The sequence below is a fragment of the Streptomyces sp. NPDC018000 genome (genome assembly GCF_044328025.1).
GTDB lineage: Bacteria > Actinomycetota > Actinomycetes > Streptomycetales > Streptomycetaceae > Streptomyces.
This window is the reverse complement of the sequence record NZ_JBIRGM010000014.1, coordinates 56,336-112,221: the sequence shown is the minus strand read 5'-3', so window position 1 is coordinate 112,221 and position 55,886 is coordinate 56,336. Positions and strand designations below refer to the sequence as shown.

The following is a 55,886-nucleotide window of genomic DNA, read 5'->3' as shown; positions in this document are numbered from 1 at the left end:
CGGGCGTGTGGCCCGTTCCAGCTCCATCAGCACCGAGTAGTACGACCGTCCCGTGGCCCGGTTCATACCGATCTCGCACATCCGGTTGGCCGAGAGATAAGCGTCGTACTCCCGCGCATTCACCTCTGCGGCCTCCTTCGCCGTCGCGGAGGCCGTCAACTCCTTGTGCAGCATGCCGCGGTCGCCCGCGAAGGCGCAGCACCCGGTGTCGTCAGGGATCACGACCTCTTCCGCGCAGGCCTCCGCGACTGTGCGCAGCTGCTCCACATCGTCCAGGTGCTGCATGGAACACGTCGGATGCAGGACCGCCGAATCGATCCTGCGGAGCACTGTCAGCTCGGGAAGCAGTTCGTCGGCCGCCCAGACCAGGGAGTCGACAATGGTCAGCTCCCGGTGCAACTCCCGGTTGTCGTCGGTGAGATACGGCACCACCTCATGGGCGATGCCCAGCGTGCACGACGATGCGTCGACGACCAGCGGAAGCTTTCCGCCCGCCGTCCAGCCCCAGGCCGCTTCCACGATGCGGTTGGCCATCACGGCAGTGCCCGCCTCGTACCCCTTGGAGTGCCAGATCGTCGCGCAGCAGGTCCCCGCGACGTCGTCCGGGATCCATACCGGCTTCCCGGCGCGGGCGGAGACGGCGACGACGGCCTGTGGCAGCGACGGGCCGCGATGGCCTTCAGGACCGCCGAAGATGCGGTTCACACACGCCGGGTAGTAGACGGCGCTCGCCCCGATACGGGAGGTACGGAGCAGCTTACGGGCGGCGGCGCGGGGGATCTCGGGCAGCCACTCGGGCACCAGATCAGGACGCACGGCCTTGCGGGCCAGGACGGTGAGCGTCTCCAGCGGTCCGTCCCCGATCCGGTGGCTGATCCGGCCGGCCGCGGCGACCGCCAGCCGTGCCGCCGCCTCCACCGCTTTGAAGTTCGTCGCGGTGAGCGCCGCGATCCGTTCCTCGCGCGGCGAGTGCCGCTGGTGGCGGAAGTCCTTCATCATGGCGCCGGTGTCGATGCCGACCGGGCACGCGAGCTTGCAGGTCGAGTCGCCCGCGCAGGTGTCGACGGCGTCGTAGCCGTACGCGTCGAGCAGCTGAGTCTCTACCGGTGAACCGCACGGCTGCCGCATCATCTCCCGGCGCAGCACGATCCGTTGGCGCGGCGATGTGGTCAGGTCATGGCTGGGGCAGGTGGGTTCACAGAAGCCGCACTCGATGCATGGGTCGGCGATCAGCTCGACCTTGGGGATGGTCTTCAGCCCGCGCAGATGGGCCTTCGGGTCGCGGTCGAGGACGATCCGGGGCGCCAGGACCCCGTCGGGGTCGATGATCTGCTTCGTTCGCCACATCAGCTCGGTCGCCTTCGGGCCCCACTCCAGTTCCAGGAAGGGGGCGATGTTACGGCCGGTTGCGTGCTCCGCCTTCAAGGAGCCGTCGAAGCGCTCCACCGTCAGCCGGCAAAAGTCGTCCATGAACGCGGCGTAGCGATCGACATCGGACGGCTTCGCCGCGTCGAAGGCGAGCAGGAAGTGCAGATTGCCGTGCGCCGCATGACCGGCCACGGCGGCGTCGAAGCCGTGCTCCGCCTGAAGTCCGAGCAGGGCTTCGCAGGCATCGGCCAGCCGGGAGGGTGGCACCGCGAAGTCCTCCGTGATCAGCGTCGTACCCGAAGGGCGGGAGCCGCCGACCGCGGTGACGAACGCTTTGCGGGCCTTCCAGTAGCCCGAGATGACCTCGGCGTCGCGCGTGAACTCATTGGTCACCGAGGCAACGGGGGCGACCAGGTCGAGCCCCTCGACGAGGGGCGCCGCAGCCCGCTCGTACGACTCCTGGCCCGCCTCGTCCGGAGCCCGGAACTCCACCAGCAGCGCCGTGGTCTCCTTGGGCAGCTCGGCCCAGTCCGCGGGCACGCCCTGGACGCTCACCGACGCGCGCAGCGTATTGCCGTCCATCAGTTCGACGGCGATCGCCCCCGCCTCGTTGAAGCGGGGCACGGCGGCTGCCGCCGCGGTCAGGGAGGGGAAGAACAGCAGGGCGGTGGAGATGCGGCGGTCCAGCGGCAGCGTGTCGAAAACGACCTCGGAGATGAAGCCGAAGGTGCCCTCCGAGCCGACCATCAGCCCACGCAGGATCTCTACTGGCGTCGAGCCGTCCAGGAAGGCGTCGAGCCGGTAGCCGTTGGTGTTCTTGATCTCGTACTTGGCGCGGATCCGGGCCGTGAGCTCGGTATCCGCCTCGATCTCCGCCTTCAGCGCCAGCAGTCCCTCGCACAGCCGCGGCTCGGCATGGGCCAGGTTCTCGTCCGCCGCGGGGTCGCCCGTGTCGACGACCGTGCCGCTCGGCAGCACGAAGGTGAGGGAGGAGACGGTGCGGTACGAATTGCGGGTCGTTCCCGCGGTCATTCCTGAGGCGTTGTTGGCGACGACTCCGCCGATCGTGCAGGCGATGGCGCTGGCCGGGTCGGGCCCCAGCAGCCGGCCGTGCCGGGCGAGGGCGGCGTTGGCCCGCAGGATCGTCGTCCCCGGCCTGATGCGGGCCTGCGCGCCGCCGTCCAGGACCTCGATGCCCGTCCAGTGGTGGCGTACGTCGACGAGGATGTCCTCCCCCTGGGCCTGGCCGTTCAGACTGGTGCCGGCCGCCCGGAAGACGACCTCCCGGCCCTTGCCGTGCGCGTACGACAGGATCGCCGAGATGTCGTCGATGTCCTCCGGGACCACGACGACCTGGGGGACGAACCGGTACGGACTGGCGTCGGAGGCGTACTTCACCAGGTCGGAGATCTTCCACAGCACCTTCTCCGGCCCCAGCAGGCCGATCAGCTCGCCGCGCAGCGGTTCGGGCGTGCCCGGAGCCTGCCGGTCGGGCACCCGGTCCGGGGACGGAGTACGCACCGCACCAGGGCGGAGTGCTTCCGGCTTCGGCTCCAGCAGTGGCATGTCGAGCTCTCCTCGGCGGTTCGGTTCGGTTACGTACGGCGACGGCACACACGCGGCACCCATCCGGTGTACGCGTATCCGCACAGTTCAGCAGCGACGCTCCGGCATTCCGCTGACCAGGGCGGACAGCAGTCCGCCGAGCACCTCGCGCTGATCGGGGGTCAATGGAGCCAGGATCTCCTCCGCGGCGGCCCGGCGCGCGTCGCGCAGCGACCGGAGGGTGGTCAGGCCCTCGTCGGTGATCTCGATCCGGACCACCCGTCGGCTGTCCGGATCGGGGGCGCGACGCACCCGGCCGCTTGCCTCCAGGCCGTCGACCAGACTGGTCACAGCACGCGGGACGACATCCAGGCGCTGCGCGAGGTCCGCCATCCGGGGTGGACCGTCGTAATGAGCGACGGTGCGGAGCAGCCGGAACTGTGCGGGAGTGATACCGATCGGCTCCAGTTGGCGGCTCTGAATCCGCTGGAGCCTGCGGGTCACTCGCAGCAACTGCTCGGCGAGCACGCCATCGGCGTCGGAGGAGTCCATGCGGGAACAATATCAGGACCTTGTGCATTGTGAGCATAGGTAACAATGAGCTATGCTCTTAAAAGTTTGGGTCCCCAGTTCTGAGACCGAGTTGTCGCGCGCCCGACGAAGGAGCCCATGAAACCCGACGAAATCACCTGGACACCCCCGCCCCGGGGCGGGAGCCGCCCGCCCGCCGAGTTGCGCCGCATCCTGCGCCTCTTCCGTCCCTACCGGGGCCGGCTCGCCCTGGTCGGGCTGCTTGTCGGCGCCTCGTCGCTGGTGTCGGTCGCCTCGCCGTTCCTGCTGCGCGAAATCCTGGACACCGCCATCCCGCAAGGACGTACGGGACTGCTGTCGCTGCTCGCCCTCGGCATGATCCTCACCGCCGTGATGAACAGTGTCTTCGGTGTCCTGCAGACCCTGATCTCCACCACAGTCGGCCAGCGCGTCATGCACGACCTGCGCACCGCGGTCTATGCCCAGTTGCAGCGGATGCCGCTCGCCTTCTTCACCAGGACCCGCACCGGCGAGGTGCAGTCCCGCATCGCCAACGACATCGGCGGCATGCAGGCGACCGTCACCTCCACCGCGACGTCACTGGTCTCCAATCTCACCGCGGTTGTGGCCACGGTCGTCGCCATGCTTGCACTCGACTGGCGGCTCACCATCGTCTCGCTTCTCCTGCTTCCGGTCTTCGTCTGGATCAGCCGCAGGGTCGGCCGTGAGCGCAAGAAGATCACCACTCAGCGCCAGAAACAGATGGCTGCCATGGCGGCCACGGTCACCGAGTCGCTCTCCGTCAGCGGCATCCTGCTCGGCCGGACGATGGGCAGGGCGGACTCCCTCACCAGGGGCTTTGCCGAGGAGTCCGAGAAGCTGGTCGACCTCGAAGTGCGCTCCAGCATGGCCGGGCGGTGGCGCATGTCGACGATCGGCATCGTCATGGCCGCCATGCCCGCCGTCATCTACTGGGCAGCAGGCATGGCCCTGCAGTCCGGCGGCCCCGCCGTCTCCATCGGCACGCTCGTCGCCTTCGTCTCGCTCCAGCAGGGGCTCTTCCGGCCCGCCGTGAGCCTGCTCTCCACCGGGGTGCAGATACAGACGTCCCTCGCGCTCTTCCAGCGGATCTTCGAGTACCTCGATCTCGAGGTGGACATCACCGAGCCCGCGAACCCCGTGCGGCTGGAGAAGATCCGCGGCGAGATCCGCTTCGAGGACGTCGACTTCAGCTACGACGAGAGGAGCGGCCCGACCCTCAGCGGCGTCGATGTGACCGTGCCGGCCGGCGGTAGCCTGGCGGTCGTCGGGCCGACCGGATCCGGCAAGTCCACGCTCAGCTATCTGGTGCCCAGGCTCTACGACGTCACCGGCGGCCGGGTCACGCTCGACGGTGTCGACGTACGCGATCTGGATTTCGACACCCTGGCGCGCGCCGTGGGTGTGGTCTCGCAGGAGACGTATCTCTTCCATGCCTCGGTCGCCGAGAATCTGCGCTTCGCCAAGCCGGATGCGACCGACGCCGAAATCGAGGCGGCCGCCCGTGCGGCGCAGATCCACGACCACATCGCTTCGCTGCCCGACGGCTACGACACCCTGGTCGGTGAACGCGGCTACCGCTTCTCGGGCGGCGAGAAACAACGCCTTGCCATTGCCCGTACGATTTTGCGCGACCCGCCCGTCCTGGTCCTCGACGAGGCGACGAGCGCCCTCGACACCCGTACGGAATCCGCCGTGCAGGAAGCGATCGACGCGCTCTCCGCGGGACGCACCACCATCACCATCGCGCACCGGCTCTCCACCGTCCGCGACGCCGACCAGATCGTCGTCCTGGACGGTGGCCGAACCGCCGAGCGCGGCAGTCATGACGAACTCCTCCAACAGGACGGCCGCTATGCCGCCCTGGTCCGGCGGGACACCCAACTGTCTCCCGCGCCAAGCTGATCGGCGGGGTCGGGTGCGCCCCGGCCGAGGCCGAACACGCGGCGACGCCGCCGCTCCCGTGGGACGGGGAGCGACGGCGCCGGGCGGAGCAATGGTCAGACGAGCCAACCCACGAAGTGGACGATGCCGGCCAGCAGGTTGGTGATGAGGTTCATCCGGTGTTTCTCCTTGTACATGGTGCATGTGTGGGACTGCGCTGTCGCGGTCTGCAGCCCGTCGCTTGCGCCCTGTAATCATCATCCGCCACAGACGAGTTGGGCAACGAACAGCGAAACGATCACGCGTTCCAGCGAACACCCGATCCCTTGTTCGTGTGTTCTGTTCATGGAGTCGCGGCGGGCACGAACTCATCGACCGGTTCGGCCTCCGGCTTGTCCAGCAGCCGTGTGATCGCTCGCACCGCGGCCCGCCCCGCCCGGTTGGCGCCGATCGTGCCGCCCGTAGCCGACGAGATGAATGCGCTCGTCCCGTGCCGCCTGTGTGCCCTCGACCCGGATGACGCCGCCCGGCTCGCGCAGTTTCAAAGGCGCGAGATGATCGATGGCGGCGCGGAACCCGGTCGCCCAGACGATGAGATGACATCCGCCTCGACCCTCCGGCCGTCGTCCCACACGACCCCGCCCGGTGCGATCCGGTCGAACATCGGCAAGCGGTCGAGCACCTCCTCCTCGCGGGCGCGCCGGATCGCGTCGGTGAGCGGCAGCCTGGTCACGCTCTGAAAGGGTGATGGGCATCTCGGTACGTGGACGCGCGATCTCGCCGGATGAGCGAGAGGATGAAGGCATGGCCCATGCCTTCACCACCAGCATCCTGCACATCACCACCGGATCGACGGAGACCGTCACCGATCTGACGCACGACTGCGAAGAGTTTCTCGCCCGGACCGCAGCCGGCAAAGACGGCCTGCTCAACATCTTCGTACCGCACGCAACCGCCGGCATCGCCATCATCGAAACCGGATCGGGCAGCGACGACGACCTGCTGGCCACCCTCCACACCCTGCTTCCCTCCGACGGCCGCTGGCAACACCGCCACGGCAGCCCCGGCCACGGCCGCGACCACGTACTGCCCGCCCTCGTCCCACCGCACGCGACACTGCCGGTGATCGGGGGCCGACTGGAACTGGGGACGTGGCAGTCGGTGTGTCTGGTCGACACGAACATTTCGAACACTGACAGGCAGGTTCGGTTGAGCTTCCTCGGCTTGTGAGCCGCTTCGGTGGGACTGTATGAGGGGGCCTGCCGCACAAAATGAGCAGTGCGCGTAGGCGCATGGTGTGCGAAGGCGGCCAACAGGTTCTTCGTCTGCTGGTGGTAACACCGCGGGGCTGGGGCGCGTACGTCCGCCAGCACGCCCCGCCCGGCTGCGCATTGCGCAGGCGCCGCGCCGACCCCGTTCACGCCCCGGTCAGGCGCACCCTCGCCCGGACCAGTCCCGGCAGGTCGCACCGCTCGGCCAGGCGGACCGCGGGGGCGAGACCGCTGTGCGCGAGCAGGTTCTGGTTATCGAACGCGACGAAGGTGTTTGTGGGACTGTGGGAGGATTTCACTTACGAGGTGCCTTGCTGGTTGGGCCTGCTGGAAGCGTGAGAACTCCCATCATCCCAGCTCAGCGGGCACCTCTCTGCGTCATGGCCTCCCCGCAGCGATCACTCATCGGTGGATCCAGGATGAAAGGCCCGGTCTTCTCTGTGTCAGAAAGAAGACCGAGCCTCCTTTTTGGCATCGCTGCGCCGATTTTCCAGCGTCAGGTCCGCTTCGTTGAACTGCAAACGTTCGTTTCGAGGTCGGTCGACCTCTTACTGGTACTTCTTGAGACAGTGTGCCCCGAAACAGGCGGGCGCGATACGACCTACGTTGTCCTGCTCAACGTGACACGCAGTCTCTCTTGTACGTCTCCGACGAACTCCTCCTCGCCGTGAGGCGGTAGGGATCTTCTCCACCAGCGTGGTTCTTCGGGTCGGATCATCGGACCGCTTTCGATGAGCTCGCGGAACGCGTGGTCACTCCTCTGAATCGAAGCAGAGAATTCCGCGAACCCCTTGGTGCGTTGGGCGTTCTCGTCATTCAGTGCCAGTTCCAGCAGATCCCTGATGGAGATGTCGTGCAGGTACTCGCTGTAATCCATCTCGTAACCCTCTTCGCACTCTTCAACGAAGCTGAGCCACCCCTCGCATGACCTCCAGGGGTCATTTGACCACTTCCAGCCTGCCGCAGCGGCCACTTGCGTGAAGACGGAGGTCAACGTCTGCTCGGATGGACGGGTCATTTGAACTGCTCCCGGAAGTATTTCATCGGATCCATGTGAGGTCTAAAGAAGGTCGATATTGTTCCAGAACTATTCGCGTAACCGAAGTAACCTGTCTTCTGATCGATTCGGAAGAATCCTCCAGAGCTTGAGGGCAGGGTGACCGATCCTTCCGGTCCCGCCCCCCGGCATGAATAAACGAGCTGTTTCGCGATAGTGCTCATACCCGCCTTGGCCCTTAAATTCTGGCATGTTTGGTGATTCCTTGGTGGGTCCTGTCACCTTTCCCTTCTTATTTCTCTTCACTCTCATCACATGCTTTTCGTAATGGTTCCAAGCGGACATGGGGCTGTTGAAGTCGGGTTGAGCGGCGAGACCGGTACCCGCGCCCTTGCCGGACGGACTGTCTGCTTTCGTTCCGCCCTTGATTGCCTTTTTGATGAGGTTCTTGAAAAGGCTAAATGCGCCAGCCAGCCAGGAAACCGTCTCCGCGGCCTCTGCTGTGTCCTTGTATTCCTTTGAGCCGACATCCATGCCGGCTTCCTTGGTCTTCTCTCGGTATGTTTCCTGGACGCCGCAGTCTGCGCCGAACCAGCACCATGGCTCGGCTGCATACTCAATCGCATCCAGGGTGCCGGCGAGAAAATCTCCGAACCCTCCGGCAGAGTCCTTGGCCGATTGGCCGAGCGATTTAGGGTCGCCGGGTTCCTTGTTGTCGCAGATACCGTAGTTGCGCTGAATTGCCGGGCAGCTGTCGCCACCGCCGGACGTGCTGGCATAACTGGCACTTCCGTAGGTCGAAAGGCCGGTGCGTGAGGACGATCGGGATGCTCGGTTACTGGACTGGTGCCGGTAGGAGGAGTGGATGGCCGCGGCCACGTAACGGATGATCGCACGGAGAAGGCGGATTAGGGCGAAGATGTACGAGAGGAAGAACTTACCGTCCGGGTCTGCGAAGGTGACCGGATTGTTGTTGCTGTAGGCGTAGCCGTTGATCTGCTGCGGGTCCTGCAGATCCGCGACCGGGTCGACGCTGATGAAGCGGCCCGCTGCCGGGTCGTACTCCCGGGCCCCGAGGTGGGTGAGACCCGTCGGGTCCTGCGTTCCGCCAGCGAAGCCCTTCTCCCCTGTCCACTGGGTGGGCTGTGTGCCGAGGGGCTCAGTCCCGCTGCCACCTGCTCCAGGGCCTGCCGGGTCCGTGGGGCGAGCACGGAGAGCTGCTGCTCGGTGAGCCTCAGCAGGGAATCGGCGCCGGTGTGCAGCTCGCGGTCGGCCGTGTCGGGGTCCTGGGCGCGCAGCTCCCGCAGCCGGGTGTCGATCTCCGTGTGCTGCGCCCGCAGTTCGTCCAGCTCCGCCACGAGCCGCTCCAGGCGCCGCAGTTCGTCGACCTCGTGGCGCAGCTTCTCGTGCTCCGCGAGGCGCTGCCGCAGCTCGGTCTCGCGCGCCCTGACCTCGTCGAGCGCGGCGCGCTCCACCGCGACCCGCTCGGCCAGCGACGTGAGTTCGGCCATCAGATCCTGGGTGCCCCGCCCCAGCCGCTCGCCCGCCCGGGCCGACCGGAGCAGCGCGGGGAGCGCGTCGGCGAGGTCACGGGCGTCGGTCAGCGCGTCGTCCAACGCGTACAGGGCGGTCAGGGCGTCGGCTCCGTCAGTGTCCTCGGCGTCCCCGGCAGCGTACGGCGAGTCGGCCCCGTCGAGTGCGTGGGCGGCCCAGCGCATGGCGTGCCTCAGCACCAGGAGTGCCGTCTCCCGGTCGCCGCGCCCGGAGTCCGTCAGCGCTTCTGAGATCCTCTGCCTGGCGTCGCGCACGGTGCCCCTCCCGGAGTACTCGGCGGGTTCGCCGTTCGGCGGCCCCGGACTGTACCGATCGCCAGCGTATCGCCGGGAGCAGGCCTGAGGGGGAAGTCGATGACTCAGTGATGCGGTGAGCGGCGCACGGACAGGATGGCGATGTCGTCGTGCTGGCTGCCCTCGGCGAATGCGCGGGCGTCGTCGTAAAGGGCCTGTGGCAGGTCGGTCGGTGGGAGGCCGAGGCGGCCCGCCAACCGTTCGTCGACCGGGTAGAACGTGCCGTCGGCGGCGCGAGTCTCGGTGAGGCCGTCGGTGCTCAGCAGCAGCGTCGAGCCGGGCGGGAACGCGAACCAGTCGACTGTCGCGGGCTCGTTCGAGAGTTCGGCCAGCCCGAGCGGTACTCCGGTGCCCAGCGGGAGCGTGGTGTGGGTGACCGAGTGCAGCAGCTGCGGTGGGATGTGCCCGCAGTTGATGGCCTGCGCCTCGGCTCCCGAGTCGACGCCGATGACAAGAGCCGTGACGAATCGTTCGTCGTCACCGGTCTGTTCGGCGTAGGAGTTGTGCCGTACGACCGAGGCGTCCAGGGCGTCGACTACCGCCGTCAGGGTGGGCTCCCGGTGGGCGGCCTCGCGAAAGGCCCCGATGACGGCGAAGGCGGCGCCGACGGCGGCGAGGCCCTTGCCCTGGACGTCGCCGATCAGTACCCGGGTTCCCCAGGGCGAGGCGATGACGTCGTAGACGTCTCCGCCGACCAGCCGGTCCTCCTGCACGGGCTCGTAGACCCCGTCGACCAGTACGTCGTCGGTGAGCAGCGGCAGCGGGTGGAGGATGTGCCGCTGCATGGCCGCGGCGGTGGAGCGCAGCCGCAGCATCTCCTCCTCGCGGGCGATGCGCCGGTGGGCGGCGTAGATGGAGAGCCCTCCCAGGGCGAGGATGAGCAGCACCATCAGGAAGCTGTCGAGCCAACGCCGTCCGTCGTTGCCCTGGACCAGCAGGGAGACGGCAGCCACGAGGGTGGCCCACGCGGACACGAACGCGGTCTGGCGTACCGTGCACAGCGCCGCAGCGGTCGACGGCAGGAATACCAGCAGTCCGAGGAGCCACACCCCGGATCCGGACACAACGCCGAGGACCACCACCAAGAGCGTCACCGAGACCACCCCGATCACCAACTCGGTGATGCTCAGCGGCTTGGTGGAGAGGCCGGATGTCTTCCGGCGAGTGCGGGGCACGGGACCTCCCGGGCAGATGGTGATTTCTTCTACGCTAAGGGCTGTCCCGTAATCCGTGGTGGATCAGCGCGCGCCCACCAGGGATTACGGGACAGCCCTTGGTCAGGCCCGTCGACACGGGAGCAGCGGCGCGCCGCACGTGATCACTCCGTACTGTCGCGGGCGGGGGAGCCAAGGCGCTGCGAAATCGTTTTTGCGGGGCAGCCCGCAAGTGGCCCCCGCCGAACGTCAATGGATGAACCGCGGCAGCCACTTCGCCCGGTAGTCGGGGTGGCCCGCATGCTCTGCGGCCATCTGCCGGACGGCGAAACCGAGCCCGACTGCACGGCCGGACGAGAAGTCGTGTTCGGGGCGGTCGGCGTCCTTGTCGGCGACCTCCGCGTACTCATTGAGAAGAACTCTGCTCGTCTCGATGCGACGACGTGTGCGCGCGGGGTCCTGAAAGGCGATGTGCTGATCGAAGCAGAGATTCCGCACGCTGAACGCGATGGCGCCGATCCGGTCGTGGACCTCGCCGGGCACGCCGGCCGGGCACCGCCAGCTGTCCCCGCCCGCCGCCTGCGCGATCTCTTCCTCCTCGGCAAGACGCGCCCGAACGAAGTCGATCATATCGGAGTTGTCTGTCATCGGGCTTTCGAATCCTTAACCGTCAGGGCTCCCTGCCGGAAACCGCACCCACTGTCTTGGCCAGTTCCGTTCGTTCACCGAGGATGTCGGACGACGATACAGAGTTGAAGCCCGGCACCCCGGGGACACCACCTGTCGTGGGTATAGCCGGGTGCCGAGAGGCCCCGCAGGTGTGATCACGCGGGTGCTGTCCCGGCTCCTGGCACCCACTGCAGCGATCCGGCCCCACGACAGGACCGGGCAAGCCGTCAAGCGATCACTGACCGCTTACGATCGCTGACTGCAACCTCAAACCTTCGTCCTGACACCCGCCCCACCGGTCAGAGACCACGCACGCCGCCCCGTTCCGAGCACGGAGGGGCACCGGACGAGAGAAGGGAACTGCCCGTGACCGCCGTGCGCGGAACATCAGTGGAAATCCCCACACAGGACGGCACCGCCGACGCCTACCTGGCCCATCCCGACGACGGAAGTCCCCACCCCGGGGTCCTGCTCTACACCGATGCCTTCGGAATCCGTCCTCACCTGAAGAAGAAGGCCGATCGTCTCGCGGAAGCGGGCTATACCGTCCTGGTCCCCAATGTCTTCTACCGCCATGGGCGAGCGCCGGTGGTCGCGCTTCCCGACTTCATCGACCCGGCCCGACGCCCGGAGATCTTTGAGCGTCTCGGTCCGATCATGCAGTCACTGACACCCGGTCCGGCGATGCGCGACGCCGGTGCCTACCTGACCTGGCTGGCGGACTGCCCCGTGGCCACTGACGGGCCGGTCGGTGTCACGGGCTACTGCATGGGAGCCGGCCTTGCCCTGCGTACCGCCGGCACCTACCCGGAGCGGGTCGCGGCCATGGCGGGCTTCCACGGAGGGAGCCTGGCCACAGACGCTGCCGACAGTCCGCACCTGCTCGCCGACCGGATCACTGCGGAGCTGTACTTCGGCCACGCCGACCAGGACCCCTCGCTGCCCCCCGAGCAGATCAACCGCCTCGACGATGCTCTCACCGCAGCCGGCGTGCGCCATCGCAGCGAGGTCTACACAGGGGCGCACCACGGCTTCACCCAGGCCGACACCGCCGCATACGACAGCACAGCGGACGAACGCCACTGGAAATCACTGATGGCGCTCCTGGACCGCATCCTCTGACCGGTGACGCGTTCAGATCGCGGTGACCGCACCACGGACATACGGTCGGCAAGGGCGCAGGCGCCCCACGCGCCTCTGTGCGCGGCCCGCGAACCGGGCCCATGTGGCGGTCGGTCCAAGAACGCAGGACACGAGAGGAAGCCGCGATGTCGGTCGAGAACACCCCCACTGTCTCCCTCGGGCCCGACAGCGGCCTGGACCAGGTATTTCAGCTGGCTCAGCAGCTGCGCGCGGACTCCGTTCGCGCCAGCACCGCCGCCGGCTCCGGTCATCCCACCTCCAGCCTGTCCGCCGCGGATCTGATGGCCGTCCTCATGACACGCCAACTGCGCTACGACTGGATGGACCCGAAGAACCCGGCCAACGACCACCTGATCTTCTCCAAGGGGCATGCCTCCCCCCTGCTGTACGCGATGTTCCTCGCCGCCGGTGCGATCGATGAAGAGGAACTGATGACCACCTACCGCCGCGACGGCGCTCGGCTGCAGGGCCACCCCACTCCGGTCCTGCCCTGGGTGGATGCTGCCACCGGTTCCCTGGGCCAGGGCATCGCCTACGGCGTCGGCATCGCGCTTGCCGGACGGGACCTGGAACACCAGCCGTACCGGGTGTGGGTGCTGTGCGGGGACAGCGAAATGACCGAAGGGTCGGTGTGGGAGGCCCTGGACAAGGCAGGCCGCCACCGGCTGGCCAACTTCGTCGCGATCATCGACGTCAACCGCCTCGGCCAGAGCGGCCCCACGGAGCTGGGCTGGGACACCGGCGCCTACGCCCGCCGTGCCGAGGCCTTCGGCTGCCGCGCCCTCGTCGTCGACGGCCATGACCTCGTGGCCGTCGCAGAAGCCCTGGCCGCCGCGGTCGACGGGCAGGCACCCACCGTCATCGTCGCCAAGACCGTCAAAGGTCAGGGTGTCTTCGAGGTCGCGGACGCCGAGGGCTGGCACGGCAAGCCACTGCCCGAGGATCTCGCCGCACGCGCCATCACCGAACTGGGTGGCGTACGTCACCTCACCGTCCGTGGCCCCCAGCCGCCCGCCGCCGCTCCCAGCACCCCGGCCGCTCCCGTGGAGGTGACGCTGCCGCGCTTCGAGGTCGGTGAAAGCGTCGCCACCCGCGTGGCGTTCGGCAAGGCGCTCGCCGCGATCGGCGCCCGGCCCGACATCGTGGCTCTGGACGCCGAGGTGGGCAACTCCACCCACGCGGAGGACTTCGGCAAGGCACACCCCGAGCGGTACTTCCAGATGTACATCGCCGAACAGCAGTTGATCGCCGGCGCGGTCGGTATGGCCGTACGCGGCTACCGTCCCTACGCCACCACCTTCGCCGCCTTCCTCACCCGAGCCCATGACTTCATCCGTATGGCGGCCGTCTCCCAGATCTCCATGAGCCTGTGCGGGACCCACTGCGGAGTCGAGATCGGTGCGGACGGCCCCTCCCAGATGGGCCTGGAAGACCTCGCCATGATGCGCGCCGTCCACGGCTCCACCGTGCTCTACCCCAGCGACGCCACATCCGCTGCCGCTCTGACCGCCGCAATGGCCTACCTGGACGGCATCTCCTACCTGCGCACCACCCGGGGCGCCTACCCCGTCCTCTATGCCCCCGACGAAACCTTCCCCGTCGGCGGGTCCAAGACCCTGCGCGCGAGCGAAAGCGACGAGGTCACCCTCATCGGTGCCGGGGTCACCGTCCACGAATGCCTCGCCGCCGCCGACCAGCTCGCTGCCGAGAACATCCCCGTCCGGGTTGTCGACCTGTACTCCGTCAAGCCCCTGGACCTCGACACGCTCGCCCGCGCCGCCCAGCAAACCGGCGCACTCGTCGTCGTCGAGGACCACCACCCAGAAGGCGGCATCGGCGAGGCTGTGCTGTCCGCACTCGCCGCACAGCGACTCACCCCCGCAGTCGTCCACCTCGCCGTGCGCAACCTGCCGGGCTCCGGAACCCCTTCCGAACTCCTCGACACCGCAGGTATCTCGCGCACCCACATCATCCGAACAGCCCACGATCTCGCTGGCCGCTGAGCGCTGCCGCCGTGGTCGGCGCGGAAGCACCGACACCGCGGCGATCGCCGGTGCGCTGACCCGGATACTGGACCGACGCGAACCCGTCGAACGAAGCGATAGCCGACGGTGGGCTGTCATGCCGGGGGACGGCCGAGGGACATAAGGTCAGGAACGCGGACCGCGGGACTGATCGCCGCGCGCTGCGTTCTTCTCCTTGATACGCACCGCTTCCTTCCGGACCTCGGCCTGGGTGGCGCGTTCCTGCTGGAGCCAGTCGGGGCTGTCCTTCTTCAGCGCCTCGATCTGCTCCGTGGTGAGGGCCTCCGTGATTCCGCCTCGGGCGAGACCCGAGATGGAGACGCCCAGCTTTGCCGCGACCACCGGCCGGGGGTGCGGGCCGTTGCGTCGCAGCTCCTGAAGCCACTCGGGCGGATCGGACTGCAGCGCGTTCAGCTCGGTGCGCGAGACGACACCCTCCCGGAACTCGGCGGGGGTGGCCTCGAGGTACACACCCAGCTTCTTTGCCGCGGTTGCGGGCTTCATTGTCTGGGTGGTCTTGTGCGACGTCATGGTGTCAAGGGTATCGAGCATGTGCGCTACCTCTGACCAGGGCCGGTAACCTGGCGAAGTGACAAGTTCGGAAGAAACCTCCTCGTTCCGGCTCGCGTATGTCCCGGGGGTGACGCCCACCAAGTGGGTGCGGATCTGGAACGAGCGGCTGCCCGACGTCCCGCTGACCCTCATCGGGGTGTCGGCCGCCGAGGCATCCGACGTGTTGCGGGGCGGCGGCGCCGACGTGGGTCTCGTGCGGTTGCCCATCGACCGGACGGGCCTCAGCGCGATCCCCCTCTACGCCGAGACGACGGTGGTCGTGATCCCGAAGGACCACGTCGTGGCGGCGGTCGACGAGGTCTCCGCCGAGGATCTCGCCGACGACATCGTGCTGCATCCGCTCGACGACACCCTCGAATGGGAGCACCGGCCGGGACGGCCCGCGATCGAGCGCCCCGCCACGACGGCGGACGCGATCGAGCTCGTGGCGGCAGGAGTGGGCCTTCTCGTCGTTCCGCAGTCGCTCGCCCGACTGCACCACCGCAAGGACCTCACATACCGACCGGTGTCGGACGCCCCCGAGTCGCGTGTCGCGCTGTCGTGGCTGGAGGACGAGACGACGGATCTGGTGGAGGACTTCATCGGAATCGTCCGGGGGCGGACCGTCAACAGCTCTCGGGGCCGCCCCAAGGCCCCGGCACAGCCGAAGGGCAAGCGTCCCGAAACCGGCGGTGCACGGCGCAAGCCCACAGCCGGCAAGGCGGCCGGGAAGAGCGTGCGGAGCGGTTCCGGCGGTGCCAAGGGCGGCAGGCGAGGAAAGCCTCGCCGCCGGTCCTAAGGGCTGTCCCGTAATCCCTGGTGGGCGCGCGACGACAGCTGCTTCCCCAAGCTCTCGGCTGCGCTCGAGCAGGGGAGGCCCCATCCTCGCCGCGTTGTCGGAACGCCCGAATACATCCAGTATTCGGGCGTCCCTCCGTCTTGCGATGCACCACATCTGACGCCGCGCGCTGATCCACCACGGATTACGGGACAGCCCTTAGTGATTCGAAAGGCACCTGGGCGGCTCGGCCTCAGGTTCAGCGCCTGCGCACCTTTGGTTCCGGCACGAGACGCACGACGCCGTTGAGCAGATGGTCGATCAGGTCGTGCGAGGGCTTGTCCGTGAGGTTGGTCAGCAGCCGGGCCAGGGTGTTGAGCAGAAACGGCGACCCCATGACGTAACGGTTGAGGACCGGCTGGAAACCCGAACGGCTGAAGACGAGGTCCGCGGCCGTGTTCCCGAGACGGTAGTAGCGCCCCCAGCGGCGGTTCATCTCGACGGGGTAGCCGCGCAGCACCTGCTCCCTCCGGGGCCCCCGCGGGAGAGCCAGGGCGAGCGCGGCGGTCTCGGCTGCGACTTCGCCGGCTTCCATGGCCTGGCCGATGCCCTCGCCGTTCCAGGGGCTGATCATGCCTCCGGAGTCGCCGACGAGAAGGAGCCCGCAGGTGTAGAGGGGGTGGCGGTTGAAGCCCAGCGGAAGGGCCGCGCTCCGGACAGGGCCCTCCGCGTTCTCCTCGCGCAGTCCCCAAGTGTGCGGGGTACGCGCCAGCCACTCGTCCAAGGTGGCGCGCAGGTCCGCCTTGCCATGCCGTCGGTGGGGCAGCGCCCCGAGACCGACATTGACCCGGCCGTCGCCCATGGGAAAGATCCAGCCGTATCCGGGCAGGTAGTGATCGCTCCCCGGGAAGCGGAGGTCGGCCCACAGCTCCAGGTACTCCTCCTGGGAACGCTCCGGACTTCGGTAGTAGCGGCGGGCGGCCGTCGCGATCTGCCGGCTCCTGTCCCGCTGCAGGCCCATGGTGAGGGCGAGGCGGGCGGCGGCGCCGTCGGCGGCGATGACGATCGGTGCGTGGAAGACCAATGGCTCCTTCACCGAGGTCGTGGCGGTGACACCGGTGATACGGCCGGAGTGGTCGGTGAGGGGCCGGGTCACCTTCACGCCGCTGCGCAGCCGTGCTCCGGCGGCGACGGCGTGCCGGGCCAGGATGTCGTCGAAGTCGTGTCGGCTGCGCGAGAGCCCGAAATCCGGGTAACGCCCGAGCGCGGGCCAGTCGATGTGCACCTGGTGGTTCCCGGCCACCCATCGCATCCCGCGTGAACGCGTCCACCCCGGAGCCTTGATGTCGACGCCCATCCTGATGAGCTGGTGCACCGCTCGTGGCGTCAAGCCGTCCCCGCACACCTTCTCCCGGGGAAAGTGAGACTTCTCCAGGAGCAGGACATCGACGCCCGCCGTGGCGAGGTGGAAGGCCGCGGCCGAGCCTGCCGGCCCCGCCCCCACCACGATCACCTGGGCTTCCTCGTCCGAGCCGTGGACGGACCGATCGTCCGACGGGGACTGGTCCGGCGTCGTTTCCCGCATGGGGACCCCTTCCTGTTCCTGGGACAGCGGGTGCCGTACCGAGGACGGCAGCCCTGCGCCTCATCATCGATCAAGGAGGGCCGGTGCGGAACCAGGCCTGGACGTCCGGTGGTCGCACGAGCCGTCATGGACGGCCACGAGCGCGCCGCTGGGGACAGCCCCGCGCCTACGACTCGAAGGAGCGCAGGACCGCCGGCACTCGCCTGCTGTATCCCGTGTTTCGAGCCGGCTTCTCCCGTTCGCCACGACGGCTCCCTGTCCGCCACCACACAGACGGTCGCCCCAGGGGTGCCCATGGGCAGGGCAGGCGGGGCGTCGGTCGCGGCGGGGCGTGCTCAGTACGGGAGCGGGCGGCCGGACGGGGTCCGCAGATCGAGCGGTGGCGGCCGCTTGGGCAGCTGCGGACGTCGGACGATCCTGATGCGGCCCATTGTCACCACCACCTGTCGGTCACCGGTCATATGCCCGGCGGGTTGCCCCTTCATGCGGCTCCGGCCAGCTCAACTGGCCGACTGGGCAAGCGTGTTGCGTCATCGGTCAGGGTGATGAGAGAAAGGCGCGGGAAGGCACCATCTTCCCGCCGCGCCGGGGACACCGCGCACACGCGCTCGCTGTCCTCCCGGCTATGACCCATGAGCGTGGCACGGGTGGGGAATCCGGCGGGGCTCCGCGGAGCTCCGGGTGACCGAGGGCGTGGGCGGCGGCGTACGGTGACGTACTTGCTTCGGCTGTTGAAGGCCGGCCCCTGTCGCCCGTGTCGCCGTCGCCCACGAACGAGCGACCGAACACTCGCATGTCGTCATGGCTTCGTCAATGAACTGCGAAGGCTGCTGAGGGACTCGGCGAATCTGGTCAAGCCGCGGTGGTGGGATCGCCCAACCACCTGGGCATGCGGGGCGATTATTCCAGGCCGGAGATCGTGAACACCGTACGCGCGGTCCGGCGGTCGATACGGTCGGCCAGTTGACGCAGCGCCGTCACCCCGCACCGCAGCGTCCCGCGCTCCACACTGCCCCGGGCGTCGTCGTCCAGCCGGTGCCAAAGTGCCGGATTGGCGAGGAACACCTGGGGGTCGACCTCGACCCGGCCGCCGTCCGCGTCACGGAGCACCAGGCGCTGGGAGACTCCGTCACACCAGCGCACCGACACCAATCGGTCGGTGCGCACGATCCGTTCGCGCACCAGACCGCGGCACGAAAGCCATCCGGCACCCGCGCGGACCCGAGGCGGCACCAGGACCACGAACAGCACGGCGGCCAGGCCTGTCCACAAGAGTGCGCGCAGCCAGGTGAGGTGACCGGCCGTCGTATCGACGGCAAGGAGCAGCCCGAGGAGCGTCACGGCGCAGCGGGCCGCGAACCGCAGGTGCCCCGCCCAGCCTTGGTCATGGGCGGTCGTATCGGGCGGAGGGTGTACCCGGCCGGTGCGCGGGCCGGGCACGGCTCGGATGTCACGTCGTCTCATGGCAGCGACGTTATGGAAGCCGGCCGGCCCGACAGCGTCCGTTGATGAACCACTGACGCCACAGCCGCAGGTCCTGACGGCTGCTTGACGGACGGTGCCGCGGTCCTGGCGGTACGGTCAGGAGGTCGGGGGCGGCAGCGGAGAGCGGCTCAGTCCTGCTCGTCGTCCCCGTCGTCCTCGCTGTTGTGTGCCTGTTGGTCGGGGGTCGGTGATTCGGCGGCCGGTGATTCGGGTCCGGTGGATGCGGTGGGCCCGGTGTCCGGGATATCGGCCGAGCCGGCATCCGGGGAGAACAGACTCATCCCCAGGTACACGGCCGCGAGGAAGGCGACCGTACCGGCAATGGCGCTGGCCACCCTGGGCCGACGCCTGATCGCCTCGCGGGCGCCGGTGCTCCGCCGGACGGGCGCCGACCGGGCCGCCGGACGCCGTCTGTGGCCGCCGGCCTGCGGTACGCGGTACGTCGTGACGCCCTCGGCCTGCTGAGCGGAGGCAGGCGTCTGGGAGGGACTGAAAGCGGGGGCAGGTGCCGAGGCATAGGGAACGCTCGGCGCTGTTGGAGGGACTGTGGGGGCGTACATGGGCATGGGCTCCGGCTGTCCGCGCCACGCTTCGCTCTGGAACCAGTCGGCGACCTGCTGGGCGCTCGGCCGGTCCTCGGGCTGCTTCGCGAGCAGCCCGAGCAGATAGGAGTCGAAGGCGGGTGACAGGCTGACGCCCCGTTGTCTGAGCGGCACGGGGGCAGTGTCGACATGCTGATAGAGCGTCGCGGTCGCGGTGTCGGAGCGGAACGGTGGCTCGCCCAGCAGGAGTTGGTAGATCACACAGCCGAGGGAGTACATATCGGACGCCGCACCGGCCGTACGGCCCAGGGCGCGCTCCGGGGCGAGATAGAGACTGGTGCCGACGATCTGCCCCGTGGTGGTCAGCGCGGCCGAAGGGTCGTCGACGAACTGGGCGATGCCGAAGTCGCCGATCTTGACGGTACCTTCGGCGTCCAGCATCAGGTTTCCGGGCTTGATGTCACGATGCACGATGCCCTGCCGATGGGCGGCGGCGAGCCCCGCGGCCGCCTGGCCCGCGATCCGGGCGACCTGCTCGGCGCCGAGCCGCTCCTCGGCCGCGAGCAGATCGCCCAGGCTTCTGCCCTCGACGAGCTCCATCACGAGGTAGAAGCGGTCCTCCCAGGCCCCGAAGTCGAACACGGCCACCAGATGAGGGTGGCTCAGGCGGGCCGCGGTCTGCGCCTCCAGACGGAACCGGGCGGTGGCCGACTCGTCCGCGTGATCGCCCAGCAGCAGCTTCACGGCCACCGCCCTGCCGAGCACTTCGTCGGCGGCGCGCCACACCTCACCCATGCCGCCGCGGCCTATGGGGGACAACAAGCGGTACCGACCAGCTACCAGCACCTGTGCACCAATCTCGAATTGTGGGCCGCTTCGACTGCCACGGCGGCACCCCGACCGGGATCGGGGCGAGGTGGGGGGCGCGCGGCATGATCAGGATATCGGGCCGCCGGACCTCGGCGACACGCCGAGCAGCCGCTCCGCTGTCCGCAGGGGGCGCGCCGGGCCGCAGCGCCGCGGATTCCTCACCAGGTGTCGACGAAGGGGCGGCGCCCTCCCGGGCCATGCCGCCCAGCTCCCGGCCGGGCCAGGCCGCCGTGGCGAGCGGGCCAGGAGCCGCCCAGACGAGGGTGGGGTCGGGGCCGCGCCGCAAGTTCATGACATCCAGCATGCCAAGACGGTGATCACCTCGGGCTGCCGGCAGCCGTGCGGCCCACCGATTCGACCAGCGGCAGGAGCCGGTGCGGCACCCGCTCGCGCAGCGCCACCTCGGTACGCGTCCTGACCACACCGGGCAGTTGGATCAACCGCTGGATCACATCTTCCAGATGCCCGTTGTCGCGGGCCACCACCCGGGCCAGCAGATCACCGCCGCCCGTGGTCGAGAAGGCCTCGACGATCTCCGGCACCGAGGCGAGCGCCTCACCGACTTCGTCCAGGTGCCCCTGGGTGACTTCCAGATGAACGAAGGCCAGCACCGGGTGACCCAGCGCGGCGGGGGACAGGACCGGGCCCGTACCGGTGATCACACCGTCCCGCTCCAGCCGGTCGATACGGGCCTGCAGGGTGCCACGGGCGACGGAGAGGATGCGTGCGTACTCACGCACGCTGGTACGCGGCTGCTCGATGAGCAACCGCAGGATGCGGGTGTCGAGGGCGTCCACCGCCATGGTCCGTTGGTCTCTTCCTGGTGGGCCGATCCGGGCTGCGACTGTACCAATGGCCCGGCACCGAACCCGTCGGACCGATCCGACGCCGCCTCGGCTCCCGTCTCGTACCCGTAGTCCTGCAGAGCTACAAAAAGGGTTCACACTCCGGTGGGACGCGGATTACAAGGCCCCGCCCATAACTTCCGTACCCGAAGCGCAGCCATCCGGGTACGGAGGAAACAACCCGTCATGTCGTCCCATCCGCGCAGAAGCCGTCTGTGCCGCGGCCTGCTCACCGCGCTGGTGGCCACCTCGGTGGCCGTGCCGATAGCGGGGTCCGCCTGCCCAGCGGCCGTACCGGCACCGGCCCCGACCGCCCAGGGCCCGTTGCGTACCGCTGCACCCGAGGCCCTCGCCGCGCGGTACGCCGCGACCCGTGCCGACATCGGGGCGGCCGAGCGGGCAGCCGCCGACCACGGCGACCGGAAGCGGGCCGCCGCGTTGCACGGCATGGCCGATTCCGCACGCAGTTTCCTCTCCTTCGACGGCCGTGACGGGGGCCGCAGCGTCGAGGTCTTCGGCGACCTGTCCCACGCCGAGCGGATCGCTGTGCTGGTCCCCGGCGCGGGCATCGGCGTCGACCACTACGGGCGTCTGCGGAACGGCGCGCTCGCACTCCACGGCGAGTTGGGCGGCCGGTCGGCCGTCGTCGCCTGGCTCGGATACGAACCGCCGACGATGCCGAGTCCGGCTTCGGTGACCTCGGAGCGGGCCGACGAGGCGGCCCCCGAACTACGCCGCTTCATGGGGGAATTGCTGAACCTGAGGCCCGCGTCCCGGACCTCCCTCGTCTGTCACTCCTATGGCTCCGTCGTCTGTGCCCGCGCTGCGCACGGGCTGCGGGTCGCGGACATCGTCCTGTACGGGAGCCCTGGCACCGGCTACGCAAACGCCGCCGACCTGCACACCCCGGCCACCGTCTGGGCGGGCCGTGGCAGCGACGACTGGGTCGCCGACGTGCCGCACATGAAGCTCCGACTTCCCTTTGTGGACATCGGGTTCGGCACGGACCCGGTCTCGCCCGAGTTCGGCGCCGAGGTCTTCGCGGCGGGCGACGGCGGCCACAGCGACTACCTGAAGCCCGGTTCCTTACCGCTGAAGAGCATCGCCCGGATCGTGGCCGGAACGGCCATGTCCGCAGAGATCTCGGGAGAGCGCCATGCGTGACTTCGTCCGGCGGATCGACTCCGCAACTCCTGCCGACCGTGACCGCGGGATCGACGCCCTGCGTGCCGTTGCCATCCTCGGCGTGGTTCTCGGCCACTGGCTGGTGACGGCACAGGTCGTCGACAGCGGCACCATGCACGGCTCGAGTCCGCTGCAGTACATGCCCCAATTCACCCCGGTCTCCTGGGTTTTCCAGACCCTTGCCGTCTTTTTCCTGGTCGGCGGACAGGTCGGCGCGAAGAGCTACGCCTGTGCCCGCGCCCGTGGCGAGAGCTACGGCCGCTGGCTCCGTGCGCGCATCACCCGGCTGCTGCGGCCGGTTGCCGTCGTGCTGGTCGTATGGACCGTGGCGGCGTGCACGATGCTCGCCTCCGGGGCGGACCAGGACACCGTGCGCGCGCTGTGCAAGCTCGTGTGGTCCCCGCTCTGGTTCCTGGTCGTCTTCGCGGCGCTGACGGCGGCGACCCCGCTCGTGACGAAGCTGCATCCGCTGTGGCCGTTCGCCGTCGTGCTGATCACAGACCTCTACCGGTTCGGCCTGGACACGCCCGGCGGCTTCGCCTCGGTCAACGTGGTGGCCGGCTGGCTGGTCCCGTACTGCCTGGGCGCGGCCTGGGCCCGGGGCGACCTGCGCAGCCGCAGGACCGGCTGGACACTGCTGCTCGGCGGAGCCGCCGCCACCACCGGACTCGTCCTCCGGGCCGGCTACCCCGCAGCCATGGTCGGAGTGCCCGGCCTGAAGATCTCCAACCTCGACCCGCCGACCCTCGCCGCGGTCACCTTCGGCCTCACCCAGTGCGGAGCGGCACTGCTGCTGCTCGGCCCGCTGCGCCGGGTGCTGCAGCGCCCGGCCGTCTGGGCGGCGGTGGCGACGGTGAACCTCGCCGCGATGACGATCTACCTGTGGCACCAGACCGCGATGATCGCGGTCACAGCGACCGGCCTGCTGCTGGGTGGGACCCTGACCGGCCTGCACACCGTCCCCGACACACCCGGCTGGGTACTCGCCCGACTCGCCTGGCTGCCCGTGTTCGCCATGGCGCTGCTGGTGTGCTGGGCGGCGTTCCGTGGTTACGAGCAGGGGAGGCCGAGAAAGAAAAGCATGGTCGTCCGAAAGGGGCCTCCCGCGAGGTCGGCGGCGGCGCGTCGTGTTTGATCTGCGGCCCGTGGAGCGGGACGACTTGGTGAAGCGGTCGACGGAGGCCACCGGGACCTCGCGCAGGGGGCGGGGCAACGCCCGTGGGGCTCGGGGCGTCGTCGCACTCGGCGCCGCGCTGGTGCTGGGGCACTGGGGGCAGCGGCTCGCCCCATCTAGGTCCGTTGGCCTGATTTAGGTCCGTTGGCCTACCCATGGTGCGCATCCGCAGCCAAACACTGAGCCAATGGCACAGCTGTTTCCCTCTCGTTTGAGCCAAAGGCCGAAGAGATGTTGTGATGTACCCGTCGATGGCGCTGCGGATCCCCGCGGCGCCTTTTTCATGCCGGTGCGCAGGGCCGGTGTGCAGAAGCGGGAGCATGCCGTGCTGAAGAGGATGTTCGTTTCCCCGGACCCGGGCCGACTGCGGCTGCGCAGCGGTGTCCGGGCCGTCCTCGGCATCGGGCTGGCTGTCGTGATGTGCGGCCTGACCGGTCATTCGCTCGTAGCGGCCATCACCGGCGGTCTTGCCGCGCTGCTGGCCTTGTTCACGGTGCTGGACACCACGGTGCGCGATCAGGCGATCACCACCGCCCTGCTGCCCGCCGTCGGATTCCCCGTGCTCGCCCTCGCCGCGGGACTGCACGACTATCCGTTGGCACGGGACGCGGCCTTTCTCGCGGTCATGGGCCTGGGTGTGTACGCCTGGCGTTGGGGGCCGCGCGGCCACTCACTGGGCGTGTTCGCGTTCATGGCCTTCTTTGCGGTGTCAAGTCGGCACTCGGCCGTCAGGCCTGCGTAGCGTGTGTTTTTGCTGGTCAAGCCTGGGTTCGAGCGTAGACGTCGATCTGCACGTGCGGGCAGGTGTACTCAACTGAATCAGGGCGTATGCTGACTGCTTGCTGATTTTCCTGACCAGCCGTCAGCCTCCCGGGCGCCTTCAACCAGCGGCGGCTGGTGAGCCCGGTCGGAGCAGCAGGCCTCTCGGAAGCGATCTGCGTTCGCCTCAATGCCGTGCATGCGGCAGGCCCGTTGCCGACGGGTGACGATCTGCTTGCTCTCCCTGCCGTGATCGGCCTCGACGACGAGTCGGCCGGCAGACCGCCGCCAGCTGCTTGCCACGGTCCCGGGCGTCGGCTTTGGTCAGCACCTGGACTCGGACGTACGAGCCGTCACCGTCGACGTTCGACAGGTGGTCGGCCGTCAGCTCGTGTACGAATGCCGCGGTGTTCTCGCGGAACATCGGATGGTCCGGCACCTGCTCGATTCGTCGGAGTTCGGTCGCCAGTTCCTGCGCGAGCTTCTTGGTGTCCCCGAAGGTTCCCGCAGCGCGATAGACGTCGTTCATCGGCGTTCCGGGCTTCTTGATGTGGATTCAGGCGTGAATCCTGCGTTCCGGAGATCCCCGTCGGCCTCCATGGTGCCGATTCCGTCCATGTTCGGCCCTCACACAAACAAGTGATGAGCGCCGTCCAGCAGTCGGCGCTCGAAGACGAGTCGGACGGCGGCGGACCCCTCGCCGACGGCGGTGACGACCCGCTTCACGCTGCCGCTGCGCGCGTCGCCGACGCAGAACACACCCGGCTCGCTCGTCTCGAAGGGCAGCGGTGCCCGGTCGGCTTCCCACGCGCTGTCGAGATCTTGTCCTGTGAGCAGGAAGCCGTCGCGATCCGTTGCCAGTTGGCCTCCGAGCCAGCTGGTGCAGGGCGTTGCGCCGATGAAGACGAATACGGCGTCGACCTCCAGGCGCGAACGCCGGCCGGCTCCTCGGTCGACGACGTCGATTCCGGTGACCGCGCCGAGTCCGCCACGACGATCACCGTGGACACCGCGGGCCGTACCATGAAGACGGCGGTCAGCGGCGGCACCGGCGACGCCGTGCCCTCGGTCTCACTGACCTATGATCCGGACAGCGGGCGAGTGACCTCCCAGTCCTCCAACGGGCAGACGGTCACCTACACCTATGACGCGCTTGGCCGCCAGACGGCCTACGACGACGGGGCGGGCAACACGTCAACGACGACGTACGACCTGCTCGGGCGTCCGCTCAAGGTCACGGACTCCGTGCCGTCCAGCACCACGTACACCTACGACACCATGGGCCGTACGAAGACCATCACCGACTCGGTGGCCGGCACCTTCAGCCCCGGCGGCCAGGTCCGGGGCGAGCGCGGCCAGCACATCGACGGCCTCGGCGATATACCGGTAGGCGGTGGTGGTGCCCACGTCGAAGCCCGCGGCGAGCTGCGCGTAAGTGTGCCCGCACCGCAGGTGGGCGAGGGCAAGCAGAGCCTGACGGCCCGTGCTCAGCCGGCGCCAGCGGGTACCGCGCTGCCGGCGATGGTCGCGCAACCGAGCGGACAGGAAGCGCAGGGCGGAGCTGGACACGTCGATCCCGGAAGGGTAGACAAGCATGCGAAGCCTCTGATGGAGACGGAATTCTTGGTTGAAAACCCATCTACCAGGGACTTCTCCTGTCCGTCAGCTCAACTACACAGCCTGCTTGACGGGGTGGACAACGCTCGTGCGGTGGCACACTGGTCGTCGTGTCCAACTCCTGCGCGCAGCCCATCTTGAGAACGGCGGAGCTCTCGGAGGGATTGCGCATCGTTGAGAGGCTGTTGGGGATCGCCGACCTGAGGGATCTGGAAGTCGATGGACGAGGCGGCGCAGGCCGCGGCGGATCGTGCGCTTCAGGTGCATGGGTGTGACTTCCTGTACGAAGGGCGTGGTGAGGCGGCTGGGAAGGGGGAGGCGATGCGACGTGGTGGCCCCCTCACGAGGTGCTTGATTGCGGGCGGATGTCTCAGGTGTGCATCCGGGCGTCGGTGTCGAACAGTTCGCGTTCGAGGGGGTGGAGCAGATGTTGAGTAATGAACGACCGGCCCGCGACCTTCCATAGACCGCGCCCCTTGGTGAGGGCGGAGACGGCCTGGGTTTCGACGCCGGTGAGGCCCAGCAGGGCTGCGGCGGAGCCGAGTTGGTCGGCTTCCTGGCGGTAGATGATGCGGGTGGAGCAGTCGGTGAGCAGGCCCTCGGCGAGCGCGCGGCCCCGGGAGCCGGCGTCGCCGGCGGTGAGCAGGTCGCTGAGGCGGTGGATGACCATTATGTTGGCGATGCCGAGGCCCCGGCTGAGCTTCCACTGGCTCTGCATGCGTTCCAGCAGTGCGAGGTGCCGCATCACGCGCCATGCCTCGTCGTAGATCACCCAGCGCCGTCCGCCGGTGGGGTCGGAGAGCGCGGACTCCATCCACGCGGAGGCGCAGGTCATCGCCAGGACGAGTGCGGTGTCATCGTCGGCGCCGCCGAGCCGGGACAGGCCGATGGACAGCATCGGCGCGGCCGGGTCGAAGGCCACGGTGCTCGGCGCGTCGAACATGCCGGCCAGGTCGCCGTGGACGAGGCGTCGCAGCGCGTGGGCCAGGTCCTCGGCCGCCTGTCCCAGGCGCCCGGAGGGGTCTGCGAGTGCGGCGTCGAGGCGCGCGGGTGAGCCGAGCACGTACGCGATGTCGCCGAGCAGCGGGGGCGTACCGGCGGTTTCGGCGTGCGCGACGGCCTGGTCGCGTGCCACGTCCAGGGCGGTGTGCTCCATCGGGTGCAGGTCGCGCCGAAGAACGGTCTTCGCGAGCGAACCGAGGAGAAGCAGGCGCCGCTTGCGGACCTCGCCCGCCCAGTCGTCCTCGCTGACGCCGTGCGGCCGGGTGGGGGCGTCCAGCGGGTTCAGTCGGCCGGGAAGGCCGGGACCCAGGGCGATGGTCTGCCCGCCCAGCGCCTGGGCGACCACGGTCCACTCGCCCTTCGGGTCGCACGGCACATAGATGCGGTAGCCGAAGGCCACGGCGCGCACGGCGAGGGACTTGGCCAGGGCGGACTTGCCCATGCCGATGATCCCGGCGAGCAGGATGTTCGGGTTCGTGAAGCCGTCGAGCCGCCCGTACAGCGCGAACGGGTCGTAGGTGAAGGCGGCCTCGGCATGCACGTCGCGGCCGACGTAGATGCCCTGGGCGCCCAGGCCGCCCTCGGCGAGGAACGGGTAGGCGCCACACGCGGTGGCGGTGGTCATCCGGTGGGCGGGGAGCTTGAGACGCCCGCCGCGGGCTGAGCCGGGACCCGGGCGGCCGACGGCCGGGTAGGTGGCGCGCAGTTCGGGATCGATGCCGGTCGCGGCGCGGCGGGCTTCGGGCCGGGCGGCGTGGCGGGCCTTGTCGCGGGCGGCGGCGAACTGGTCGCGGGCGGCGCGTGCCGTGCGGCGGTCGGTCTTGCGGGGAACGAACAGCGGACTGGCGCTGGCGCGGGTGGTTCGGGTGGGCATGGCGGTGGCGCTCCGGTGGTCAGTGGCGGGTGAGGCCGGTGAAGGGATCGCGCAGGTCGGCCGGGGTGTGGTCACGGCGGACGCGGGCGGCGGTGGCCAGGTGGCGCTGGCACACGGTGAGGTCGGGGGCGCCCTCGGGAAGGCGGGCCCGGCACGCCTCCCGAGGGCGCTCGGTGCCCGGGTGCGGGGCTGCGTGGTACGCGGCGTGGAGGTGCTCGGCTGCCTGCCACAGCCGGACGCGGCAGGCCCTCAGATGATCGCCCTCGGCGGTGGCCACCGGGGCGGTCCGGGCGGTGTGCGCGTCCAGCAGCCCGTACAGGGCGACCAAGTGGCCGTGCAGGGAGTCCAGTTCGGTGCGGCTGGCGGCGACGGGGGCGACGGGCATGTTGATGACGCGGTGGAAGTCGAGCGCGGCGGTGGCGAACGGGACGAAGTCCGCAGCCAGTTCTGGCATGGGCTCGGTCGGCATGGGGTGCCCTTCGGTAGAGCGCGGTCGGTGGTGCTGGGCCGTGCTAGGCCCCGGTGAGTCCGCCGCCGGCCTGGTTGATAAGGCGGCGGGCCGCCTTGAGGTCGAGCGTGAGGGCGACATACGCCTCGTGGGGTGCGGCGGCGGGGCCAGCGGCGGCCAGCAGATCGTCGTAGATCGGTCCGGCGAGCGGGGTCTGGGCGTTGCCGTTCTCGTGCCAGTAGCGGTTGAGCGCGTCGCCGGAGTCGGGGACGGTGCGCTCCAGGACCTGGACGCGGGCGATGTGCCCGGCGCGCGCGAGCGCGGCCAGGGCGCGGCCCCAGCCGGAGACGTTGCCGCTCTGGGCGGCCGGGTCCAGCAGGGCGAAGGCGCGGGAGGAGACCTTCACCACGGCGGTGAGGGTGGCGTGGTGCGGATTGTGAACCGCGCCGAGGCGGCCGTCTGGCGATGTGGCCACCCGCAGGGACGCGGCCGTGCCGGGCAGGTGGAGCAGTCCCTCTCGCCGCGGCCGGGTGGAGGGCCGGGCGAGCCAGACCAACTGCCTCCGCAAGCGCCGGAGCGCGTATCGGATCGCGATCGGGGCCCAGTCGGCGAGCGCGCGCCCGCGGTGGCGGATGAAGACCGCCGCGAGGACGACGGCCCACAGCGGTACGAGCTTGAGCGCTCCGGTCACGCCGGAGGTGAGCAGCACCGCGAGCAGAAGCAGACCGCAGACCGCGACGACCATCAGCTGAGGGGCCGACAGACCAAGCAGCACGCCCCGGCGCGAGCGGTGAGGGAACTTGACCGTGGCCGGACCATCGGGGTGAGAAGCGTCAGGGAGCATGGCGAAACCGTCCTTGGAACGTGAAGAGAAAGAAGAGAAGGAAAACGGGGCGAGCCGGGCGGGACCTCGGCCCGCCCCGTCAGCCGCGAGCTACGAGCCCGACCGGTCCGCTGGTTCGGGATAGACCCACCGCTGCGGGGTGGCGCCACCCTGGGGAGGAGGACCGCTGCGCCGTGCTGCTGGCGGGTCCAGGCGCGTGACCTGCGGCGGCGCGACCGAGGCGCCCTGTGGCGTCGGCCCGGAAACCACCGGCGTCGAGTCGGCCGCCTGGCTCTCACCGGGACGCTGGATGAGCGGGACTCCGCGGTCGCCGTCCGCGGGAGGGCGACGGATCAGAGCCCGTCCCTTGTCGCCGGTCGCATCGGGGTCCTCACCGAAGCGGAAGTTGGTCTGCTTCGGCTTGGCCTCACCACCGGAACCGCCGGTCGGGTCGATCCCGGAGGCGACACCGCCCGAACCCTGGCCCGGCACCTTCGACGGGCCCTGCGGAGCCCGCATCCCCGTGCCGGCCTGGACCGCGAGCTGCCCCGCCGTCTTCGCCGCACCCGCGGCGACCGCCATACCCGCGACACCGGTGCGGTGCAGATCGTCGTGACCGCCGCCATCGGCCGCCCAGTGCACGAACTTGTACGTGGCGTAGGGGCAAAGCAGCACCAGGACCATCACGACGATGCCCGCGATCGCGTCCGAAAGGGCGGCGAGTCCGTCGCTCGCGTCGGTCTTGCCCATGGCCGAGACGCCCAGCAGGAACACGATCGTCATCAGGAGCTTGGAGACGATCAGGGTGCTGGTCGCCTCGATCCAGCCGCGCCGCCAGCGCCGCGCGACCTCCCAGCCACCGCCGGCCCCGGCGAACACGGCCAGCGTGACCAGGACCAGGATGCCGACCTTGCGAGCGACCATCACCGCCCAGTAGAGAAAGGCGCCCACCGCGCAGCCGAGCGCGACGATCGCGGGGACGCCCCAGCCCAGGCCGAACATCGCCCCCAGTTCGTTGACCTTGATGATGCGGCGTACCGCGTCGTCCACCGAGCTGTTGGCCGCTTGGAAGAGGCCGGCGCTGAGCGCGTCGACCACAGTGATCGCGACGGTGGTGCAGGCGATGGCGGCGAAGGCGAACAGGACCCCGGCCGCGGTTCCGTACACCGCCTGAGCGAGGGCGCGTTCGTCCCGGCGCCAGGCGGCACGGGTGAGCTGAAGACAGAACGTGCCGACGGTGAGGATGAGACCGATGGGCAGGATCAGCTCGTAGTTGCTCCTGAACCATTCGGCGTTGAGATCGATGGCGGTGGTCATGTCGACGGCCTTCGAGGCCAAGTCCGCCGCGGCCTGGGCCATCTCGCCCATCGACTTGGCAATCCAGGCACCGATGCCGTCCGTGACGGCTTCGCCGGTCGCGCCGACCACACCGCCGACGGTGTCACAGACCGTACTCATCAGAGGAAGGTCACAAGCCCCCATGAGGGCACCTCCTTAAACAGGTTGAGAGCGATCACGGCGCGACGTTCGGCAGAACCCCGACGACGGCGCAGTCGCGATCCGGCCGGCACTGGACGGCGAGGGTCGTCGAGCGGGACTCGGCTCCGGCACCCGAGCCCTTCCAAGAGATGGCCTGCTTACCGGTGACCGTGACGGCGTAGACGTACGCCTCAGTGATCGCGCCTGGGTCCTGGGCCAGTGCGGTCTTGAACGCCTGCGGGAAGTGGCCCTCGCCGACCATGGCGCTGGCGTGCTGCCCGTTGTCACGCATCCGCGACCACAGCACCGGGCTGGGCACCTGGTCAGTGACCGACTGCCAGTCGGCATACTTCTTCTCGTCAGTCATCCACCGCTTGAGACCGGCCAGGTGCTCGGCCTGCGAGAACGACCGGGTGTCGTACGTCCACAGGACCTTGGTGGCGGCCTTGGCGAACTCGATCGGATCGGTCGTCCTGGGCGGGGCGGCCACCGCCACCCCGGCGTGCGCGGTGGCGGCAGGGGAGGGAGACGCCGAGGACGATGCGGGCGCGGGGGCGACGTTTTTCGCCGGGGCCGGGCTCTCCGGACGGGTGACGTACGCGACCAGGCCTGCGACGGCCAGCAGAACGGCGAGGACGATGCCGCCGATCGAGGCGCGGCGCAAAACCGAGGACGGGGCTCCGTGCCTCCGCTCCCCGACGGAAGGGAAACGTTTCGTCTGCATCAGTGAACCTGCGTCCCCATCGTCGAGAAGAACGCGACGATGCCGTTGGCCGCGCCGAGCAGCAGAGCACAGCCGGCGGCGACGACCGTGCCCTTCTTGCCGTTGGCCTCGGCCTGGTGGCCGCCGCTGTGGTGGCCCCAGGCCCAGACGATGGCGGAGACGGCGAGGGCTCCGACCACGGCGATGATGCCGAACAGATTGATGCTGCCCATGACCTTCTTCAGGACGTCGAGACCGGGCAGGCCGCCCTCGCTCGGCGTGACGCCGGGGTTGTACGCCAGGAACTGGGCGTGCTGAATGAGCTTCATTGGAACTCCAGTACGATTTTGGGCGCGCGAGGGCCCGGAAAGGGTGGAGCGAGGGGGGAGAGGGTGCCGGTCAGACGATCCGGCGGGCGGCGAGGACGTCCGGCCGCCAGTCGACGAGGGACGAGATCTTGACCACGTCACCGGTGCGCGGCGCATGCAGAATCAGGCCGTCGCCGATGAACATCCCTACGTGTTCCGGGACTTTGGCCGTCCCGCGGGTGAAGAGGAGATCGCCCGGCTTGAGGGCGTCGACGCTGACCGCCTTGCCCTCCTTGACCTGTGTGTACGTGGTCCGGGAGATCGAGATGCCCCCGGCCTTGTACGACATCTGCATCAGGGACGAGCAGTCACAACGGCCCATCGGGTCCTGGCCGCGCGGATCGGTGCACGCGCCACCCCACTGATACGGAGTGCCGAGCTGGCCCAGACCCCAGCGGATGGCGGTTCGAACCGACTTGGCCGCATCAGCCGGGATCCTGTAATCCTTGGGGACGGATCCGGCGGGGATCGGACCGAACTTGGCCCCGTCATCGCCGGTGCCGCACCCGCCGGACATCGCATCCGTCTGCTCGCCCTTGTCACCCACGCCGGAACTCGGCTTCGCCGACAGCGACGTGGCGATGGCCTTCTGCAGAGCCGTGGCCAGCGGCTCCCACTTGGCGTACGCGTCGGGGAGGCCGCTCTTCTGGACCGCCTGTGCCGCCTGAGTGATAGTCATGGACTGCCAGCCCGAGACCTTCAACAGCGCCTCGTAGAACCTCGTCGAGGCGTGCACCGGATCGCGGACCTGCTGGGCCGTCCCCCAACCCTGGCTGGGACGCTGCTGGAATAGACCGAGCGAATCCCGGTCGCCATAGTCCAGATTCCGCAGCCCCGACTCCTGCAGGGCCGTGGCCAGGGCCACGACCTGCCCCCGGGCCGGCACCTTCATGGCGACGCCGGTGGCCTGGATCGTCTTGGCGTTCGGGATCTGCTCCGCGGGATCGTCCAGCCCCGGCACCGACACCGCGGCCTTGCCGCCACCCTTGAGGATCGACTCCACCTGCTTGGCGACCGCCGCGGAATCCACAGCCTGGGCATCGCCGCTCGCGCAGGCGGCCTGGGCGCTACCCGCGCCGGCCAGAGCCATCGCGAGCGGGGCGATCAGCAGCAGCGGGCCGAGAGCCACGGCCCCTACTATCGCCACGCCCGCCTTCACAGTCGCGGGCCGTCCGCCGAGCGGAGGGTGCAGGGATCGGAATCCGGGGAAGAGCGTGCCTGGGCATGCTGCATCAGCAGCTCCTTACTCGTAGGCAGCGCGGCACCAACGTTCTCGCCGAAAAGGTCACCGACACCGCATCAGGGAATGGAGATTCCAAAGGGTCGGGAGCAGCTAACTCCCGAACCCTGGGAACCCCGTTGCTGGAGAGCGGCAGCCAGCCGCGCTCTTAATCTCATACGCCACACGGAGAATTCCCTCGCCGAAATATCAGGCCATTTCGTGAGCGCCGCCCGTGCCGCCACCTGGGCGAGGCATCACGCATCAGCACAGCTCAACAGGGCAGGAGGTGAGCCCCGTCCGTCGAACACGGCGAGACTCTAGGGACGAATTCCGGCCGCACCAAACGACGCCTCATCTGGCAGCGGGGACCCGTCATATGGCGGCAGAGCGTCATTAGGCGCGGCCGGGAACAACGGCTACTCTCCAGCCCATCGCTCTCCTTAGGCGCCTGCTTCTGCGGCTTCCAGGAGCGACTCACGCCGACGTGCGCAGAATTCCGAGAGCACGGAATCAGGCGCACGACCCTCCCCGCGGAAAGAGAGAACCGCACATGCCGTACACCCTGCACCGAGGCGACGCGCTGACCGCTCTCGCCGGCATCCCCGACAACAGCGTCGATGCGGTCATCACGGACCCGCCCTACAACAGCGGTGGCCGAACCAGTAGCGAACGAACCGGCCGCAGCGCCCGCGCGAAGTACACCTCGGGCGACGCCGAGCACGACCTCGCCAACTTCCCCGGCGAGAACCGTGACCAGCGTTCGTACGGCTTCTGGCTCACCCTCCTGCTCACCGAGTCCTACCGGGCCACCGCCGAGTCGGGCGCCGCGCTCGTCTTCACCGACTGGAGGCAACTGCCCACCACCACCGACGCGCTCCAGGCTGCAGGCTGGACCTGGCGCGGCATCGCCTCGTGGCACAAGCCGGTCTCCCGACCGCAGAGGGGCCGACTCAAGCAGTCCTGCGAGTACATCGTCTGGGGCACCAAGGGCCCGGTCGACCCCGACCGGAACCCCGTCTACCTGCCCGGCCTCTACACCGCGAGCCAGCCCCGGAAGGACCGCGTGCACATCACGCAGAAGCCCGTGGAGGTGATGCAGGAGCTGGTGAGGATCTGCCCGCCGGGCGGAACGGTCCTCGACCCCTTCACCGGCTCCGGCACGACCGGCGTCGCCGCCCTGCGCGAGGGCCGCAAGTTCATCGGCGTCGAGCTCTCCGAACACTACGCGGACATCGCAGAGGAGAGGCTCCGCGCGGAGCTGACGCAGGACGAATTCGTTCTGGCCGGACCGGAGGAGTGATCATGAGAACAGAGAGCCCGGGGCCAGCAGATCGCAGACGCCAAAGGGCGGCTGGCGCATCGAGTAACCGATGTGCCAGCTGCCCTTTTGCTCGCGTCAGGCCGCCTCGAACGCTCGCCGGATCACCGGTGTCGCCTTCTCCAGGTCGGCCGCCGAGGTGATGCGTACCTCCAGGTCCCCGGTCCCGAGATGCCCGATGCCGCGCATGTCCCGGGTGAAACCTTGCTCCAACGTGACGGTGTCAGGGTCGAGTCTGAGGTAGACCAGGATCACCCCGTGCTTCGGACGGAAGATCACCGACGCCACGTTCACCAGTCGCCGGTAGGCGATGTAGTGCCGAAGGGGCGCCACCTCGACTTCGCCCCACGCCGTGAGAGTGTCGTCCAGCTCCGCGTACAGGTCCCGCAGGCAGTCAGGGACGAGGCCAGGCCCCGCCGACACGGGGATCACCGGAGCCGTTTTCCCCGGGGGCACGGCACGAAGCAGCTGGAGTGATCACGTCCGGGCCTGGCAGGAGACGCATGCCCGCTACGGAGCGCTGCCGCGAGGGTTTCATCTGGAGAGTGCGACGTAGCGCCGCTTGCTGTCGCCCGGGTCCTGCCTACCGTGGCTGAGGTCGATTTCGACCCCGGAAGGTTCCAGGGCATCCCGCAGCCGACGCATCATGGCCGCGCTGAGGTAGTGGTGCTGGAGGTCGAGCCACTTCAGGTGAGTGAGCGACCGGCCGCTGAGAAGTGCCGCGGCGCCGGTGTCCGACAGGGTGCCCATGGACAGGGCCAGGGACCGCAACTGTGCGACGACGGGAGCCTCGGCGGCCGCCGTAGCAATCTCGTCCTGCCGCTTGCTGTTGAGCAGTCCCAGGTGACGCAGCGCCGGGAAGCTTTCGCCGGAGAGCAGCGCCGCCAGGTCGGCCACAGTGGTGTCGCCCCCGTACTTCCTGACGCCGAGCCACAGCTCCAGTTCCTTTAGCGCGGGCAACTCGGAGGCGCAGAGTCCGCGCGCCACCTGGGCCGGAAGGCCAGCGCTTTCGAACTCCAGGTACTGCAGCGAAGTGTGACGCAGCGGTGAGACTGCCATGCCTGGCCCGCCGCGCGCCTCGAACCGCTCCAGCAGAGGGTAGGCGCGCAGCAGTGGGGTGACATCGGTCTGCCGGATCCAGGAGATGTCGCTCTCCTTGTAGGAGATGTCCCCGAAGTGGAAGGCTCGCAGGCCGGTCAGTCGGTCCGCTGTGGCAACGGCCAGGTCGAGAATGGGCGCGGGGTCGAATTCATAGGTGTCCGCCCAGCCGCCGAATACCAGGGCCCGTACCCCGGCGAGGTCGACCGCCTGGAGGAACTGCTGCCACGTCTCCTCGAAGCTCTGGTCCCTGTCCCCGCCACCACTTACGCGCCAGGCCACCGAAGCTGCTTCGTGCAGGTCACCGCCACCGGTGAAGTCGACGACCGGTAGGCCGTGAAACGTGGCCAGGTCACCCGGCATGGTGCGACCCCTCGGTTGTTGTGTTCTCCGTCGTCGTCGGCTTGACGAGCCCCCGGCCGGCCGCACGCAACAGCGTTGACCTCCGCAGTGGGAAACGATCACCACAAGCTGGGGATCCCGCTGTTGGACACTGTATATGCCCGTTGATCAACGCGTTTTGTCGGTGCGCCTCTCACCGCAGCCAACACCCATCAGGCTGTGCCCGAGCGGAAGTTCGGCGGTGGCTGGCTGTCGCGCTTCCTTGCCGGATGGCGTGGTGGACGAGCAGGAAGCCGTAGAGTTCCTGCTCAGCTCCTTCGGGGTGCTGTGAACGCAGGACCAGGCGGGGACCGCCGAGGTGGGTCTTGATTTCGTCGAGGGTGGACTCGAACTCCCACCGCTGGGCGTAGAGGGCGGCCAGTTCCGTGGCTGGGGCCTTGTCCGGGTCGAGGATCGTGGTGAGGAGCCGGTAGACGCCCTCGTGGCCGGCGATGGTGTACTCCACCGCGCGGACCGGTACCCCGCGACGGGTGTGGTGGATGTCGATGTCGTTCCGGTCGAAGATCTCGGTGAGGTAGGAGTCGTCCGGCAACTGCTCGACCACCGGCAGCACGAGGTCTTTGCGGACGCGGGGACAGCCCGGGCGGGCGCCGCTGGTTCACCGTCGCCAGCACCGGGGACAAGGGGCGGCGCGACCGTGGAGCCTTCAAACGGACTCGGCCGACCGTAAGGGCGGGCGATACCCACAGCGTCTCACCGCGAGTCGGCGATGAGCGGGCGAGGCTGCTGGACACCCTGCGAGTGTGCCCGTCGGTCCATCGACGGGCACTGTGGCAGCAGCCTGGTGAGGCCGGTCGGCTCGGCGTGCGCACGGCATGTGGAAAGCCCACAATGAGCCATAAGCGTACGGCTGAGGGTGGGCCGCACTCCGGGCGCTCTCTCGGTGCCGGATCCTCGAAGCTCTAGGGAGAGGTCATGACCACTGCACGGGAGATCATGCACGTCGACGCGACCTGTATCCAGGAGAACGAGACGCTGGCCGTTGCGGCGCGCACGATGAAAGAGCTGGACATCGGAGCCCTGCCGGTCTGCGGGGAGGACGACCGCCTCCACGGGATCATCACTGACCGTGACATCGTGGTGAAATGTCTCGCCAACGGCAAGGACCCCCGGACGGTGACCGCAGGCCGGCTCGAACAGGGCAAGCCGATCACGGTTGACGCAGATGCGGACTCCGACAGGGTCCTTCAAACCATGGAGGAGCACAAGATCCGACGGCTGCCGGTCATCGAGAACCACCGCCTCGTAGGGATGATCAGCGAGGCGGACCTCGCACGCCACCTGCCGGAGGAGCAGGTGGGCCACTTCGTTGAGGCTGTCTGCGGAGCCTCCTGATTTCGGGTGCCCTGTCTGTGGTGAACGTCGACGCAGTGATCGGCGTGGCGACCGATCGAGATCTCGTGGTATGGGCCACGGCCCGTAAGCTGTCGCCGCAGACCAGGGTGGAAACGATCACCTGCACCTGCTCCTGCGGAGGCTGAACCACTGTTGCGGTCGCCGTCATCGAGATGCATTCGATCCAGGTGCGTCACCTTCCCGTGGTGGCCGAGGGGCGCCTCGTAGTCACCTCCGGAGGTATGCCATGACCAGTCCGTCTGATACCAGGCCGATCGTGGTGGGCATCGACCCCGACCCCACGAAGCGGGTGGCACTTGCCTGGGCCGCTGACGAGGCCGACCGGCGCAGACTGCCGCTGCGCCTGGTGTACGTGCGAGAGGAGCCGTCCGCCAAGTACCGGACAGCGGAACTGAGACCGGCTTGGGACGCGTGGGACGAGGCGCTGCGAACGCTGGGCATACGCGCTCTGGAGCAGGCTGAGGAGTTCATCAAGGACCGGCGGCCCGGGGTGGAGGTGTCAGTCCTGCTCGTGGAGGGCGACGCGGCCTCGGTCCTGCGCGGACAGGCGCGCGAAGCCACAGCGGTCGTGCTCGGCTCGCGGCACCTGACAGCCCTGCAGGAACTCGTCCCCTCCCTCGCGGTAGCCGTGCCGGTCATAGCCCACACCCACTGCCCTGTGATCGTTGTGCGCGAGGCCGAGCACATCACGCAGCAGCCCCCGTTCCTCGTAGTGGGCGTGGATGGCAGTCCGGACTCCGAGACTGCCGTCGACTACGCGTTCGAGGAGGCGGCTCTGCGTGGCGCCGGGCTACAGGCGCTGTATGTGTGGCACCCGCCGCTCCTCGGCGTCCTGGACGAACAGGCCGCGCGCCAGGAGTGCCGCAGGCTCCTGTCGGAGACTGTGGCCGGCCGCACTGCCGCCTACCCGGATGTGACGGTGCACCATGAGGTCGTGCGCGGCCACCCGGTGAAGGTGCTGAGCGGAGCGTCCGCACACGCCCTGGGTCTTGTAGTGGGATCGCGAGGGCTGGGGGGCTTCACTGGTCTGATACTCGGTTCCGTCAGCCAGGGCGTGCTGCACCACGCCCTGTGCCCGGTCATGGTTGTTCCGCATCCGAAACGCTGAGCCGGTAAGGGACGGCGCGGTCCGCTCTCCAGCCCGAGTACCAGGGCTACTGCGGGCAGATAATCCTGAGCGGCGACGATCTTGCGGAGATGGGCGAGCTGAACGACGTCCAGCGTGCCGCTCGGGAGGCGGGGTGTCGTCGAACCGTACTTGCTGTGCCTCGGTGAGGCCGCGCAGGATCGGCTTCCCGCTGATGTGGACGACGCCGTGGTCCACTGCGTCAGCGAACGCCGGGCACCCTTCGTGCTCGCGGCGATCGAGAAGCGCATGGCCCCCGTTCTTCGCTCACTCGGCGTGGACCAGCCATGCCCCCGCGTCTGGTGACCAGAACGACAAGAGCCGTATGATGAGAGATCGTCACGTACGGATCTGTGAGGGCCGAGGGTGAGAATCCCCTCGGCTACTCGGTGGGTCACCTCAGTCAACGGATGCCCGTCCTCACGGCACGGTGACAGCCGGCCACAACGATCGCGGTCATCCGTCGCAGATTCCACCGCACCCCGCCCGCCAGCAGCAGCCGACGGGGCACAGCGGCGAAGCACACCACTGACAGCGCCTCGCACCCCACGGCAACCGCCAGCTGTGGCACATGCACCCGGGAGATGAGGTGGAACGCCTGGGCAAGCTCGTACACGGCGGATTTAGCGAGGCGCTGCTGGGGTCGGTCGGCCAGCACTGCGTGCAGCACGCTCCGTGCTTCGTTGTCGTGGTCCGCGGGTCCGGTCACGGAGCCTGAACAGCGCGGCGGCGTACGGTAGTCCCCCACAGGCCGCCGCCGACCAAAAGCGTTGCGGCTCAGAGAGTTTGCCCCCTTCCTCGGCGCGGCGTGGGTGGCCCTCCCAGGAAGACGGAAACGGCCGATGACTTCAGCATGGAGCGGACCGTTGTCCAGTACATAGGGGTCGTTCGTTTCCTTGATGCGGACCGGATGGCTCCTCGGTGAGGGCACGTTTGTTGCCGGGCTCAGTCGGATGGTTCTTCTACGAGTCGGCAGTCCACACCGACCACTCCTTCCACGGACTGAGCGAGACGGGCAGCGACGGGAATGAGGTCGGGGTTGCGGACACGGCCGGTGAGCGTGGCCACGCCCCCGGTGACGCCGACTTTCACGGACGAGGCGGGGAACAGCCGGTTGACGACTTCGTGGCGTATTTCGGCAGCGAGCTCGTCGTCGGAGCGCAGGAAGATCTTGAGGAGATCGGCGCGGCTGACGATGCCCTTGAGGTTGCCGTCGGCGTCGACGACCGGGAGACGCTTGATGCGCCGGTCGGCCATCAGCCGGGCGGCTTGTGGGAGGGGCACATCGGGTTTCACGGTGATGGCGGGACTCGTCATCAGTTCCTCGGCCCGGACCGCGCCGGCCTTGGCGGTGTCGCCCGGGCGGTACATCTGCTCGATCAAGCCGATCCTGTGCTCGTGGAATTCCTCCTTGGAGAGCAGATCGGCTTCGGAGACGATGCCGACGACGTGGCCCTCGCCTTCGACGACGGGCACTGCGGCGACCCTCCACTGTTCCATGCGGGCAGCGATCTCTTTGAATTCCGTGTCAGGGGAGACGGTGACGACGTTCTTCGTCATGACGTCGTTGACGGTGTACCGGGCGGAGGTCATGGCAGGTTCCTCGGCGGATGCGGATGAGCGGCCAACTGCTGCCGCATGGGTGAACAGGTCCGACACGGCCATGAAGTCGAAAGCGCGACGAGCGAGGGCCCCATGGCTTTCATCGTGTGCCTCTCATCCCTGTCTCGCAGCTACGCACCGGGATGGGGCCTTACGGTGTTCTGTCGCGAAGGCCGTCCGGCGCCGGTCAGCGGACGAGGACGGCCTCCCCGGGCCTGGGCGCGACCGCTGTCCAGCCCATTGGAAGGAGTGTCTCGACACCGTGCTGGCGTTGGGTGACACCAGGCCACTGCCCGTCGTCATCGACTCGTTCCCGACCTCGTATCGGCGAGCCCAGTCCTGCCGTCCGTCATCCACGGCGCCCTCCGCCACCGTGACAGAGCGCCGCTGAAAAAGCCGGGCTCGACTGCTGCGCGGCGGCGAAACCGCACCGGTCATGACCCGACTGTTCGCCTCCTCTTCGCCGTTGCGCGCCCTTGTTTCGCGAAGCCGTCGTGGTCCGGCGGACACCACATCCGAGCCGAACCCGGCCATGGGCCGTTCGGTCCCTCCCAGCTTTGGCCCACTCGGCACTGCGACGATGATGTTTCCGGGGCGATCGTGGAAGTCGGACGGTTTCCGGGCTCCGCTTCCCGAGAGGGTGACAGCGATGCAGCGCATCCGGACCCAGATCAAGCCGCGACAGCCCCGCAAGCCCGCGCGGCTGGATCTGCGAACCCCATCCGGTCGACTGATGCGCTACTGAAGCCCGCGGACATCGCACATACGGCGGAGGGCATCATGGCAATGACGCGACGCGTCGTACCTTTCACGGAGTTCGGCCGGCAGGATGTCGGCCGTGTCGGTGGCAAGAAAGCCTTGCTGGGGGAGATGTTCGCACCTGGCCGTTGCGGGCGTGCGGGTGCCTCCTGGCTTCACGACGACGGCGGACGCGTACGACAGCCACGGGCTGCGTGCACGGATCGCAGCGCAGATAGGAAGACTGCACGCAGGAGCCGTGCCGGACGAGGTCAAGGCCCACCCCCATGAGGCTGCTGCGCCCCGAAGGGGTGGACGAGCACAACCGTTGCGTCATCGAGCAGCTCTCCGAGGGTCACCTCGACCGACTCGATCTCAGTGACACCGGACAGCGTCGCCACGGTGAAACAGCACGTGGCCGCTGCCGAACTGAACCCGCGTGGGGAGAACCGAACGGCCCCATTCGGAACCCGACAGACCCGAGCGGGCCTGTCGTCCAGCGACGGCAAACGAAATTGGACACCGCACAGAGGCACCGCTGAGGCGCTGAAACGGAGGAGATCATGTCCGGATCCCAGATGGAGCGCAGGCGCAGCATTTTCCCCGACCTCACCGACTGGTTCGGAAGCGACTTTCCTCGCTTCCCGATATGGCGGCCGATGCCTCACATCCACCCGATCCCGATCGAGGTGACCAGCCAGGAGGGGCAGTACACGCTGCGGGCCGAGCTTCCCGGGATGGACCCCGCGAAGGACATCCACATCACGGCCGAGGGCGACACCCTCACTGTCAGTGCCGAACACGCCGAGAGCAAGGAGGAAAAGGACCACTCGGAGTTCCGCTACGGCTCCTTCCACCGCACCGTGCGCCTACCGGCCCAGATTCCGTCCGACAGAGTCGAGGCAGAATACGAGGACGGCATCCTCACCGTGCGTGTGGAGATGGAACCCGAGACGGCCGAGACCACACGCAGCATCCCCGTGAAAAGAGTCACGACCAGCGGGCAAGGCGAGTCGTGACGACCTGCCCCCTGAACCGTGGCGCCGGCCTCGACGCACGCACCGGAACAACACGCGGCGCTGACACATGCTCTGATGTCATCCCGTGTCACGCACAGTCCTGACCGGAACTTCGGCGTCGAGCCGGGCCGTCACGTCCACGACTCCCGGCACCGTGCGCGCGACCTGAACCAGCACGTCACTGAGTGACGGATCGGGGATGGTGCCGTTCAGGTGGACGGTGCCGTCGGACACGTGGACGTACACGGCTGCCGAGCCCGCCGGGATGAGCCGAGTCATGAACAGCTCGCGCAGCTCCTGGGCGATGGGAACGGTTGATCGCTCGCCGACTCTGCCGCTCAGGGTGACGAATCCTTCCTGGACGGTTACCGTCACGCCGCCGGGTGTCATGCGGAGAGTGTGGCCCAGTACCTCGTCGACGATTTCATCGCATATGGCGTCGTCTCGGCGGAGCATGGGGCGCAGCAGGTCGGCGCGGCTGACGCTTCGGCGGCACCGCCCGAATGTGGACCAGAACGGGGGCCGATCAGCCCCGTTCTAAGCGGTTGGCGTGTGCGAGGCTACGTAGTCCGCGCAGCCGTTGAGCGTGTTCAGCGAGGGATAGTCCGTCTCGGGAAGGGGAAGGCCCGTGCGCCCGCTCAGCGCCTCGACGAAGTTGAGAAAGTCCAGCGAATCCATCTCCAGACCGATCCGGAAATTCTCGTCGGGCGAGAGAGAGGCCAGGTCGGCGCCAGGCACCACGTCTGTCAGGACCTGCTCGGTCAATTCGAGTGCCTCGTCGTGGTTCACAGTTCCTCCGGTCGTTGGAGCATTCGGTCGAGTGCCGTCAAGAAGCGCGCGCCGGTCGCACCGTCGCTCGCGCGGTGATCGGCGGAAAGCGTGGCGGTCACGGTCGGGTGCACAGTGAGCATCCCGTCCACGGCAACAGGATGCTCGACGACACACCCCAGGCCCACGAGCGCGACCTGCGGGGGGTAGATCACCCCGAATACGGTCTCCACGCCCTGGTCACCGAGGTTCGTCACCGTGAGCGTGGGGTCAGCGGTCTCCGAGGCACGCAGACGCCCTCCACGGGCCCGCGAGACCAGATCCCTGAGGGTCTTCATCAGCTCCGGCAGGAGCAGGCTGTCGGCGTTCGCCAGCGCCGGTGCCACCAGGCCACCGCCGCGCAGGGACACAGCGACGCCGAGCCGCACGTCATTGGCCGGGACGAACGCATCGTCCTTCCAGTGACCGTTCAGCTCCGGGACCTGCCGTGCGGCCATTGCGACGGACTTCAGCAGCAGGGCCGCGGGCACGAGACGTTCCTCCACGGGGCTGTTCGCGTTCCGGCCGAGCATCCACGTCATGGCGGCCGCGAGATCGATCGTCGTGGACAGGTAGTAGTGGGGGATATCGCGGTTGGCGCGTGACATCAGCGCGGAGATCGCCGAACGCGCGGTCGGTCCCCTTGCGCCGGAGGAGCCGGGCCCGGCCGACGGGCGGATCGGGGACGTCGCCTGTGCCGCCACCGGTGGGCGGCGGACGTGGGCACGGGGCGCACGATGCTCCGCTGCGGCACGCACGTCGTCGGCTCTGACGGTGCCGTTCCGTCCCGTACCCCGAACCTGCCTCAGGTCCACGTCCATCGACTGCGCCAGACGGCGGGCCAGCGGCGATGCCGGGATCCGGCACGGCAGCCGCGTCACTGCCTCCTCGACGTCGGCGCGGGTGATCTGGCCGCCCTTGCCCGAACCGCGCACGGTGGACAGGTCGATGTCGTTCCGCCGCGCCAGTTGCCTCACCAAAGGTGTCGACACGGTTTCGTCGGCCGGAGCGGCCGCGTGAACGGAGGCCGGAGGGAAGTCGGGAGACGGCCTGGTCGACTGTTGCGCGTCGGTGTGGACAGAGGGCTCGGCCGCCGGGCCGATGACTGCCAAAGGGGCGCCCACCGGCACAGTGGTACCCGGGGAGACCAGGAGAGCGCTGACGGAACCCGAGTCGAAACACTCGACCTCGATGGTTGACTTGGCCGTTTCCACGACCGCGACGACATCCCCCTTCGCCACGGTGTCGCCCGGGCCGACCAGCCATTCGACAAGAGTGCCCTCGTCCATGTCCGCGCCCAGGGAAGGCATGGTGAACTCGGCCATGTCAGCTCACCGCCAGGCGCACAGCGTCCACGATGGACGCGGGCTGGGGCAGCGCCGCCTCTTCGAGCTGCCGGGCATAGGGGATGGGGACTTCCGCGCTGCATACCCGCTGCACGGGAGCGTCGAGCTCGTAGAAGGCCTGCTCGATGATGCGGGCCGAAATCTCCGCCGCGAGACTGCCGCTGCGCCACGCTTCGTCCACGACCACGGCCCGGTGAGTGCGGCCCACGGACTCCATGACGGTGGCATCGTCCAGCGGGCGCAGGGCGCGCAGGTCGAGGACTTCCGCGCTGATGCCATCCCCCGAAAGGACATCCGCGGCGGCCAGGGCCTTCGGCAGCGATCCACCGTACGTGATGACGGAGACGTCCGTGCCGGGCCTGCGCACTGCCGCACTGTCGAGGTCGACGGCGTCAATGGTGGGATCCAGGACGCCCGCTGCGTTGTAGAGGCTGCCGTGCTCGAAGATCAATACCGGGTCCGGGTCGCAGAGGGCGGCCGCCAGCATGTGCCGCGCGTCGTCCAGGGTCGCGGGGGCGAGCACGCGGATGCCGGGGATGTGGGCATACCAGCCCTCCAGGCTGTGCGAGTGCTGGGCGCCGAGTTGCCGTCCCGCTCCGGTGGTCATGCGAATCACCACGGGTACGCTCAGCTGCCCGCCGGACATGTGCAGCAAAGTGGCCGCGTTGTTGAGGATCTGGTCCAGCGCGAGGAGGCTGAAGTTGACGGTCATGATCTCGACCACGGGCCGCATCCCGCCGAGCGCGGCACCGATGCCCGCGCCGACGAACGCGGACTCCGACAGCGGAGTGTCCCGGATCCGGTCGGGTCCGAATTCTTCGAGGAGTCCCAGGCTGACGCCGAAGCATCCGCCGTATTTGCCGACGTCCTCGCCCATGAGGAAGACGCGCTCGTCGCGCAGGGCGTCGCGCAGGGCTTCGCGGATCGCTTCCCGGTACGTGGTCGGTGAGGGAACCGTTGCGGGCGCCCGGCGCGTGTTCACGAGGCACCCCCGGGTTCACTCGTCACGAAGCGGAGCAGGTCCGCAACAGGCTCCACCGGCGCGTCCTCCGCCGACTGGACGGCCCGCTCGATAATACCGAGCACGTCCTGTTCCAGCTGTTCCATCTCCCGGTCACCGAGCTGTCCTTCGGAACGCATCCGGCCGGCCAGCCCTTGGACCGGGTCGCGTCCCTTCCACTGCTCGATTTCGGACTTGGCACGGTATCGGTCCGGGTCGTACATGGAATGGGCGCGGAACCGGTAGGTCTGCGCTTCGAGGAAGTGCGGTCCGTTGCCCGCCCGTATGGACTCCGTGGCCTGGCGGGCGGCGGCTTCGACAGCGAGCACATCCATGCCGTCGACGCTCCAGGCGGGCATACCGTAGGACGAAGCACGCATCGCGAGGTTGGTCTGCGCGTGTTCACGGGCCAGGCTCGTTCCCATCGCGTACAGGTTGTTCTCACAGACCATCAGCAGGGGCAGCCGCCACAGTGCCGCAAGGTTGGCCGTCTCGTGGAACTCACCTTCCGCGAAGGCGCCGTCACCGAAGAAGCAGCAGGTGACACGGATGCTGCCGCGCATCCGGTCGGCGAGTGCGAGCCCGGCCGCCAGGGGCAGTCCGCCGGCCACGATCGCGTTGCCACCGTAGAAGCGGCGGTCTGCGTCGAACAGGTGCATGGAACCGCCGTGCCCGTGGCTGCAGCCGGTGATCTTGCCGTACATCTCTGACATCACCGCGTCGGCGGGCACCCCACGGGCCAGAGCGTGCCCGTGCTCGCGGTAGGTGGACACCACGGCGTCCTCCTCGCACAGAGCCTCGTTGACGCCCACGGCGACAGCCTCCTCACCGATGTAGAGGTGCACGAACCCGCGGATCTTCGTACTGCTGTACAGCTCGACGCACCGTTCTTCGAATCGGCGGATGACGAGCATCTGCCGGAGGAGGGAAAGGCGATGATCGGACTCGGGAGCACTGCGGGCGGCGGTGGTGGACGCCTTCTTGCGCGTGCCTTTGCGTGCGACCGGACGGGCTCGTCCGTCGGTCCGCGTGGTGGTGCTGCTCATCGTCGTACCTTTCTCACGAGTCAGTCGCCCCGGGTTTCTCGACCGTGGACAGATCTCCTTCGGGCAGTCCCATCTCTCGGGCGCGCAGCACCCGGCGCACGACCTTGCCGCTGCGCGTCCTGGGGAGGTTCTGCTCGAACTCGATCTCCCTGGGAGCCACTGCGGGCCCCAGCCGCTGTCGTGCGAACGCGAGAAGTTCTCGCTTCAGGGGAATGCCGGGTGCGTGGCCCGGCCGCAGCGACACGAATGCCTTGACGACCGCACCCACGACAGGATCCGGGCGGCCGATGACGCCAGCTTCCGCGACGGCGGGGTGCTCCATGAGCGCACTCTCCACCTCGAATGGGCCGATCAGGTGGCCTGCCGACTTGATGACGTCATCGGCGCGGCCCACGAACCAGAACCAACCATCCTGGTCTCGCTTCGCGAGATCGCCCGTGAGGTACCAGCCGTCCACGAAACAGGCCGCGTAGCGGGCTTCTTCGTGCAGATAGCCCCGGAACATAGACGGCCAGCCCGGACGCAGTGCCAGCTCTCCTTCGATGCCCGGTTCGTCGATCACGCGTACATGGCCGTTGGTGACCTCGGCGCGGCCGTCCTCGCCACGTTCGAGAAGGCCGGCTTCGACTCCGGGCAGGGGGCGTCCCATGGAGCCCGGGCGGATGTCGCTGGAGGCAAAGTTGGCAATCATGATGGCGCCCGTCTCCGTCTGCCACCAGTTGTCGTGGATCGGCAGACCGAGAACGTCACGCCCCCAAAGGACGGCTTCGGGGTTCAGCGGCTCGCCCACACTCGCGATGAAGCGGAGGGCCGACAGGTCGTACGACCCCGGCAGTTGCCTGTTCCCCTCCCGGGGGGTGGCGCGCATCAGCATGCGGATCGCGGTCGGTGCTGTGTACCAGACCGTGACCCTCTGGTCGTCCAGGATGCGGTACCAGCGGTGTACGTCGAACTCGCCCTCGTCCACCACGAGAGTCACCCCGTGCGTGAGCGGAGCGACGATTCCGTACGAGGTGCCGGTCACCCACCCGGGATCCGCCGTACACCAGTAGATGTCGCCCGGGCGAAGGTCGAGTGCGAAGCCCGCTGTCGCATGATGGGCGACGACGGCCTCGTGTACGTGGACGGCGCCTTTGGGCGACCCGGTGGTGCCACTGGTGAAATGGAGCAGGGCCATGTCCTCCGGGTCGGTCGGAGGGACGGTGTATTCCTGCGACGCCTGGTTCATGGCCTCGGCGAATGTGGCCGTCCCGGGCGGCGGATCCTCGACGGGGCCGACGAGCAGTACGTGTTCCAGACGCGGCAGGCGGTGCCTGTTCTCCTCCACCTTGCGCCGGTACAGTTCCTGCGTGGTGACGAGAACCCGGGCGCCGCCCAGTTCCAGCCGCTGGCGTACGGGCTCCGGGCCGAACGCGGAGAACAGCGGGCACAGCACGCGGGCGCTGCGCAGCGTGCCCAGCACTGTCGCGTAGAGCGCGGGGCAGCGGCCCAGGAGCGTGAACACCATTTCCTGCCGGGCCACCCCCATGGATGTGAGCGCGTTGGCGAAGCGCGCTGTGAGTCCGGCGAGCTCGTCATAACTGATACGGGTGACCGTGTCGTCCGCTGCTATGCAGCGCAGCGCCTCGCGCGCGCCCAGGCCCGCGGCCACCTGACGGTCCACGGCTTCGTATCCCATGTTGAGCCCGCCACCGGGCAGTCCGGCCAGTTGCGACCGCGCTTCGTCCCAGGTGAATTCGGTGCGGATCCGGTCATAGTCCTGGAGCATGAAGGCGGCGCCGGACCCGGGCTGCTTGTGGATGATGCGATGGTCCATGGCCGGGTCCTTGTCCTCGCTCCGGAATCCTCGACGGGGTACTGCGGCGCCTCGGCATGACGTCGATCGCAGCAGCGTCCTCTCGGCTCTGCGGGCAGGAGTACGTCCTCGACGAGGCGTCGTCGTATCTCCGCGTCGGGTCGCAGGAAGAGGCGCAGCAGGTCCCGGCGGGTGGCGATGCCGACGAGCCGGTCCTCGTCGTCGACCACCGGGAGCCTCTCGACGTCGCTGCGTGTCATCAGCCGGGCGGCGTCCGGTGCGGTCTGCTGCGCGTGGATGGTCACGGCCGGTGCCGACATGATCTCGGCAGCGGTGAATTCGCCTTCCGACGAGGCCACGGTCCTGGTGGCGGCGTCAGGGGCGTCGCCCGTCACGGGATGCCCCGCCGCCTGTCGGCTCAGCAGGTCGCTCTCGGAGACGACGCCGACGACCCGGTCCTTGTCGTCCAGCACGGGCAGTCCGCTGATGTTGTGCTGCGCGAGCAGCTTCGCGACCTCCTTGAAGGAGGTGACCGCTACGACCGAGACGACCTCGTCGGTCATCAGGTCGCCCACTTTGATGCGCTTCATCGCGGCACCCCCTGCCGTCTCGCCAGGACTCGCACGGACGCAGCGCCCGCGTGCTGTTCAGAAACCACGATCTGCCGGGCCGTGCCCGGATGAGGAGGGCCGAACGGGTCTTGGCCGGGGCTGGTCGGACCAGGCTCGGGAGTCTGGGCATCCGGGCACGGCAGGATTCCCTGTCAGGTCCATTGGGCCCCGGGGTGGTCCTGAACGGCCCTCTTGCCCCAGGGCCCGCAGGGCCGACGTGAATCGAGACCCTGGCGGCCGTCCCGAGGATCGTCTCCAGGGGCGGTGAGGCGTACGCCCGGCGTGGGCAGCGGGCCTGCTTCTACGAGCCCGCCGTCGTCGGCCAGGACACGCACGACCTGCGGATATTGCGGTGGTGGCTGCTCCTCGAAGACGCTACCCGGGACGGCGCGGCTACGCCGGTTCTGCCTGACGGGCCCAGGTTTCCCGGCATCTTTCTGCCGCGGCGGGCTGTGTCTGCTTGGCGAGCCCTGTCGCCCGCGTTCAACGGCGATACTTCGGCCGATGCCGCCCGGGGCCGGGTGCCACGTCGGAACCGATCCTGGTGGACCGGGCACCAGGATCGTTCGCGCTCGACCGGAAGGACTCCTGGGTACTCCCGGCCCCGTGCTCAAGGTGACGGACATGGGCGTCGGGACCTGGGAACACGAGCGACACATGGTCGGTGTCCGACCAGTGCACGTCGTAGGGAGGGGTCCCATCCTCATGGTGGAGTCCGACGATCTCGCCGTCGCGCCTGCTGGCGCCGGTAGCCGGACTTTCGACAACAAGATGATCGCCGAGATGAGCTCGCATGATCGTCACCGTTTCCTCATTGTCTTGCTGTACTCAAACTGTCACGCGCGGCGTGCCGCTGCTGTGGGGCCGAGTGGGCCGTTCCCGGGGCCCACCGACCCCGAAGACGGGCCTGGTCGGCTCAACCGTGGGCGTCTGGTTCCTGATCTCCGTCCGGCCTGTCGCCGGTCCCGCACATGGAGGTGTGGGAGCGGGCCAAGGCCGAGGGTGCCAGAGCGGAGGAGCTGATGTCGGCTCCCGCGGTGTGCGCGCGCCCGGAATGGACCGTGGTCGAGGCGGCCCGCCTCATGGAAGTGCAGAACGTCAAACGCCTGCCCGTCGTGGACGAGACGGACAAACTGCTGGGCATCGTCAGCCGCAGCGACCTGCTCCGGGTCTTCCTGCGCCACGACGATGCCATTCGTGAGGAAATCAACCGGGACGTGCTGCAGTAGACGCTAGGCCTCGGTCCCTCGGCGGTGACGGTTGAGGTCCGGCAGGGGCAGGTCGTGCTCAGCGGCCCCGTCGAGTTCAAGAGCCTGATTCCCATCATCGAACGGCTGTGCCGGAGCGTCGACGGTGTGGTGTCCGTCACCGAGCACCTGGCCTACCGGACCGACGACGTCGGGAGTTCCACCACCGGCACGTGAGGCTGTCGTGCCGCTGCTGTCTGTCCACAAGGCCGACGACCGTGCCACCGCATACCTGTTCCGAGATCACTTCACCGTCTCACGCCGCGAGGCCGGAGCAGCCCCGTCCGGGGGAGTCCGCCCACCGTGCCGGAGCGCTTCGGCCGGAGGATTCTTCCATCGGCCGGGCCCGTCGGTGCGCAACCACCGGAACGTGCGCCACCTCCCGTCTGCCGCGCGCGGACCGGGTTCCTCCCCGAGCGCCACGCCGGGTTCCGCATGCGCCACCGGAGGATCTGGGGTACTTGTCGAATGAAGTGAGCCCGTGCCCGGCGCGTCTGCGCAGATACTCACCCCGTCGATCCTCTGCCGTCGTCCTCCACGCCCTGGAAGGGGGGCACAGGGGCCAACAGCAGTGCGGAAGGGCGGCTCCCACACCGTCGTTCCTGCTTCTTGCGAGACGGAGGCAGTTGTCATGGAGCCAGTCGTCACCGTGGGCCTCGACGGTTCACCCGAGAGCCTGGCCGCTGCCCGTTGGGCCGCCGACGAAGCTGAGCGGCGCAAGCTCACGCTGCGCCTGCTGCACGCATGGCCTCTGCTGGTGCCGGAACCGACCCGCATTCCCGCCGAGATGGATCAGAACTACTGGGCGAGGCGGATCGTGCACAACACGCGGGCAGAGCTTCAGGCACACCACCCGGGCCTCGCCGTCGTCGGCAGCCTGGTCGCCGACGATGCCGAGCACGCGCTGCTGCGAGCGGCGTCGGAGTCCGAGATGATCGTGCTCGGTTCGCGGGGGCTGGTACCCGTCGAGAGCTATTTCCTCGGCGACATCAGCATGCCCGTCGTGGCACGCTCCGAGCGGCCGGTGGTTCTGGTGCGAGCCAGTACCGGTGAAGACGGCCCCCAGCCCACTCGAACCGCGACACGCGGCGTGGTGGCGGCGCTCAAACTGCACGGACCCTGCGACGACCTGCTCCAATTCGCCTTCGAGACCGCTGCTGCGCGAGGTATGCCTCTTCGGGCCGTCCACGGCCGGAGCCTGCCGGTGGACGCGTACGTGCCTTGGGGCGCGGACCATGACGTGACGAAAGGAATCGTTCAGGACGCACAGAAGCTCCTCAGCCAGACCCTCCGCCCCTGGCGTGACAGGTTCCCGCAGGTGGACGTCACCGACAGCACTGCACTTGCAAGCCCCGCCAAGGCTGTCGTACGGGCCGCCGAGGGTGCCGATCTGCTCGTCGTCGGCCGACGTCAGCACCATCGTGCCCTGGCTCCACCCCTGGGGCCCGTGGCGCAGGCCGCCATTCATCACGCACGCTGCCCTGTCGCGGTCGTCCCCCACGATTGACGCGAGGGAGCCACACAGGGCCAACGCGCTGACCGCCCGAGGCCCGCCTCCCCTGGCGCAGGCCACCGTGCACTTGGCCATGGCGCCGAGTCGGGCAGGGAGCCGTCGGTGGCGCGGCGGATGGTGCGGTTGGCCGGTCGGACCCGCAGGGCCAGGAACTGCGAGCGCATCTCGGCGTTCGGATTGCGTCTGGTGGCCTTGCTGCCCTGGTGCCAGGTGGCGGTGCGGGCAGCCGCTTGGCCCACGGCCAGTGCCAGGGCGCGCAGGGTGGTGTGCGGTTGGTGGTAGGCGGACACGGGCGGCCCTGCCCGGAGTGCGGCGGGCGCTCGGGTGTGGCGTCGCCGGGGTGCGCGGTCGTGGTGGCTTTGACCGCGACCGCGTAGGTCAGGCCGCGCTCGGTCAGGCCCTCGCGAAAGCCGGTGGCGTCACCGTATCCGGCGTCGGCGACGACCGAAAGGTCGGGCAGCTCCCAGGGCAGGGCCCGTCGACGAGTTCGTAACGGCAACCGATCGTCACGTTGCTGAGGTCCGGATCCGCGTGGCGTGGCATGGGCCGTCGGGGGAGCAGCTTCCCTGCATTAGTAGAAAGCTGCATTCGTAGTAAAAGTCGGCTGTCCTCCGGCAAGGCCGGCCACGACCACGCTGTCTCCCTCCCCGAGCGCCGAACCCGGCTGGTTCCGGTCTATCGGGTGCGGACAGAACCCCAGTGGTGCTCGATTTCTTCCGCGATCCGATCGGCGAGCGGTACCACGGCGGCTGCGACAGATGCCGACAGGCCTTTGCCCAGGCTGCTGTCTGCTCCTTCCACGGCGTAGACGACCAGCTGTCCGGGCAGCCGGCCCAGCTCGCGGGCGAGCCGGACGGCGTCGCCGAGCCCGAGCCCGTGGGAGCTTGTCGCACCGCTTGTCCGCGGCAGCTGCCCACCGTCCAGTTCCAGGCGATGCAGCCGACCGGGATGTGCGGGATGTGCGTGTGCGGCGTCCACCACGATGGCGAGGCCGGCGCCCTCCCACAGTGTGATCAGCCGGGCGGGGTTGCCGTCGCACACAAACAGGGCGGCCCCGCTCGGCAGTGGTCGTTTCTCGGCCTGTTCCGCCAGCCGGGCCACGACAGCCCAGCCCACACCGTCGTCGTGGCGGAAGTCGTTCCCGACACCGATGACGGCAGTTCGCGTGGCGAGGTTCACACGCTTGCCTCTTCCCGTTGTACGGGCTCGCCACCATTGCCGGGCCCGTGCGGGGTCCGTACGGGGTACGGACACAGCCACCCGGACCATGCTGGGCCCGGTCGGCCCAGGCCAGGCAGCAGGCCCGTGCACATACTGGCCGGGACAACATCATCGGCGGTGTCGGAAGGTGGGCGCGATGGCGGACGACGACGGCACGGCTGCGGTGATCGACAAGGCCGGCCTGGACGTGCTCATCGGAGTGCTGGCCGGGCGTGGCCGTACGGTTGTGGGACCGACCGTACGGGACGGAGCGATCGTGCTGTCCGAGATCTCCGGTGGTGCGGAACTTCCCTACGGCTGGGGAGTCGAGTTGGAGGCAGGCGTCTACCGGTTGTGTGCCCGCCAGGACGGCGCCGCGTTCGCACACAGCGCGGGCCCTCAGTCCTGGAAGACGTTCCTGCACCCGCCGCGCGAGCGGCAGTGGACCGCCGATCGCGGTACCGACGGCGAGCTGGTGGTGACGGAGGACCGGACGTCACCGCCGTCGTACGCGTTCCTCGGCGTGCGCCCCTGCGACCTGCGGGCCATTGCGGTCCAGGACCGGGTGCTGACCGGCGGGACGTACAGTGACACGGCCTACCGCGGACGTCGTAAGAGGGCCTTCTTGGTAGCGGTGGAATGCACCGATCCGGGTGCCACCTGCTTCTGCGTGTCCATGGGCACTGGGCCGGCCGTCGGGCCCGGTTACGACCTGGCGCTGACCGAGGTGCTGGATGCCGATGGCCACCGCTTCCTGGTACGGGCCGGGAGCGAGGAGGGGCAGTCGGTCCTGGCCGAGCTGCCCCGCCGCCCCGCCGACGCCGCGACCCGGACCGCGGCCGGTGAGCGTGTCGCCGACGCGGCCGATCGCATGGGGCGCAGTATGCCGCTGGTGGACCTGCAGGTGCTGATGCGCGAGACTCTCACGGCCGAGCGCTGGGACGACGTCGCGGCCCGCTGCCTGACCTGCGGAAACTGCACCATGGTCTGCCCGACCTGCTTCTGCACCACCACGGAGGACGTCACTGACCTCACCGGTGACCACGCCGAGCGGTGGCGGCGCTGGGAGTCCTGCTTCGATCTGGATTTCTCCCACCTCCAGGCGGGCCCGGTCCGCGACTCCTCGCGCAGCCGGTACCGGCAGTGGGCCACCCACAAACTCGGCACCTGGTACGACCAGTTCGGGAGCTCCGGGTGCGTCGGCTGCGGACGCTGCATCGTGTGGTGCCCGGTCGGCATCGACATCACCGAGGAGGCCCACGCGCTCAACCTGGAACGGGGGGCCGCTGGGCAGAAGCCGGGGGAGAACCCGGCATGACCGTCGTCCGCCACGGCTTTCTCGGCGCCCTGTCGCTCGGCCACCGCGAGCGCCTGGTCGCGACTGCCCGCGATGTCTCCTTCCCCGGTGGCACCCGCATCTTCGAGGAGGGCGGCGTCGCCGACAGGTTCTGGATCATCCGTTCCGGGCTCGTCGCGCTCGACATCCACATCCCGGGCCGGTCCGCGGCAGTCGTGGAGACCCTCGGTGAAGGCGATCTGCTCGGCTGGTCCTGGTTGTTCGAGCCGTATCGCTGGCACCTCGGCGCGCAGGCCCGCAGCACCGTCTCGGCGTCCGAGTTCGACGCGGAGCGAGTCCGTGCCGCGTGTGAGGAGGATCCCGCGTTCGGCCTGGCGCTGACCAACTGCGTCGCGCAGGTGATCGCCCGGCGGCTGAAGTCCACCCGCCTCCGCCTGCTCGACCTGTACGGGCCTCCTGACGTCGGCGAGGCATGATGACGACTCCCGAGACATCAACCGCTCGCCCGTCGACTGTGCCCGTCCCGTACCGGGTGGTGGCACGCGAGGCCGAGACCTCCGACACCGCCACGATCACCCTGGAGCCGGTCCGCTCCGCTCTCCAGCCCGCCGCTCCGGGGCAGTTCGCGATGGTGTACGCCTTCGGCGTCGGTGAGATCCCGCTGTCGGTGAGCGGGATCGACAGGCACCGGCTGACGCACACCGTCCGCACGGTCGGGGTGACCTCCGGCGCACTGCACGCCCTGCGGCGCGGTGACACGGTCGGAGTGCGCGGACCGTTCGGAACCGGATGGGAACTGCCCGCCGCGACCGGGACGGACCTGATCGTCGTGGCCGGCGGTATCGGCCTGGCGCCGCTGCGCCCGCTCGTACGCGACGCGATGGCCGCACCCGAGCGGTACGGAAGGCTGAACGTCCTCATCGGAGCGCGCACGCCCCACGAGCTGCTCTACGGGGAGGAGATTCGCGGTTGGCGGTCGACTGCCCGGGTCCTGACCACCGTGGACCGCCCGGACCAGCTGTGGCGGGGCGAGGTCGGCGTGGTGACGACTCTGCTCGACCGGGCTGCCTTCGATCCCGGGGCGTCGTCGGCGTTCATCTGCGGCCCCGAGCCGATGATCCGGGCAACAGCCGGCGAGCTGGTGCACCGCGGCATCGATCCGGAGCGGATCCGGGTCTCGCTGGAACGCAATATGCAGTGTGCCACCGCCCACTGCGGGCATTGCCAGCTCGGCCCCCTCCTGCTTTGCCGCGACGGCCCCGTGGTCGGCTGGACCAAAGCCCGATCCCTACTCCTGGTCAGGGAGTTGTGACATGACCGCGAGTGAGCGTCCCAGACTCGCCGTTTGGAAGTTCGCCTCATGTGACGGATGCCAGCTCACCATGCTGGACTGCGAGGACGAACTCCTCGGCATTGCCGAGAAGGTGGAGATCTCACACTTCCTGGAGGCCTCCAGTGCCGACGCCCCGGGCCCGTACGATCTGTCACTGGTCGAGGGATCGGTCACCACCCGGCAGGACGCCGACCGGATCCAGCAGATCCGGGCCGACTCCAGGAGATTGGTGACCATCGGGGCGTGCGCGACCGCCGGAGGCGTCCAGGCGCTGCGCAATTACGCGAACGTCGCCGACTTCCAGGCCGCCGTCTACGCCAGACCGGACTACATCGAGACGCTCGCCACCTCCACACCCATCAGTGCCCATGTTCCTGTGGACTTCGAACTGCGCGGCTGTCCCATCGACCGTGGCCAACTGGTGGAGGTCATCACCGCCTACCTGGCCGGCCGTGAACCGGACGTACCCGCGCACAGTGTCTGCTTCGAGTGCAAGCAGCGCGGCACGGTCTGCGTGACGGTGGCCCACGGCACGCCCTGCCTGGGGCCGGTCACCCACGCCGGATGCGGTGCGCTCTGCCCCGCGTACGGGCGCGGCTGTTACGGCTGTTTCGGCCCGTCGAACTCGACCAACTTCCTCTCGTTCATCCCCCTTCTGCGCCGCGATGGCATGGACACTCTCGACGTGGTGCGAGTACTGCGCACCTTCAACACCGCCGCCCCCGAGTTCGACGCGGCCTCCCGGAAGGAACTGGAAGGGTGACCCACCGCGGCTCAAGGGTGTTGCACGTCGGATCGCTCGCCCGCGTCGAGGGCGAGGGCGCACTGTACCTGCGCATGGACGGCGCCGAGGTCACCGAGGCCCGACTGGCAATCTACGAACCCCCGCGCTTCTTCGAGGCATTCCTGCGCGGACGTTCCTACACCGAGCCGCCCGACATCACCTCCCGGGTATGCGGGATCTGCCCGGTGGCGTACCAGCTGAGCGCCTGCCGCGCGGTCGAGGACGCCTGCGGCGTCGTCGTGGAAGGACAACTGGCCGCGTTACGGAGACTGCTCTACTGCGGTGAGTGGATCGAGAGCCAGACACTGCACATCCACCTCCTCCACGCGCCCGACTTCCTCGGCTGCGACAGCATCATCGACATGGCCCGCACCCGACGTGCCGACGTCGAACGCGGCCTTCGGCTCAAGCAGGCCGGCAACGCGATTCTCGAACTGCTGGGCGGCCGGGCGATCCACCCGGTCA

50 protein-coding genes and 10 pseudogenes (2 of these 60 running past the window's edge) are annotated in these 55,886 nt (G+C 68.8%); 21 read left to right on the top strand and 39 right to left on the bottom strand.

Annotated elements, in window-relative coordinates; translation table 11 throughout:
* Both ACH4EW_RS24720 and ACH4EW_RS24715 read right to left on the bottom strand, forming a co-directional pair.
* Positions 1–2,934 carry the 5' portion of an FAD-binding and (Fe-S)-binding domain-containing protein gene (locus ACH4EW_RS24720; RefSeq protein WP_398260325.1) on the bottom strand. 18 nt of this gene lie to the left of the window's left edge, so the window shows 2,934 of its 2,952 coding nt (coding positions 1–2,934); it begins with the start codon at positions 2,932–2,934; the stop codon falls past the left edge of the window.
* An 87-nt stretch (positions 2,935–3,021) separates the two neighbouring features.
* Entirely contained in the window at positions 3,022–3,465 is a 444-nt protein-coding gene (locus tag ACH4EW_RS24715) for a MarR family winged helix-turn-helix transcriptional regulator (RefSeq protein ID WP_398260323.1), read from the bottom strand.
* 117 nt (positions 3,466–3,582) lie between these two features.
* Here ACH4EW_RS24715 and ACH4EW_RS24710 point away from each other — a divergent pair, with 117 nt between their 5' ends.
* On the top strand, positions 3,583–5,388 hold the full coding sequence (locus ACH4EW_RS24710) for an ABC transporter ATP-binding protein (protein WP_398260321.1): 1,806 nt from the start codon (positions 3,583–3,585) through the stop codon (positions 5,386–5,388).
* Positions 5,389–5,710: 322 nt separating this feature from the next.
* Here the strand turns inward: ACH4EW_RS24710 and ACH4EW_RS24705 are convergent.
* Positions 5,711–6,118 (bottom strand): annotated as a pseudogene (locus ACH4EW_RS24705) (pyridine nucleotide-disulfide oxidoreductase); the annotation flags it as partial.
* 53 nt (positions 6,119–6,171) lie between these two features.
* Between ACH4EW_RS24705 and ACH4EW_RS24700 the strand changes: the two are divergent.
* Positions 6,172–6,597 carry a secondary thiamine-phosphate synthase enzyme YjbQ gene (locus tag ACH4EW_RS24700; RefSeq protein ID WP_398260319.1) on the top strand — a complete coding sequence of 142 codons (426 nt, stop codon included), beginning with the start codon at positions 6,172–6,174 and terminating at the stop codon, positions 6,595–6,597.
* Between the two features lie 187 nt (positions 6,598–6,784).
* On the opposite strand, the gene ACH4EW_RS24695 is transcribed toward ACH4EW_RS24700, so the two are convergent.
* From ACH4EW_RS24695 to ACH4EW_RS24670, 6 genes and pseudogenes are all read right to left on the bottom strand, one after another.
* Positions 6,785–6,937 (bottom strand): hypothetical protein, encoded by a 153-nt coding sequence (locus ACH4EW_RS24695; RefSeq protein WP_398260317.1) that lies wholly within the window; start codon positions 6,935–6,937, stop codon positions 6,785–6,787.
* Between the two features lie 302 nt (positions 6,938–7,239).
* Positions 7,240–7,656 (bottom strand): hypothetical protein, encoded by a 417-nt coding sequence (locus ACH4EW_RS24690; protein WP_398260315.1) that lies wholly within the window; start codon positions 7,654–7,656, stop codon positions 7,240–7,242.
* A 69-nt stretch (positions 7,657–7,725) separates the two neighbouring features.
* Complete coding sequence (locus tag ACH4EW_RS24685) at positions 7,726–8,514, bottom strand: hypothetical protein (RefSeq protein WP_398260313.1); 789 nt, start codon at positions 8,512–8,514, stop codon at positions 7,726–7,728.
* Positions 8,515–8,634: 120 nt separating this feature from the next.
* A pseudogene (locus ACH4EW_RS24680) lies at positions 8,635–8,709 on the bottom strand (hypothetical protein); the annotation flags it as partial.
* A gap of 838 nt (positions 8,710–9,547) precedes the next feature.
* Entirely contained in the window at positions 9,548–10,657 is a 1,110-nt protein-coding gene (locus ACH4EW_RS24675) for a PP2C family protein-serine/threonine phosphatase (RefSeq protein ID WP_398260311.1), read from the bottom strand.
* A gap of 228 nt (positions 10,658–10,885) precedes the next feature.
* Positions 10,886–11,284 (bottom strand): DUF6221 family protein, encoded by a 399-nt coding sequence (locus ACH4EW_RS24670; RefSeq protein WP_398260309.1) that lies wholly within the window; start codon positions 11,282–11,284, stop codon positions 10,886–10,888.
* Positions 11,285–11,671: 387 nt separating this feature from the next.
* On the opposite strand from ACH4EW_RS24670, the gene ACH4EW_RS24665 reads away from it, so the two are divergent.
* A complete protein-coding gene (locus ACH4EW_RS24665) occupies positions 11,672–12,427 on the top strand; it encodes a dienelactone hydrolase family protein (RefSeq protein WP_398260307.1) in 756 nt (251 codons plus the stop codon).
* Positions 12,428–12,573: 146 nt separating this feature from the next.
* Positions 12,574–14,451 (top strand): transketolase, encoded by a 1,878-nt coding sequence (locus tag ACH4EW_RS24660; RefSeq protein ID WP_398260305.1) that lies wholly within the window; start codon positions 12,574–12,576, stop codon positions 14,449–14,451.
* A 147-nt stretch (positions 14,452–14,598) separates the two neighbouring features.
* Here ACH4EW_RS24660 and ACH4EW_RS24655 read toward each other — a convergent pair whose 3' ends face one another.
* Positions 14,599–15,003 (bottom strand): DUF5997 family protein, encoded by a 405-nt coding sequence (locus ACH4EW_RS24655; protein ID WP_398260303.1) that lies wholly within the window; start codon positions 15,001–15,003, stop codon positions 14,599–14,601.
* A gap of 58 nt (positions 15,004–15,061) precedes the next feature.
* On the opposite strand from ACH4EW_RS24655, the gene ACH4EW_RS24650 reads away from it, so the two are divergent.
* Positions 15,062–15,823: a LysR family substrate-binding domain-containing protein gene (locus ACH4EW_RS24650; RefSeq protein WP_398260301.1), complete on the top strand. Its 762-nt coding sequence runs from the start codon at positions 15,062–15,064 to the stop codon at positions 15,821–15,823.
* Positions 15,824–16,061: 238 nt separating this feature from the next.
* On the opposite strand, the gene ACH4EW_RS24645 is transcribed toward ACH4EW_RS24650, so the two are convergent.
* The 5 genes from ACH4EW_RS24645 to ACH4EW_RS24625 form a co-directional block, all read right to left on the bottom strand.
* The gene (locus ACH4EW_RS24645; protein WP_398260299.1) at positions 16,062–17,387 is read right to left on the bottom strand and encodes a geranylgeranyl reductase family protein; all 1,326 of its coding nucleotides are present in this window, start codon (positions 17,385–17,387) and stop codon (positions 16,062–16,064) included.
* Positions 17,388–17,722: 335 nt separating this feature from the next.
* On the bottom strand, positions 17,723–17,872 hold the full coding sequence (locus ACH4EW_RS24640; protein WP_398260297.1) for a hypothetical protein: 150 nt from the start codon (positions 17,870–17,872) through the stop codon (positions 17,723–17,725).
* Between the two features lie 415 nt (positions 17,873–18,287).
* Complete coding sequence (locus ACH4EW_RS24635; protein ID WP_398260295.1) at positions 18,288–18,851, bottom strand: hypothetical protein; 564 nt, start codon at positions 18,849–18,851, stop codon at positions 18,288–18,290.
* Positions 18,852–19,000: 149 nt separating this feature from the next.
* Entirely contained in the window at positions 19,001–20,209 is a 1,209-nt protein-coding gene (locus tag ACH4EW_RS24630; RefSeq protein WP_398260293.1) for a protein kinase, read from the bottom strand.
* Positions 20,210–20,601: 392 nt separating this feature from the next.
* Positions 20,602–21,087 carry an Lrp/AsnC family transcriptional regulator gene (locus ACH4EW_RS24625; RefSeq protein WP_398260291.1) on the bottom strand — a complete coding sequence of 162 codons (486 nt, stop codon included), beginning with the start codon at positions 21,085–21,087 and terminating at the stop codon, positions 20,602–20,604.
* Between the two features lie 228 nt (positions 21,088–21,315).
* On the opposite strand from ACH4EW_RS24625, the gene ACH4EW_RS24620 reads away from it, so the two are divergent.
* The 3 genes and pseudogenes from ACH4EW_RS24620 to ACH4EW_RS24610 all read left to right on the top strand — a co-directional run.
* Positions 21,316–22,293: an alpha/beta hydrolase gene (locus ACH4EW_RS24620; RefSeq protein WP_398260289.1), complete on the top strand. Its 978-nt coding sequence runs from the start codon at positions 21,316–21,318 to the stop codon at positions 22,291–22,293.
* Positions 22,286–23,449 carry an acyltransferase gene (locus ACH4EW_RS24615; RefSeq protein ID WP_398260287.1) on the top strand — a complete coding sequence of 388 codons (1,164 nt, stop codon included), beginning with the start codon at positions 22,286–22,288 and terminating at the stop codon, positions 23,447–23,449. Before ACH4EW_RS24620 ends, ACH4EW_RS24615 begins: the two co-directional genes overlap by 8 nt.
* A gap of 364 nt (positions 23,450–23,813) precedes the next feature.
* A pseudogene (locus ACH4EW_RS24610) lies at positions 23,814–24,212 on the top strand (FUSC family protein); the annotation flags it as partial.
* A gap of 222 nt (positions 24,213–24,434) precedes the next feature.
* On the opposite strand, the gene ACH4EW_RS24605 reads toward ACH4EW_RS24610, so the two are convergent.
* Positions 24,435–24,776 carry a hypothetical protein gene (locus tag ACH4EW_RS24605; protein WP_398260285.1) on the bottom strand — a complete coding sequence of 114 codons (342 nt, stop codon included), beginning with the start codon at positions 24,774–24,776 and terminating at the stop codon, positions 24,435–24,437.
* A gap of 98 nt (positions 24,777–24,874) precedes the next feature.
* Entirely contained in the window at positions 24,875–25,147 is a 273-nt protein-coding gene (locus ACH4EW_RS24600) for a hypothetical protein (protein WP_398260414.1), read from the bottom strand.
* Positions 25,148–25,270: 123 nt separating this feature from the next.
* On the opposite strand from ACH4EW_RS24600, the pseudogene ACH4EW_RS24595 reads away from it, so the two are divergent.
* Positions 25,271–25,510: pseudogene (locus ACH4EW_RS24595) on the top strand (hypothetical protein); the annotation flags it as partial.
* A 69-nt stretch (positions 25,511–25,579) separates the two neighbouring features.
* Here ACH4EW_RS24595 and ACH4EW_RS24590 read toward each other — a convergent pair.
* The 8 genes and pseudogenes from ACH4EW_RS24590 to ACH4EW_RS24555 form a co-directional block, all read right to left on the bottom strand.
* Positions 25,580–25,843, bottom strand: a pseudogene (locus tag ACH4EW_RS24590) (transposase family protein); the annotation flags it as partial.
* 391 nt (positions 25,844–26,234) lie between these two features.
* Positions 26,235–27,740, bottom strand: coding sequence for an ATP-binding protein (locus ACH4EW_RS24585; RefSeq protein ID WP_398260283.1), 1,506 nt, complete (start codon positions 27,738–27,740; stop codon positions 26,235–26,237).
* A gap of 19 nt (positions 27,741–27,759) precedes the next feature.
* Positions 27,760–28,209 carry a DUF6238 family protein gene (locus ACH4EW_RS24580; RefSeq protein ID WP_398260281.1) on the bottom strand — a complete coding sequence of 150 codons (450 nt, stop codon included), beginning with the start codon at positions 28,207–28,209 and terminating at the stop codon, positions 27,760–27,762.
* A gap of 46 nt (positions 28,210–28,255) precedes the next feature.
* Positions 28,256–29,032, bottom strand: a pseudogene (locus ACH4EW_RS24575) (SCO6880 family protein); the annotation flags it as partial.
* Between the two features lie 90 nt (positions 29,033–29,122).
* Complete coding sequence (locus tag ACH4EW_RS24570) at positions 29,123–30,493, bottom strand: ATP-binding protein (protein WP_398260279.1); 1,371 nt, start codon at positions 30,491–30,493, stop codon at positions 29,123–29,125.
* Positions 30,494–30,524: 31 nt separating this feature from the next.
* Entirely contained in the window at positions 30,525–31,214 is a 690-nt protein-coding gene (locus ACH4EW_RS24565; protein ID WP_398260277.1) for a hypothetical protein, read from the bottom strand.
* A complete protein-coding gene (locus ACH4EW_RS24560) occupies positions 31,214–31,522 on the bottom strand; it encodes a DUF6112 family protein (protein ID WP_398260275.1) in 309 nt (102 codons plus the stop codon). Before ACH4EW_RS24560 ends, ACH4EW_RS24565 begins: the two co-directional genes overlap by 1 nt.
* A 70-nt stretch (positions 31,523–31,592) precedes the next feature.
* On the bottom strand, positions 31,593–32,651 hold the full coding sequence (locus tag ACH4EW_RS24555) for a C40 family peptidase (RefSeq protein WP_398260412.1): 1,059 nt from the start codon (positions 32,649–32,651) through the stop codon (positions 31,593–31,595).
* Positions 32,652–33,333: 682 nt separating this feature from the next.
* On the opposite strand from ACH4EW_RS24555, the gene ACH4EW_RS24550 reads away from it, so the two are divergent.
* Positions 33,334–34,083 (top strand): DNA-methyltransferase, encoded by a 750-nt coding sequence (locus ACH4EW_RS24550; RefSeq protein WP_398260273.1) that lies wholly within the window; start codon positions 33,334–33,336, stop codon positions 34,081–34,083.
* A 96-nt stretch (positions 34,084–34,179) separates the two neighbouring features.
* Here ACH4EW_RS24550 and ACH4EW_RS24545 read toward each other — a convergent pair.
* The 3 genes and pseudogenes from ACH4EW_RS24545 to ACH4EW_RS24535 form a co-directional block, all read right to left on the bottom strand.
* Positions 34,180–34,521 (bottom strand): annotated as a pseudogene (locus ACH4EW_RS24545) (DUF5655 domain-containing protein); the annotation flags it as partial.
* 114 nt (positions 34,522–34,635) lie between these two features.
* Entirely contained in the window at positions 34,636–35,562 is a 927-nt protein-coding gene (locus tag ACH4EW_RS24540; protein ID WP_398260271.1) for an STM4015 family protein, read from the bottom strand.
* A gap of 172 nt (positions 35,563–35,734) precedes the next feature.
* Complete coding sequence (locus ACH4EW_RS24535; RefSeq protein WP_398260269.1) at positions 35,735–36,145, bottom strand: transposase; 411 nt, start codon at positions 36,143–36,145, stop codon at positions 35,735–35,737.
* A gap of 371 nt (positions 36,146–36,516) precedes the next feature.
* Between ACH4EW_RS24535 and ACH4EW_RS24530 the strand changes: the two genes are divergently transcribed.
* From ACH4EW_RS24530 to ACH4EW_RS24520, 3 genes are all read left to right on the top strand, one after another.
* Positions 36,517–36,936 carry a CBS domain-containing protein gene (locus tag ACH4EW_RS24530; protein WP_398260267.1) on the top strand — a complete coding sequence of 140 codons (420 nt, stop codon included), beginning with the start codon at positions 36,517–36,519 and terminating at the stop codon, positions 36,934–36,936.
* A gap of 247 nt (positions 36,937–37,183) precedes the next feature.
* Positions 37,184–38,065, top strand: coding sequence for a universal stress protein (locus ACH4EW_RS24525; protein ID WP_398260265.1), 882 nt, complete (start codon positions 37,184–37,186; stop codon positions 38,063–38,065).
* Positions 38,066–38,654: 589 nt separating this feature from the next.
* A complete protein-coding gene (locus ACH4EW_RS24520; protein WP_398260263.1) occupies positions 38,655–38,801 on the top strand; it encodes a universal stress protein in 147 nt (48 codons plus the stop codon).
* A gap of 227 nt (positions 38,802–39,028) precedes the next feature.
* On the opposite strand, the gene ACH4EW_RS24515 is transcribed toward ACH4EW_RS24520, so the two are convergent.
* Complete coding sequence (locus tag ACH4EW_RS24515) at positions 39,029–39,676, bottom strand: CBS domain-containing protein (RefSeq protein ID WP_398260261.1); 648 nt, start codon at positions 39,674–39,676, stop codon at positions 39,029–39,031.
* Positions 39,677–40,986: 1,310 nt separating this feature from the next.
* On the opposite strand from ACH4EW_RS24515, the gene ACH4EW_RS24510 reads away from it, so the two are divergent.
* The gene (locus ACH4EW_RS24510) at positions 40,987–41,442 is read left to right on the top strand and encodes an Hsp20/alpha crystallin family protein (protein WP_398260259.1); all 456 of its coding nucleotides are present in this window, start codon (positions 40,987–40,989) and stop codon (positions 41,440–41,442) included.
* 78 nt (positions 41,443–41,520) lie between these two features.
* Here the strand turns inward: ACH4EW_RS24510 and ACH4EW_RS24505 are convergent, their stop codons facing one another.
* The 8 genes and pseudogenes from ACH4EW_RS24505 to ACH4EW_RS24470 form a co-directional block, all read right to left on the bottom strand.
* Positions 41,521–41,898, bottom strand: a complete 378-nt coding sequence (locus ACH4EW_RS24505; RefSeq protein ID WP_398260257.1) for a BON domain-containing protein — start codon at positions 41,896–41,898, stop codon at positions 41,521–41,523.
* Positions 41,899–41,979: 81 nt separating this feature from the next.
* The gene (locus ACH4EW_RS24500) at positions 41,980–42,231 is read right to left on the bottom strand and encodes an acyl carrier protein (protein ID WP_398260255.1); all 252 of its coding nucleotides are present in this window, start codon (positions 42,229–42,231) and stop codon (positions 41,980–41,982) included.
* Positions 42,228–43,574, bottom strand: coding sequence for a dihydrolipoamide acetyltransferase family protein (locus ACH4EW_RS24495; RefSeq protein ID WP_398260253.1), 1,347 nt, complete (start codon positions 43,572–43,574; stop codon positions 42,228–42,230). Before ACH4EW_RS24495 ends, ACH4EW_RS24500 begins: the two co-directional genes overlap by 4 nt.
* Position 43,575: 1 nt before the next feature.
* Positions 43,576–44,577, bottom strand: a complete 1,002-nt coding sequence (locus ACH4EW_RS24490; protein WP_398260251.1) for an alpha-ketoacid dehydrogenase subunit beta — start codon at positions 44,575–44,577, stop codon at positions 43,576–43,578.
* Entirely contained in the window at positions 44,574–45,641 is a 1,068-nt protein-coding gene (pdhA, locus tag ACH4EW_RS24485) for a pyruvate dehydrogenase (acetyl-transferring) E1 component subunit alpha (protein ID WP_398260249.1), read from the bottom strand. The genes ACH4EW_RS24490 and pdhA overlap by 4 nt, the downstream gene beginning before the upstream one ends.
* Positions 45,642–45,654: 13 nt before the next feature.
* A complete protein-coding gene (gene acsA, locus ACH4EW_RS24480; RefSeq protein ID WP_398260247.1) occupies positions 45,655–47,457 on the bottom strand; it encodes an acetate--CoA ligase in 1,803 nt (600 codons plus the stop codon).
* A gap of 158 nt (positions 47,458–47,615) precedes the next feature.
* Positions 47,616–47,999: pseudogene (locus tag ACH4EW_RS24475) on the bottom strand (CBS domain-containing protein); the annotation flags it as partial.
* 531 nt (positions 48,000–48,530) lie between these two features.
* The gene (locus tag ACH4EW_RS24470) at positions 48,531–48,842 is read right to left on the bottom strand and encodes a DUF1918 domain-containing protein (protein WP_398260410.1); all 312 of its coding nucleotides are present in this window, start codon (positions 48,840–48,842) and stop codon (positions 48,531–48,533) included.
* A 149-nt stretch (positions 48,843–48,991) separates the two neighbouring features.
* On the opposite strand from ACH4EW_RS24470, the pseudogene ACH4EW_RS24465 reads away from it, so the two are divergent.
* A pseudogene (locus tag ACH4EW_RS24465) lies at positions 48,992–49,471 on the top strand (CBS domain-containing protein); the annotation flags it as partial.
* Positions 49,472–49,925: 454 nt separating this feature from the next.
* Positions 49,926–50,801: a universal stress protein gene (locus ACH4EW_RS24460; protein ID WP_398260245.1), complete on the top strand. Its 876-nt coding sequence runs from the start codon at positions 49,926–49,928 to the stop codon at positions 50,799–50,801.
* Between the two features lie 298 nt (positions 50,802–51,099).
* On the opposite strand, the pseudogene ACH4EW_RS24455 reads toward ACH4EW_RS24460, so the two are convergent.
* Positions 51,100–51,306, bottom strand: a pseudogene (locus tag ACH4EW_RS24455) (transposase); the annotation flags it as partial.
* Positions 51,307–51,482: 176 nt separating this feature from the next.
* Positions 51,483–51,986 (bottom strand): hydrogenase maturation protease, encoded by a 504-nt coding sequence (locus ACH4EW_RS24450; protein ID WP_398260243.1) that lies wholly within the window; start codon positions 51,984–51,986, stop codon positions 51,483–51,485.
* A 178-nt stretch (positions 51,987–52,164) separates the two neighbouring features.
* Between ACH4EW_RS24450 and ACH4EW_RS24445 the strand changes: the two genes are divergently transcribed.
* The 5 genes in view from ACH4EW_RS24445 to ACH4EW_RS24425 are tightly spaced (at most 1 nt apart) and all read left to right on the top strand, a layout consistent with a single transcriptional unit that may run on beyond the window.
* A complete protein-coding gene (locus tag ACH4EW_RS24445) occupies positions 52,165–53,325 on the top strand; it encodes a 4Fe-4S dicluster domain-containing protein (RefSeq protein WP_398260241.1) in 1,161 nt (386 codons plus the stop codon).
* Positions 53,322–53,780 (top strand): cyclic nucleotide-binding domain-containing protein, encoded by a 459-nt coding sequence (locus ACH4EW_RS24440; protein ID WP_398260239.1) that lies wholly within the window; start codon positions 53,322–53,324, stop codon positions 53,778–53,780. Before ACH4EW_RS24445 ends, ACH4EW_RS24440 begins: the two co-directional genes overlap by 4 nt.
* Positions 53,780–54,616 (top strand): FAD/NAD(P)-binding protein, encoded by an 837-nt coding sequence (locus ACH4EW_RS24435; protein WP_398260237.1) that lies wholly within the window; start codon positions 53,780–53,782, stop codon positions 54,614–54,616. Before ACH4EW_RS24440 ends, ACH4EW_RS24435 begins: the two co-directional genes overlap by 1 nt.
* A gap of 1 nt (position 54,617) precedes the next feature.
* Positions 54,618–55,400: an oxidoreductase gene (locus ACH4EW_RS24430; RefSeq protein ID WP_398260235.1), complete on the top strand. Its 783-nt coding sequence runs from the start codon at positions 54,618–54,620 to the stop codon at positions 55,398–55,400.
* Positions 55,397–55,886 carry the beginning of a Ni/Fe hydrogenase subunit alpha gene (locus ACH4EW_RS24425; RefSeq protein ID WP_398260233.1) on the top strand. 890 nt of this gene lie beyond the right edge of the window, so only the first 490 of its 1,380 coding nucleotides appear in the window; it begins with the start codon at positions 55,397–55,399; its stop codon lies beyond the right edge, outside the window. The genes ACH4EW_RS24430 and ACH4EW_RS24425 overlap by 4 nt, the downstream gene beginning before the upstream one ends.

Coding starts and splice junctions, on each gene's coding strand:
- ACH4EW_RS24655 (WP_398260303.1), bottom strand. CDS start 15,003: ATGACGTCGCACAAGACCACCCAGACAATGAAGCCCGCAACCGCGGCA.
- ACH4EW_RS24585 (WP_398260283.1), bottom strand. CDS start 27,740: ATGCCCACCCGAACCACCCGCGCCAGCGCCAGTCCGCTGTTCGTTCCC.
- ACH4EW_RS24580 (WP_398260281.1), bottom strand. CDS start 28,209: ATGCCGACCGAGCCCATGCCAGAACTGGCTGCGGACTTCGTCCCGTTC.
- ACH4EW_RS24550 (WP_398260273.1), top strand. CDS start 33,334: ATGCCGTACACCCTGCACCGAGGCGACGCGCTGACCGCTCTCGCCGGC.
- ACH4EW_RS24470 (WP_398260410.1), bottom strand. CDS start 48,842: ATGCGAGCTCATCTCGGCGATCATCTTGTTGTCGAAAGTCCGGCTACC.
- ACH4EW_RS24525 (WP_398260265.1), top strand. CDS start 37,184: ATGACCAGTCCGTCTGATACCAGGCCGATCGTGGTGGGCATCGACCCC.
- acsA (WP_398260247.1), bottom strand. CDS start 47,457: ATGGACCATCGCATCATCCACAAGCAGCCCGGGTCCGGCGCCGCCTTC.
- ACH4EW_RS24515 (WP_398260261.1), bottom strand. CDS start 39,676: ATGACCTCCGCCCGGTACACCGTCAACGACGTCATGACGAAGAACGTC.
- ACH4EW_RS24540 (WP_398260271.1), bottom strand. CDS start 35,562: ATGCCGGGTGACCTGGCCACGTTTCACGGCCTACCGGTCGTCGACTTC.
- pdhA (WP_398260249.1), bottom strand. CDS start 45,641: ATGAGCAGCACCACCACGCGGACCGACGGACGAGCCCGTCCGGTCGCA.
- ACH4EW_RS24660 (WP_398260305.1), top strand. CDS start 12,574: ATGTCGGTCGAGAACACCCCCACTGTCTCCCTCGGGCCCGACAGCGGC.
- ACH4EW_RS24670 (WP_398260309.1), bottom strand. CDS start 11,284: ATGACAGACAACTCCGATATGATCGACTTCGTTCGGGCGCGTCTTGCC.
- ACH4EW_RS24505 (WP_398260257.1), bottom strand. CDS start 41,898: ATGCTCCGCCGAGACGACGCCATATGCGATGAAATCGTCGACGAGGTA.
- ACH4EW_RS24710 (WP_398260321.1), top strand. CDS start 3,583: ATGAAACCCGACGAAATCACCTGGACACCCCCGCCCCGGGGCGGGAGC.
- ACH4EW_RS24520 (WP_398260263.1), top strand. CDS start 38,655: ATGCACCCGGGAGATGAGGTGGAACGCCTGGGCAAGCTCGTACACGGC.
- ACH4EW_RS24555 (WP_398260412.1), bottom strand. CDS start 32,651: ATGGCTCTGGCCGGCGCGGGTAGCGCCCAGGCCGCCTGCGCGAGCGGC.
- ACH4EW_RS24620 (WP_398260289.1), top strand. CDS start 21,316: ATGTCGTCCCATCCGCGCAGAAGCCGTCTGTGCCGCGGCCTGCTCACC.
- ACH4EW_RS24605 (WP_398260285.1), bottom strand. CDS start 24,776: ATGAACGACGTCTATCGCGCTGCGGGAACCTTCGGGGACACCAAGAAG.
- ACH4EW_RS24445 (WP_398260241.1), top strand. CDS start 52,165: ATGGCGGACGACGACGGCACGGCTGCGGTGATCGACAAGGCCGGCCTG.
- ACH4EW_RS24560 (WP_398260275.1), bottom strand. CDS start 31,522: ATGAAGCTCATTCAGCACGCCCAGTTCCTGGCGTACAACCCCGGCGTC.
- ACH4EW_RS24640 (WP_398260297.1), bottom strand. CDS start 17,872: ATGAAGGGGCAACCCGCCGGGCATATGACCGGTGACCGACAGGTGGTG.
- ACH4EW_RS24630 (WP_398260293.1), bottom strand. CDS start 20,209: ATGGGTGAGGTGTGGCGCGCCGCCGACGAAGTGCTCGGCAGGGCGGTG.
- ACH4EW_RS24430 (WP_398260235.1), top strand. CDS start 54,618: ATGACCGCGAGTGAGCGTCCCAGACTCGCCGTTTGGAAGTTCGCCTCA.
- ACH4EW_RS24565 (WP_398260277.1), bottom strand. CDS start 31,214: ATGCAGACGAAACGTTTCCCTTCCGTCGGGGAGCGGAGGCACGGAGCC.
- ACH4EW_RS24700 (WP_398260319.1), top strand. CDS start 6,172: ATGGCCCATGCCTTCACCACCAGCATCCTGCACATCACCACCGGATCG.
- ACH4EW_RS24530 (WP_398260267.1), top strand. CDS start 36,517: ATGACCACTGCACGGGAGATCATGCACGTCGACGCGACCTGTATCCAG.
- ACH4EW_RS24625 (WP_398260291.1), bottom strand. CDS start 21,087: ATGGCGGTGGACGCCCTCGACACCCGCATCCTGCGGTTGCTCATCGAG.
- ACH4EW_RS24440 (WP_398260239.1), top strand. CDS start 53,322: ATGACCGTCGTCCGCCACGGCTTTCTCGGCGCCCTGTCGCTCGGCCAC.
- ACH4EW_RS24495 (WP_398260253.1), bottom strand. CDS start 43,574: ATGGCCGAGTTCACCATGCCTTCCCTGGGCGCGGACATGGACGAGGGC.
- ACH4EW_RS24460 (WP_398260245.1), top strand. CDS start 49,926: ATGGAGCCAGTCGTCACCGTGGGCCTCGACGGTTCACCCGAGAGCCTG.
- ACH4EW_RS24570 (WP_398260279.1), bottom strand. CDS start 30,493: ATGGGGGCTTGTGACCTTCCTCTGATGAGTACGGTCTGTGACACCGTC.
- ACH4EW_RS24615 (WP_398260287.1), top strand. CDS start 22,286: ATGCGTGACTTCGTCCGGCGGATCGACTCCGCAACTCCTGCCGACCGT.
- ACH4EW_RS24645 (WP_398260299.1), bottom strand. CDS start 17,387: ATGCGGGAAACGACGCCGGACCAGTCCCCGTCGGACGATCGGTCCGTC.
- ACH4EW_RS24715 (WP_398260323.1), bottom strand. CDS start 3,465: ATGGACTCCTCCGACGCCGATGGCGTGCTCGCCGAGCAGTTGCTGCGA.
- ACH4EW_RS24690 (WP_398260315.1), bottom strand. CDS start 7,656: ATGACCCGTCCATCCGAGCAGACGTTGACCTCCGTCTTCACGCAAGTG.
- ACH4EW_RS24435 (WP_398260237.1), top strand. CDS start 53,780: ATGACGACTCCCGAGACATCAACCGCTCGCCCGTCGACTGTGCCCGTC.
- ACH4EW_RS24510 (WP_398260259.1), top strand. CDS start 40,987: ATGTCCGGATCCCAGATGGAGCGCAGGCGCAGCATTTTCCCCGACCTC.
- ACH4EW_RS24635 (WP_398260295.1), bottom strand. CDS start 18,851: ATGAGACGACGTGACATCCGAGCCGTGCCCGGCCCGCGCACCGGCCGG.